General features: G+C 69.9%; 48 protein-coding genes and 2 pseudogenes (1 of these 50 running past the window's edge). 35 read left to right on the forward strand and 15 right to left on the reverse strand.

What is annotated here, in order from left to right:
* The 11 genes from ACFWPS_RS40540 to ACFWPS_RS40590 all read left to right on the forward strand — a co-directional run.
* Positions 1–657: LLM class flavin-dependent oxidoreductase (locus ACFWPS_RS40540; RefSeq protein WP_383715311.1), on the forward strand; the 657-nt coding region annotated here is incomplete at its 5' end.
* A 6-nt stretch (positions 658–663) separates the two neighbouring features.
* A complete protein-coding gene (locus tag ACFWPS_RS40545; RefSeq protein WP_383715314.1) occupies positions 664–1,536 on the forward strand; it encodes an alpha/beta hydrolase in 873 nt (290 codons plus the stop codon).
* A gap of 42 nt (positions 1,537–1,578) precedes the next feature.
* Positions 1,579–2,424, forward strand: coding sequence for a cupin domain-containing protein (locus tag ACFWPS_RS40550; protein WP_383715316.1), 846 nt, complete (start codon positions 1,579–1,581; stop codon positions 2,422–2,424).
* A complete protein-coding gene (locus ACFWPS_RS40555; protein WP_383715318.1) occupies positions 2,421–3,629 on the forward strand; it encodes a DUF3500 domain-containing protein in 1,209 nt (402 codons plus the stop codon). The genes ACFWPS_RS40550 and ACFWPS_RS40555 overlap by 4 nt, the downstream gene beginning before the upstream one ends.
* A 27-nt stretch (positions 3,630–3,656) precedes the next feature.
* A complete protein-coding gene (locus ACFWPS_RS40560) occupies positions 3,657–5,339 on the forward strand; it encodes a class I adenylate-forming enzyme family protein (RefSeq protein ID WP_383715321.1) in 1,683 nt (560 codons plus the stop codon).
* 36 nt (positions 5,340–5,375) lie between these two features.
* Positions 5,376–6,587: an acyl-CoA dehydrogenase family protein gene (locus tag ACFWPS_RS40565; protein ID WP_383715324.1), complete on the forward strand. Its 1,212-nt coding sequence runs from the start codon at positions 5,376–5,378 to the stop codon at positions 6,585–6,587.
* Positions 6,588–6,703: 116 nt separating this feature from the next.
* Positions 6,704–7,423 (forward strand): GntR family transcriptional regulator, encoded by a 720-nt coding sequence (locus tag ACFWPS_RS40570; RefSeq protein WP_383715326.1) that lies wholly within the window; start codon positions 6,704–6,706, stop codon positions 7,421–7,423.
* A 126-nt stretch (positions 7,424–7,549) separates the two neighbouring features.
* Positions 7,550–8,266 (forward strand): GntR family transcriptional regulator, encoded by a 717-nt coding sequence (locus tag ACFWPS_RS40575; protein WP_383715329.1) that lies wholly within the window; start codon positions 7,550–7,552, stop codon positions 8,264–8,266.
* Between the two features lie 360 nt (positions 8,267–8,626).
* The gene (locus tag ACFWPS_RS40580; RefSeq protein ID WP_383715331.1) at positions 8,627–9,274 is read left to right on the forward strand and encodes a hypothetical protein; all 648 of its coding nucleotides are present in this window, start codon (positions 8,627–8,629) and stop codon (positions 9,272–9,274) included.
* A 26-nt stretch (positions 9,275–9,300) separates the two neighbouring features.
* Complete coding sequence (locus ACFWPS_RS40585; protein WP_383715334.1) at positions 9,301–10,170, forward strand: glycine betaine ABC transporter substrate-binding protein; 870 nt, start codon at positions 9,301–9,303, stop codon at positions 10,168–10,170.
* Positions 10,171–10,225: 55 nt separating this feature from the next.
* Positions 10,226–10,594 (forward strand): hypothetical protein, encoded by a 369-nt coding sequence (locus tag ACFWPS_RS40590; protein WP_383715337.1) that lies wholly within the window; start codon positions 10,226–10,228, stop codon positions 10,592–10,594.
* Positions 10,595–10,661: 67 nt separating this feature from the next.
* Here the strand turns inward: ACFWPS_RS40590 and ACFWPS_RS40595 are convergent, their stop codons facing one another.
* The 6 genes and pseudogenes from ACFWPS_RS40595 to ACFWPS_RS40620 all read right to left on the reverse strand — a co-directional run bounded on the left by ACFWPS_RS40595 (position 10,662) and on the right by ACFWPS_RS40620 (position 16,045).
* Complete coding sequence (locus tag ACFWPS_RS40595; RefSeq protein WP_383715340.1) at positions 10,662–11,444, reverse strand: response regulator transcription factor; 783 nt, start codon at positions 11,442–11,444, stop codon at positions 10,662–10,664.
* Positions 11,445–12,283: 839 nt separating this feature from the next.
* Positions 12,284–13,210 (reverse strand): annotated as a pseudogene (locus ACFWPS_RS40600) (alpha-L-arabinofuranosidase C-terminal domain-containing protein); the annotation flags it as partial.
* 94 nt (positions 13,211–13,304) lie between these two features.
* Positions 13,305–13,778, reverse strand: a complete 474-nt coding sequence (locus ACFWPS_RS40605) for a hypothetical protein (RefSeq protein ID WP_383715342.1) — start codon at positions 13,776–13,778, stop codon at positions 13,305–13,307.
* Positions 13,779–13,902: 124 nt separating this feature from the next.
* Complete coding sequence (locus ACFWPS_RS40610; RefSeq protein WP_383715345.1) at positions 13,903–14,202, reverse strand: hypothetical protein; 300 nt, start codon at positions 14,200–14,202, stop codon at positions 13,903–13,905.
* Between the two features lie 491 nt (positions 14,203–14,693).
* Positions 14,694–14,840, reverse strand: a complete 147-nt coding sequence (locus ACFWPS_RS40615) for a hypothetical protein (protein WP_383715348.1) — start codon at positions 14,838–14,840, stop codon at positions 14,694–14,696.
* Between the two features lie 161 nt (positions 14,841–15,001).
* Positions 15,002–16,045, reverse strand: coding sequence for a LacI family DNA-binding transcriptional regulator (locus ACFWPS_RS40620; protein WP_383715350.1), 1,044 nt, complete (start codon positions 16,043–16,045; stop codon positions 15,002–15,004).
* A gap of 234 nt (positions 16,046–16,279) precedes the next feature.
* On the opposite strand from ACFWPS_RS40620, the gene ACFWPS_RS40625 reads away from it, so the two are divergent.
* The 7 genes and pseudogenes from ACFWPS_RS40625 to ACFWPS_RS40655 all read left to right on the forward strand — a co-directional run.
* Entirely contained in the window at positions 16,280–17,596 is a 1,317-nt protein-coding gene (locus ACFWPS_RS40625) for an ABC transporter substrate-binding protein (RefSeq protein WP_383715353.1), read from the forward strand.
* A gap of 78 nt (positions 17,597–17,674) precedes the next feature.
* Complete coding sequence (locus ACFWPS_RS40630; protein ID WP_383715355.1) at positions 17,675–18,559, forward strand: carbohydrate ABC transporter permease; 885 nt, start codon at positions 17,675–17,677, stop codon at positions 18,557–18,559.
* Between the two features lie 3 nt (positions 18,560–18,562).
* Positions 18,563–19,474 carry a carbohydrate ABC transporter permease gene (locus ACFWPS_RS40635; protein ID WP_383715358.1) on the forward strand — a complete coding sequence of 304 codons (912 nt, stop codon included), beginning with the start codon at positions 18,563–18,565 and terminating at the stop codon, positions 19,472–19,474.
* 51 nt (positions 19,475–19,525) lie between these two features.
* On the forward strand, positions 19,526–22,114 hold the full coding sequence (locus ACFWPS_RS40640; protein WP_383715361.1) for a family 78 glycoside hydrolase catalytic domain: 2,589 nt from the start codon (positions 19,526–19,528) through the stop codon (positions 22,112–22,114).
* A gap of 156 nt (positions 22,115–22,270) precedes the next feature.
* The gene (locus ACFWPS_RS40645) at positions 22,271–23,191 is read left to right on the forward strand and encodes an AraC family transcriptional regulator (RefSeq protein ID WP_383715364.1); all 921 of its coding nucleotides are present in this window, start codon (positions 22,271–22,273) and stop codon (positions 23,189–23,191) included.
* A gap of 119 nt (positions 23,192–23,310) precedes the next feature.
* The gene (locus ACFWPS_RS40650; RefSeq protein WP_383715366.1) at positions 23,311–25,536 is read left to right on the forward strand and encodes a beta-glucosidase; all 2,226 of its coding nucleotides are present in this window, start codon (positions 23,311–23,313) and stop codon (positions 25,534–25,536) included.
* 347 nt (positions 25,537–25,883) lie between these two features.
* A pseudogene (locus ACFWPS_RS40655) lies at positions 25,884–26,215 on the forward strand (transposase); the annotation flags it as partial.
* 498 nt (positions 26,216–26,713) lie between these two features.
* Here ACFWPS_RS40655 and ACFWPS_RS40660 read toward each other — a convergent pair.
* From ACFWPS_RS40660 to ACFWPS_RS40695, 8 genes are all read right to left on the reverse strand, one after another.
* Positions 26,714–28,135, reverse strand: a complete 1,422-nt coding sequence (locus tag ACFWPS_RS40660) for an alkaline phosphatase family protein (RefSeq protein ID WP_383715368.1) — start codon at positions 28,133–28,135, stop codon at positions 26,714–26,716.
* Positions 28,132–29,364 carry a metabolite traffic protein EboE gene (gene eboE, locus ACFWPS_RS40665; RefSeq protein WP_383715372.1) on the reverse strand — a complete coding sequence of 411 codons (1,233 nt, stop codon included), beginning with the start codon at positions 29,362–29,364 and terminating at the stop codon, positions 28,132–28,134. The genes ACFWPS_RS40660 and eboE overlap by 4 nt, the downstream gene beginning before the upstream one ends.
* A 7-nt stretch (positions 29,365–29,371) precedes the next feature.
* Positions 29,372–30,238, reverse strand: a complete 867-nt coding sequence (locus ACFWPS_RS40670) for a TatD family hydrolase (protein WP_383715374.1) — start codon at positions 30,236–30,238, stop codon at positions 29,372–29,374.
* A gap of 2 nt (positions 30,239–30,240) precedes the next feature.
* On the reverse strand, positions 30,241–30,903 hold the full coding sequence (locus tag ACFWPS_RS40675; RefSeq protein WP_383715378.1) for an EboA domain-containing protein: 663 nt from the start codon (positions 30,901–30,903) through the stop codon (positions 30,241–30,243).
* The gene (locus tag ACFWPS_RS40680; RefSeq protein WP_383715380.1) at positions 30,884–31,732 is read right to left on the reverse strand and encodes a sugar phosphate isomerase/epimerase family protein; all 849 of its coding nucleotides are present in this window, start codon (positions 31,730–31,732) and stop codon (positions 30,884–30,886) included. Before ACFWPS_RS40680 ends, ACFWPS_RS40675 begins: the two co-directional genes overlap by 20 nt.
* A 54-nt stretch (positions 31,733–31,786) precedes the next feature.
* Positions 31,787–32,704 carry an SCO3242 family prenyltransferase gene (locus tag ACFWPS_RS40685; protein ID WP_383715382.1) on the reverse strand — a complete coding sequence of 306 codons (918 nt, stop codon included), beginning with the start codon at positions 32,702–32,704 and terminating at the stop codon, positions 31,787–31,789.
* A 19-nt stretch (positions 32,705–32,723) separates the two neighbouring features.
* Positions 32,724–33,278 carry an alpha/beta hydrolase family protein gene (locus ACFWPS_RS40690; protein WP_383715386.1) on the reverse strand — a complete coding sequence of 185 codons (555 nt, stop codon included), beginning with the start codon at positions 33,276–33,278 and terminating at the stop codon, positions 32,724–32,726.
* Between the two features lie 731 nt (positions 33,279–34,009).
* Positions 34,010–35,044: a LacI family DNA-binding transcriptional regulator gene (locus ACFWPS_RS40695; RefSeq protein WP_383715388.1), complete on the reverse strand. Its 1,035-nt coding sequence runs from the start codon at positions 35,042–35,044 to the stop codon at positions 34,010–34,012.
* Between the two features lie 348 nt (positions 35,045–35,392).
* On the opposite strand from ACFWPS_RS40695, the gene ACFWPS_RS40700 reads away from it, so the two are divergent.
* The 9 genes from ACFWPS_RS40700 to ACFWPS_RS40740 all read left to right on the forward strand — a co-directional run bounded on the left by ACFWPS_RS40700 (position 35,393) and on the right by ACFWPS_RS40740 (position 48,118).
* On the forward strand, positions 35,393–36,766 hold the full coding sequence (locus ACFWPS_RS40700) for an ABC transporter substrate-binding protein (RefSeq protein WP_383715391.1): 1,374 nt from the start codon (positions 35,393–35,395) through the stop codon (positions 36,764–36,766).
* A 79-nt stretch (positions 36,767–36,845) separates the two neighbouring features.
* Positions 36,846–37,841, forward strand: coding sequence for a carbohydrate ABC transporter permease (locus tag ACFWPS_RS40705; RefSeq protein ID WP_383715393.1), 996 nt, complete (start codon positions 36,846–36,848; stop codon positions 37,839–37,841).
* Positions 37,838–38,740 carry a carbohydrate ABC transporter permease gene (locus ACFWPS_RS40710; RefSeq protein ID WP_383715396.1) on the forward strand — a complete coding sequence of 301 codons (903 nt, stop codon included), beginning with the start codon at positions 37,838–37,840 and terminating at the stop codon, positions 38,738–38,740. The genes ACFWPS_RS40705 and ACFWPS_RS40710 overlap by 4 nt, the downstream gene beginning before the upstream one ends.
* Positions 38,741–38,799: 59 nt before the next feature.
* Positions 38,800–40,320 carry an alpha-N-arabinofuranosidase gene (locus tag ACFWPS_RS40715; RefSeq protein ID WP_383715399.1) on the forward strand — a complete coding sequence of 507 codons (1,521 nt, stop codon included), beginning with the start codon at positions 38,800–38,802 and terminating at the stop codon, positions 40,318–40,320.
* Positions 40,321–40,425: 105 nt separating this feature from the next.
* Entirely contained in the window at positions 40,426–42,471 is a 2,046-nt protein-coding gene (locus ACFWPS_RS40720) for an RICIN domain-containing protein (RefSeq protein ID WP_383715401.1), read from the forward strand.
* A 134-nt stretch (positions 42,472–42,605) separates the two neighbouring features.
* Positions 42,606–44,273, forward strand: a complete 1,668-nt coding sequence (gene araB / locus ACFWPS_RS40725; protein WP_383715404.1) for a ribulokinase — start codon at positions 42,606–42,608, stop codon at positions 44,271–44,273.
* A 25-nt stretch (positions 44,274–44,298) separates the two neighbouring features.
* Entirely contained in the window at positions 44,299–45,816 is a 1,518-nt protein-coding gene (gene araA, locus ACFWPS_RS40730) for an L-arabinose isomerase (RefSeq protein ID WP_383715407.1), read from the forward strand.
* 23 nt (positions 45,817–45,839) lie between these two features.
* A complete protein-coding gene (gene araD, locus ACFWPS_RS40735; protein ID WP_383715409.1) occupies positions 45,840–46,568 on the forward strand; it encodes an L-ribulose-5-phosphate 4-epimerase AraD in 729 nt (242 codons plus the stop codon).
* Positions 46,569–46,624: 56 nt separating this feature from the next.
* Entirely contained in the window at positions 46,625–48,118 is a 1,494-nt protein-coding gene (locus tag ACFWPS_RS40740) for a family 43 glycosylhydrolase (protein WP_383715411.1), read from the forward strand.
* A 28-nt stretch (positions 48,119–48,146) separates the two neighbouring features.
* Here ACFWPS_RS40740 and ACFWPS_RS40745 read toward each other — a convergent pair whose 3' ends face one another.
* On the reverse strand, positions 48,147–49,094 hold the full coding sequence (locus ACFWPS_RS40745) for an IclR family transcriptional regulator (RefSeq protein ID WP_383715414.1): 948 nt from the start codon (positions 49,092–49,094) through the stop codon (positions 48,147–48,149).
* A gap of 236 nt (positions 49,095–49,330) precedes the next feature.
* Between ACFWPS_RS40745 and ACFWPS_RS40750 the strand changes: the two genes are divergently transcribed.
* From ACFWPS_RS40750 to ACFWPS_RS40785, 8 genes are all read left to right on the forward strand, one after another.
* On the forward strand, positions 49,331–49,426 hold the full coding sequence (locus tag ACFWPS_RS40750; RefSeq protein WP_383715417.1) for a putative leader peptide: 96 nt from the start codon (positions 49,331–49,333) through the stop codon (positions 49,424–49,426).
* A 168-nt stretch (positions 49,427–49,594) separates the two neighbouring features.
* On the forward strand, positions 49,595–50,854 hold the full coding sequence (locus ACFWPS_RS40755) for an LLM class flavin-dependent oxidoreductase (protein WP_383715419.1): 1,260 nt from the start codon (positions 49,595–49,597) through the stop codon (positions 50,852–50,854).
* Positions 50,855–50,904: 50 nt separating this feature from the next.
* Positions 50,905–52,482, forward strand: coding sequence for an ABC transporter substrate-binding protein (locus ACFWPS_RS40760; RefSeq protein WP_383715422.1), 1,578 nt, complete (start codon positions 50,905–50,907; stop codon positions 52,480–52,482).
* Positions 52,479–53,447 (forward strand): ABC transporter permease, encoded by a 969-nt coding sequence (locus ACFWPS_RS40765; RefSeq protein ID WP_383715425.1) that lies wholly within the window; start codon positions 52,479–52,481, stop codon positions 53,445–53,447. Before ACFWPS_RS40760 ends, ACFWPS_RS40765 begins: the two co-directional genes overlap by 4 nt.
* On the forward strand, positions 53,444–54,418 hold the full coding sequence (locus ACFWPS_RS40770; protein ID WP_383715427.1) for an ABC transporter permease: 975 nt from the start codon (positions 53,444–53,446) through the stop codon (positions 54,416–54,418). The genes ACFWPS_RS40765 and ACFWPS_RS40770 overlap by 4 nt, the downstream gene beginning before the upstream one ends.
* The gene (locus tag ACFWPS_RS40775) at positions 54,415–56,391 is read left to right on the forward strand and encodes an ABC transporter ATP-binding protein (RefSeq protein WP_383715430.1); all 1,977 of its coding nucleotides are present in this window, start codon (positions 54,415–54,417) and stop codon (positions 56,389–56,391) included. Before ACFWPS_RS40770 ends, ACFWPS_RS40775 begins: the two co-directional genes overlap by 4 nt.
* A complete protein-coding gene (locus tag ACFWPS_RS40780; protein WP_383715433.1) occupies positions 56,388–57,395 on the forward strand; it encodes an ABC transporter substrate-binding protein in 1,008 nt (335 codons plus the stop codon). The genes ACFWPS_RS40775 and ACFWPS_RS40780 overlap by 4 nt, the downstream gene beginning before the upstream one ends.
* Positions 57,396–57,461: 66 nt before the next feature.
* On the forward strand, positions 57,462–57,671 hold the 5' end (the start) of the coding sequence (locus ACFWPS_RS40785; protein ID WP_383715436.1) for an ABC transporter substrate-binding protein. 714 nt of this gene lie beyond the right edge of the window; only the first 210 of its 924 coding nucleotides appear in the window; its start codon is at positions 57,462–57,464; its stop codon lies off the right edge, out of view.

Genomic DNA, 57,671 nt, shown 5'->3' on the forward strand with positions numbered 1-57,671 from the left:
GAGCTCGCCGTCGTCGGCATCCCCCGCGAAAAAGCCGCCGAGGTACACGCCGAAACCCTCGACGTCCTCCTCGCCGCCATCGCCAAACCCGCCGTCACCCACCACGGCACCCACTTCTCCTTCGACGACATCCGCATCACACCCGGCTTCCTGCGCACCTCCCCGCCCGTCTGGACCGCCTCCACCAACGAGGCGTCGGCCCGCCGCGCCGGCTCCCTCGGACTCAAGATGTGCGGCGGCTTCGCCGACGTCGAAAAACTCGTCCCCGTCTACCAGGCCTACCAGGACGCCGCCCACGAAGCGGGCATGCCCACCGGCCCCGACCAGGTCGGCATCCGCCGTGAGGTCGTGATCGTCGAGGACGAGACGGAGCTCGACCAAGGCGCGCGGACGGCCGAGGAAGGGCACGAGGAGTTCTTCCGGGTGCAGCTCGAAAGCCTGAAGATCCCGGACGCCCCGAAGAAGGAGCTGTCCCGCGACGATCTCATCCTGGGCACTCCCGCGCAGGTCGCCGACGAGATCATCCGGCAGTGCCGCGCCCTCGGCGCCGGCAACTTCGCGGCCACCTTCAACTTCGCCCCGGCGCAGCTTCGCCGGACCCACGAGTTGTTCGGCCGCGAGGTCATCCCCCGGCTGCGCGCTGCCGAGATCGGCTGACCGGCGATGAGCGACTTCTCCACCTTCGCGTACGTTCCCGGCGACGACCCTCGGCAACGGCTGGACGTCTTCACTCCTCACCCGGTCGCCGATCTGCACACCGCGGTTCTGGTGCTGCACGGCGGCGCCTTCCGGCTCGGCGACCGCGCGGCCGTGCACGCCCGGTGCCGGGCCCTGTCCGCACACGGCTTCACGGCGATCGCCGTCGGCTACCGGCTGCTCGACTCCGCGGCCTGGCCCGCACAGCTCGACGACGCCCGGGCGGCTCTGCGGTGGACACACGAGCACGCCGGCGAACTCGGCGTCGACGCCGGGCACATCGTGCTGCAGGGACACAGCGCCGGAGCACAGCTCGCGCTGCTCCTGGCCGGCACCGCGGGCCGCCACCAGCCCGAGGCGCGCGGCACCGCAGTCCCGGTACCGGCCCCCGCCGCCGTGATCGCGTACTACGCTCCCGCCGCGCTGTCCCTGACGCCCGGTCACGGTGAGCTGCCGGCCCAGCACATGCTCGGGCCGGACGTCACGGCCGAGGAGGCCGCAATGGCCAGCCCGATCAACCACATCGACGAGCGCTACCCACCGACCGTCCTGGTCCACGGCACCGCCGACCGGTTCATTCCGCCCGTCACGAGCCTGTGTCTCTTCGACGCCCTGACCGCGGCCGGCGTGAGCCGCGAACTCCACCTGGTCTCCGGGCAGGACCACGAGTTCGACACCACACCGCGCTACACCCGGAGCAGCGCCCGCCTCGTCGTCGACTTCCTCCGCGCGCACGTCATCGAACCGGACCAGGTCACGAAGGAGGTCCTGGAGGGCAACCTCCTCGCCTCGATGCCACCACCGGGCGCTGAGGCCGGGCAGAGCTCCGACCACACCTGACACATCACGACTTCGTCCTTGATCTGTTCCTGGGAGACCTTGATGGCACGCATGACCTTTGTTCGACCGCTCGATATCGATCAGGCCTTTGACACCGGTTTCAAGGGTTATCGGGCGCAGTTCCTTTCGCATCTGGAGAGCGCTCTGATGATCGCGAGCACCATCGAGGAGGGTGGCTGCGGCCCGGGCCTGCACTACCACCGCAGCGATCAGCTGTACTACCTGATGCGCGGCTCGATGAACGTGCGCCTGGGCGACGAGATCCATCAGGTCCGGGCGGGCAGCCTGGTGTTCATCCCGGCCGGGCTGGCGCACTGCAACTGGAACGAGGGGCCCGGCTCCGAGACCCACTTCGAGATGATCATTCCCGCGCCGGCACCCATGTCGCAGATCGCGATCATGGTCGACTCGCCGACCGACGTACCGGACGAGGACCGCACCGATCGCGCGGGTTACGTGCGCACACTCGATCCCGCCGCCCTGCCCGAGGCGCTGCCGGGTTTCCGCATGCAGCCACTGGCCGACCCCGAGTCGGGCTCCCACGGAGCCGTCGTCAACTACCTGGAAGTCGACCCCGGCCGTGCCGGGCCCGGCACCCACGTGCACGAGTTCGACCAGTACTACCTCGTCCTGGAAGGGCGGCTCACCATCGAGGTCGCGCTCGAAAGGCACATCGCCGAGCCCGGCACACTGGTCATCCTTCCCGCGGGCGTACCTCATCGGCAGTACAACGAGGGCGACGTGGCCGAGAAGCACCTGGGGATTCTGGCACCCGCTCCCGAGCCGGGCAGGCCCTGGGACCGCGGAGTCGACTTCGCCGCCAACGGGGACGACCACGGTGGCGCGACGAACGCGCCGGCCGCGGCGCCGAGCGGAGCGACGCGATGACCGGGCTCGGTGGCTACGGCCCGCGCCCGGCGAACCTGCCGCTACGGCGCGGGGTGGTCGACTTCTCCGACGAAGCCGGGGTCGCGGCGATCCTCGCGCTCGTGGGCGACGCCGAGTTGCCGCCCGTCGCGGAGACCGCGGGCCTGCCGTTCGTCGGCGTCACCACGGACGGCAACCCGCTGCCCGGCCTGTTCGATTTGCGCGACGAGGGCGCACCGGTCGCCCTTGCGGCACAGGCGGCACGCGACCACCTCGCCGGCCTGGGCGCACAGCAGCGCACGAAGGCCACCTTGCCGCTGGACGCGGTCGAGTGGCGGCTGTGGAGCAACGCCTTCCTGACCTTCGACGAGCACGGTCTGCTGCTGCAGGAGCTCACCGACGCCGAACGCAAGGCCGCACTCGCCGTCATCGAGGCCTCGCTCAGCGCCGCCGGATTCGACCAGGCACGCCAGGCCATGCGCCTCAACGGCAGGCTCGGGGAGCTCGTCGGTGCCTACGACGACACCCTGACCGAGTTCTGCTACAGGTTCACGATCTTCGGCGAGCCCTCGTCCGACCAGCCATGGGGCTGGCAGCTGCAAGGACATCACGTCGATCTGCACTGCCTGTTCGTCGGCGGGCAGATCGTGCTCACGCCGGCGTTCCTCGGTGTCGAGTTCGACGGCGACGTGGTCTTCGCCCAACACCAGGAGCGGGCCCGGGACTTGATGGCGTCCTTGTCCGCCGTGCAGCGCGGACGGGCGTTGCAGTACGGGTCGATGCTCTCCGCCGAGCTGCCACCAGAACTGGCAGGAGTCGTGGACGGCCGGCACCGTGCCGGAGCCGGGCGTGACAACCTGGTCCTGCCTTACGCCGGCCTCGCGGGCGACGAACTCACGGCCGGCCAGCGCGAACTGCTTCTCGCGCTCACCGAACCCTATCTGCAGGCCCTGCCCGAAACGCCGCGCACCCACCACCGGGCGCAGATCGCACGGCACCTCGACACCACCCACCTCGCCTGGATCGGGACCTGGGACGAGGGCGCGCCCTTCTACTACCGCGTGCACAGTCCGGTCGTACTCATCGAATACGACAACCACCCCGGCATCTTCCTCGACAACGACGAACCCGAGCCGTTCCACGTCCACACGATCGTGCGGACACCCAACGGCGGTGACTACGGCAAGGACCTCCTGCGTCAGCACTACGCGCACCATCACCACTGACCCCAGTTGCCCCGGGAGAGCTCCCAGGTGAACACCTACCAGGACCGGCCGTGGCTGGCCCAGTACCGTGCCGGCCAGTCGGCCACGGTCGAGCCCGAGTACCACACCATGCTCGACATGTTCCGTGCGTCCGTGGAACGCGCCCCCGATCAGGTCGCGCTCCGCTACTTCGACGGCGAGCTCACGCTCGCCCAGCTCGACCGGTACTCCGACGCGCTGGCGTCCGTCCTTCTGCAGGGCGGTTTCCGGCGCGGTGACCGGCTGGCCGCCTACGTGCAGAACGATCCGGGCTTCGTCATCGGTCTGCTCGGGACGTGGAAGGCGGGCGGCACCGCGGTCGCGATCAACCCGATGAACAAGGCCCAGGAACTGGAGTACCTGCTCGCCGACTCCGGCGCGAGGGCACTGCTCTGTCTGGACAGCCTGTACGAGCAGGTCGCGCGAGACGTCATCGCGACCGGCCGGACGAGCGTCGACACGGTGATCACCACCTCCGAACTGGACTGGCAGGCCCGAGACGACGAACGAGTGCTGCGGGCGCCACGCCTGCCCGTCCCCGACGGCACGTCCGACCTGCTGGCACTCATCGACGTGCACGGTGGGCGACGCCCCGACGTGGCGCCCCCGGAACCGGACGACGTCGCGGTACTCACCTACACGTCGGGGACCACCGGCCGGTCCAAGGGCGCGATGAACACCCACCGCACGATGGTGTACGGCTGCTACAACTTCCGCGACTGGCTCGACCTCACCCCGGCCGACAGCGTGCTCGGCATCGCCCCGCTGTTCCACATCACCGGTCTGGTCGGCCACGTCGGCCTGTCACTGCTGCTGCCCTGCCCGCTCGTGCTCACCCATCGCTTCCATCCCGCGGTCATGCTGGACGCGCTGCGCGAGCACCGCCCGACGTTCACCGTCGCCGCGATCACGGCGCTCACCCGGCTCGCCGAGGAGTCCGACCGGTCGGCGGAGGACTTCTCGTCGCTACGGATCGTGTACTCGGGCGGCGCGCCGATCGCGCCCGCCGTCAACGACGCGTTCCAGGCCAGGACCGGGGTCTACATCCACAACATCTACGGGCTGACCGAGACCAATTCCCCGACGCACGGGACACCGCTCGGTGCCAAGGCACCGGTCGACCCGGTATCGGGTGCCCTGTCCGTCGGGGTGCCGGTCTTCGGCACCGTCGCCCGCATCCTGGACGACGACGGCGGCGAACGAGCGGTCGGCGAGATCGGCGAGATCGCGATCAGCGGCCCGCAGGTGGTCCCGGGCTACTGGAACCGGCCCGAGGAGTCCGCGGCAGCCTTTCCCGGTGGGGAACTGCGCACCGGTGACGTGGGGTTCATGGACACCGACGGCTGGTTCTATCTCGTGGACCGCAAGAAGGACATGATCAACGCCTCCGGGTACAAGGTATGGCCCCGAGAGGTGGAGGACCTGCTGTACACCCACCCGGCGATCAGGGAGGTCGCCGTGGTGGGAGTCCCCGACGCCTACCGCGGTGAGACCGTCAAGGCCTTCGTCTCGCTGCACCCCGGCGCGACGGCGAGTCCGGAAGACCTCATCCGGTACGCCAAGGACAGCATGGCGGCCTACAAGTACCCCCGCCTCGTCGAGATCGTCGACGAGTTACCCAAGACCGCGACGGGCAAGATCCTGCGGCGGCAACTCCGGGACAACCCGCCACAGCCGGGTGCCGACAGCTGAACACACCATCCGGCAGGACGACGTTACGGAGCAGCGATGGATTTCACGGAGACCGACAAGGTTCGGGATCTCAAGCTACGGGCCACCCGGTTCCTGGACGAGTTCGTCATCCCCGCGGAACCCGTCTACGCGGAGCAGAAGACCCGGATCGGGCCGTGGGAGACCCCACCGGTCATGGCGGAGCTGAAGAAGGCCGCCCGTGACCGTGGCCTGTGGAACCTCTTCCTCCCCGGAGAGCGGGGCGCCGGACTGACGAACCTGGAATACGCCCAGGTCGCCGAGATCACCGGAAGAAGCCCGTGGATCATGCCGGAAGCGCTGAACTGCTCCGCGCCCGACACCGGCAACATGGAGACGCTCGCCCAGTTCGCCACGCCGGCCGTTCAGAAGCGGTGGCTCGGCCCCTTGCTCGAAGGCGAGATCCGCTCCGTCTACTCCATGACCGAGCCCCTGGTCGCCAGCTCCGACGCGAGCAACATCGACACCAGGATCACCGAGGACGCCGACGGGTTCCGGATCGACGGCCGCAAGTGGTGGTCCAGCGGCGCGATGAGCCCCGCGTGCGAGGTCGCCATCGTGATGGGCCGATCGGATCCGGGTGGGGAACGCCACCGCACCCACAGCATGGTCGTGGTCCCGCTCGGCTCTCCCGGCGTGAATGTCCTGCGGTCGACCAGCGTGTTCGGCTACTCCGACAGCGGTCACGGCGGTCACGCCGAGATCGTCTACGACGATGTCCGGGTCCCTCGGGAGAACCTCCTGGGCGAGCTGCACGGCGGTTTCGCGATCGCCCAGGCCCGCCTCGGCCCCGGCCGGATCCACCACGCCATGCGCCTGATCGGCATGGCCGAACGCGCCTTCGACCTGATGTGCGCCCGGGCCCACCAGCGCACCCCCTTCGGCAAGCCGCTCGCCGAGCAGGGCGTCCTGCACGACTGGGTGGCGGAAGCACGGATACGGATCGAGACAACCCGCCTGCTGGTCCTGAAGACGGCATGGCTGATGGACACCGTGGGCAACCGCGGCGCGGCTGTCGAGATCGCCGGAATCAAGGTGGCCGCGCCGCGGATGGCCACCTGGGTCATCGACCACGCGATCCAGGCCCACGGCGGCGGTGGCGTGAGCCAGGACTTCCCCCTGGCCGAGCTGTACGCCCAGGCCCGCATGCTGCGTATCGCCGACGGACCGGACGAGGTCCACAAGATGTCCCTGGCCCGCCGCGAGCTACGCCGGTTCGCACCGAAATAGCCCACGCCTCGGGTCGTGACACTTCACAGACCCTGTCGTAGCATGACGCTCGTTAGGCTACGCCGGTGTGGCCCGCCGCATCGGTCGTGCAACGGTCGGCCGAAGGACGGGACCTTATGGCAGACACAAGTGCGTTGGCGCTGGAAACCCCATCGTCCGAGGCCGTCTACCGCATGTTGCGGAACCGGATCATGACCTGCGAGCTGAGCCCCGGCCAGGTGCTCACCGAGCGCGAGAGCGCCGTCGAACTCGGACTCGCCCTGGCCCCGGTGCACGACGTTCTGACGCGCCTCGTGCAGGACGGTCTGGTCCAGACAGTGTCCCCCAGCGTGTACCGGATCACCCCGCTCACCCTGAAGTCCGTGAACGATCTGCTCACCGTCTGGACCCTGCTCGGCCCGGAGATGGCCGCACTGGGCACCAGCCGGGCCGACCCCCAAGAGGCCGCTAAACTGCGGCAGCTGATGGCGGAGGGGAACGCGGTACTCTCCGGCCCACCCGATCGCGACCGCGTCGTCCGGTTCGTCGACATCGCCGAACAGGTCTTCGGTCTGGTCGCCGTGGCCTCGCGCAACGAACGGCTCATCGAGGTCTACCGGTCGCTGGCCGGCGAGACCTGGCGCGTCCTGGCCATGATCCTCCTGGCGGCCGAGTGCGTCGACACGCTCCTGGCCGCGGGCGTGACATGGGGCTCGACGATCGAACCCCGCGACGGGGTCACGGCCACGCGGATCGTCCGCGATGTCACCGTGGCAACCCACATGTCGGCGATACGTGTGCTGAGCGACCGGCCGGAGAGCAGCGGTGACGGTGTCGTGCTCCCGCTGCGGCGCTGAGCGCGGTTGCATACGCCGTCACCGGACGGCGTATACAACGAGACCCGACCGAAGTACTCCGGTGAACGGTATGATCGGGCCCGCTGAGATATCACCGAGCTACTCGACCGTCCGGGAGCGAGTCACGTGTCAGTCACCTCGTCCGAACCCGTGTCACTCGGCGATGCCGCGTACCGGAAACTACGGGCCGACATCGTGTCCTGCCGACTCGTTCCGGGGCAGCGCCTCACCGAACGATCACTCGCCGAGACGACCGGCTTCGGTATCTCCCCCGTTCGGGACGCGCTGACCCGCCTCAGCCACGAGGGGCTCGTCCGAACCCTGCCCCGCAAGGGTTACCAGGTCACCCCGCTGACTCTGAAGTCCGTCGACGATCTGTTCACGCTCTGGCGGATCGTGGGGCCGGAGACCGTCCGCCTCGGCGTGCAGGACGCCACCGGCGAGCAGCGCAGGCAGATCGTGGCCGCGTTCACCGCGGCGCTGCCGGGCGGTGACCCGGCGGACGGGGAGGACGACGAGCAGCCGCTGCGGCGGGTCGAGGCGGCCACCGCGGCCTTCGCGAGTCTGGCCGCGGCGACCGACAACGACTACCTCATCAGGGTCCACGACCGACTGCAGAACGACATCGCCCGGATCCTGGCGCTCATCATGGCCGAGGCCGACACCTCGATGCCCGATCCGGCGGTCGACACGGAATGGATCGAGCTCGTCGAGCAGCGCGACGGCGATGCCGCCGCCGCGCGCACCCGCGAATACATCAGCGACCTGCACACGCGCGTCCTGAGGATCCTGACCCGCTGGCCGTCGGTGGTCTCCAGCGAGATCACCTCGGTGCGCGGCTGACCCATGTGTGAGGCGTGCCCGAAACGGCGGGTGCCGCCCCGGACGGTTCCACGGCAAGGCTCTGATGTGGTTCTGATGAAACTCTGAGCGGATTCCGAGTCGATCCCTGATGAAAAACTGATCATCAGGCGCCACGGATGCGGTTTAATTGATGTAACGCAGCAACGACAGTGCTGCCCGAATTCAAAGACATTTGAATTCGGGCAGCACTGTTTTGCCGTACCCGAAATCATCGGATTCCGATTCACGCAATATTAACCTTGCGCTTGCTTTATCCTCCATTGACCGGTGCGGGATTCCAGACCGATAGTGATGCGCGACATCCGACATTTCCACCGACGTCCCCCGATGGAGCAACCAATGGAATTCACCCTGCGCGGAAAGAGATCCGCCAAGCACATTTCCTCCCGCACCGCCGGCATGATCGCCGCCCTCACCGTAGGCGCCTCTCTGCTCACGGCCCCCCAGGCCCTCGCCGCCGACAGCCCCACCGACGCCCAGCTCCTGAAAGCCTGCGGCGACACCTCCAGCTTCTGCGCGTTCCGTCCGCAGAGCTACTGGGGCTACAGCGGCCCCAAGCACCAGGTCGGCAGCACCGCCTACAACTGCGGGAGCCAGACCAACCAGCACCGCATCGACTGGTCGGACACGACCACCGCCAGCAACTCGGTGGGCGTCGCAGTCTCGGCGGAATACAAATTCGGCGAAGTCTTCGAACTCTCGGTCACCACCACCTACAGCCACACCTGGCAGAACTCCCACACCGACACCGAGTCGAACCAGGTCAACATCCCGTCGGGGCATGTCGGCTGGATCGAGCGCGGCACGTCCAAGCAGGCCGCCCAGGGCTGGTGGGAGATCCAGTTCAAGAACAAGTACTACGGCCACTACGACTGGTACGTCTACAACTACAAGGAGTCCGGCTTCAACAAGGACAACCCCAGCTACGGCTACATCAACTTCAAGGACCGGGCGATGACCTCGGCCGAACGCGGCGCCCACTGCTGAACAGCCGCACAGGAAACAGGTGACGCATGATGCCGGGAATCCGCATCGCCGCTCTGGTCCTCTGTTCGTTCCTCGCCCTCTCCGGTTGCGCGGACGGAAACGCCGAGGGCACCCAGCCCCGCTTCGCGGACCATGAGGGACCGATCGTGATCGGCACCGACGGCTCCACTCAGAGCCGGGTGGTGGCGGCGCTCTACGGCGAACTCCTCACTGCCGCAGGGCGGAAGGCGGTGGCGGCGGACGGTACCTACGCGTCACCCGTCGACACCGCACAGGCCGTGGTGGACGGCAGGATCGACATCGCGCCCGCCTACGAGACCACCCTGCTGCGGGCGATGCCGGGCGGTCAGACCCTGCCCGGCGACATGGAGGCGACGCTGAGTATGGCGCTGCCTCCGGGGACCGTCGCACTGCCGTCGGCCGCCGCGCAGGGCGGGATCGTCCTCGCGGTCACCAAGGCCACCGCCGAGCGTCACAAGCTGCGCGGCCTCGCCGGCCTCCGGACGGCCGGCCCCGGCCTGACCCTCGGCGGCCCGGCCGTCGGCGATCCCGACGCCCCGTCGCCCGCCGCGCTGAAGAAGGCGTACGGCGTCACGCTGCGCCCCGTCGGCACGTCGGGGACGTCAGACGTACGGGTGCTGCGCAGCACCGACCCGGCGATCGCCCGGGACGGCCTGGTCGTGCTCACCGACCCCAAGTCCGTCGTCCCACCCGAGCACGTCTTCCCACTGATCAGCGCTCCTGCCGTGGATCCGCCCGGCAGAACGGCCCTGGCTCGGGTCGACACCCTGCTCACGACCGCCCAGCTGGCGGCGCTCACCTCATCCGTCAACGCGGGCCAGGCCCCCGGCGAAGCCGCCAGGACCTGGCTGCGCGCCAAGGGTCTGCTGCGCTGAGCCCGTCCGTATCCGATCAGACACGCACAAGAACAACAAGAATGGTGACAGTTCCATGCGCACTCTCAGACGCAGGTTCACCGTGGTGGCGCTCTTCGCCGCCACCGTCCTCGGCGGTGTGGCGGTTCCCGGAACCGCCTACGCCGGCGGCGACAAGTTCGTGACCCTCAGGGTCTGCAGCGGATCCACCGAGACGGTGAAGTTCTACTTCGTCGGCGAGAACCAGTTCGGCGACTGGGTCCCCTCACGGTTCTGGGAGATCGCCCCCAAGGGCTGCACCACGGCGAGCGATTACTGGTGGAAGGCCGGGCAGTCGGTCGAGTTCCACCACCACAAGAACAGCACCGGCTGGCGCTGGGAGCCCAGGCTCATCTCGTACAACGACACGAGCGACGGTGCCGTGTACGACCTCTGGATCGGCTAGGGCTTCCTCCGCCCCTGACCCGGACGCGGGTCCGCAGACCGCCCTGCGCGGCCTGCGGACCCGTTCCTCAGTTCTCGGCCTCGGCCGTGTCGGCGTGGACCATGTAGCCCACACCGCGCACGGTACGGATCAGCGAGCGGCCGGAGTCGCCCAGCTTGCGCCGCAGGTAGTAGACGTATGTCTCCACGACCCCCGACTCACCCTGGAAGTCGTGCTTCCAGACGGTGTCCAGGATCTGCGCCTTGGTGATCACCTGGCCCGCGTTCCGCATCAGCACGCTCAACAGATCGAACTCGGTGGCCGACAGCGGCACCGGCTCGCCGTGCAGCCATGCCTCCCGGGTGTCGTGGTTCAGCTCGATCCCGGCCACACGCAGCCGCGAAGACGAGGAGACGGCGGCCGCACCGCGGTCGGCGCCTCGGACCATGCCGGGGCCCTGGGCACGGCGGACGAGCGCACGGATCCGCGCGCCGACCTCGAAGATGTCGAAGGGCTTGGTGACATAGTCGTCGCCGCCCATGGCCAGCGCGTGGCACTTGTCCTCCACCGTGGTGCGGGCACTCAGGAAGAGCACCGGGGTGTAGTCCCGCGCCACCCGGAGCCGCCGGCAGACCTCGGTGCCGTCCAGATCGGGAAGCATGCCGTCCAGCAGGACCACGTCGGGCCTGCGCTCCCGGACGGCCTCGATCGCCTCGTTCCCGGTGGCCACGCTGTACACCTCGAAGCCGAGGAAGCGCAGGGCCATGACGAGCATGCCGGACACGCTGATGTCGTCCTCCACGACGAGGACGAAGGGATTCTCGAGTGGTCCGATCGCCGCCTGGGCGTCGAAGCAGCTCTCCTGGGTCAAGTCTGACGCACCTTTGGTCAGGGGATTTGTCGGATCTGACAGGCACCTGCGGCCTGGGACGGAACCCTGTTCGACCAGGCGACCGTTGTTCGGTCACATCGAGTTGTGAGACCCCGCACCGGGGCGCGACTCAGGTCTACGGGTCAATGTGGTCGAACGAGGCCCCCGGCTCGGAAACACCGTCCCGCTCGAACCACTCACGGCAGGGTGGGCTTGGGGACGGTGTCCCGAAATGTATACCCGAGTAAGGAGTTGACCGCTCGCCTGTCCGACAGGTGGATATATGTCATGAGCCACGCGTTCTTGAACACGCCTGATGCGCCGTCCCGCGCAGCCCTGCACCCGAGGTCTTCGCGGCCGGGAAGCCGCCGGTGATCGCGAGCGAGTCCGCCCTCGTCGTGGCACTCGCCGCCGCCTTCACCTGCCGGGCCGCGTACCACTGGGGGATCACACCGTGCACGAGCCCGGCCGGGATCGTGGCAGCGCCGAGGCCGGACTCGACGCGCGAGCGCCTGCCGCCGTCGCCCCGGCGCCGAGCACGGCGGCGGAGGCGGACGCCGGGAGACCGGCGCCGCTCGCGGAGACCCCGAGCACACAGCGGCGAGTGAGGTGTCGTCTCTGATGTGTGCTCAACGGTGGCACTCCGTGGTTCCTTGTGGTTGCCGACGAATGAGCGCGTCGTCTTCACTCTGCTTCCACAAGTGTGATCGCCACCGGTAAGAAGAAAGTGGCCGTTGCATAAAGGTTTCTTCATGAAGCAGCGACCGCCGGACGTCCCCCTGGAACGCGGCAGATCGGTGGCCCCGGTTCTCAGGGCCGGCGGGCACGAATCCGGCGCGTCAGAACTGGGGACGCACCGGCCTGATCATGTTCCAGGACAGCGGCTCCAGTTCGGCGCGCAGTACCCCGTCCTCGACGGTGGTGCCGGTGGCGACGCGCGGGGTGACACGGTCCGGCTGGTCCGCGGTGTTGTGGGCCTCGGGGTCGGCGTCAGCCAGGACCAGGTGCTCGACGACGGTCTGGGCCTCGACGCCCCGAAGGTCGATCTCAAGCGGCAGAGCCGTGGCCTGACCGCGGTTGACGGCGAAGACGGTGACGTCGCCGGTCCCGTCGTCGGTGACGGCGCTGGCGTTCAGCAGCGGAACCTGGCCGAAGCGGGCGGTGGGACAGACGGGGCTGTCCACCTCGACCTGGAGGACCCGGCCGCGGCCGTACGCCGACGCCTGCGCGAAGGCGGCCGTACGCCGACGCCTGCGCGAAGGGGTGGAACGTGGTCTGCCGCCAGGCGGATCCGCCCGGTTCGGTCATGATCGGCGCGATGACGTTGACGAGTTGGGCGAGCGAGGCCGCGGTGACCCGGTCGGCGTGCCGCAGCAGGGCGATGAGCAGCGAGCCGAAGACCACGACGTCGGTGACGGTGTAGATGTCCTCCAGCAGGCATGGCGCCTGCTGCCACTCCTCGACCGGGCGCGGGTTGGGCCTCTGCTGGTACCAGACGTTCCGCTCGTCGAAGGACAGGTTGATGCGCGTGGTCTCCTTCAGGACGGTCGACTCCCAGGAGGCGAGCGTCGGCATGGAGGAACTGGAGTGCCGCACGCCACCAGCTCCGGGCCGGGGGCGACCTGGCGCATGGCGCGGGCGGTCTCGGCAGCGAGCCGGCAGTACTCGGCAGCCGTCATGTGGCCGGTCTGCCCGGGGCCGTCCATCTCGTTGCCCAGACACCACATCCGGATGCCGTACGGCTCCTTGCCGCCATGGGCGACGCGCCGGTAGCGAGCCGAACCCCCCCGGGCCGCCGCCCGGGGGCCGCCGGTGCGGAGACCGGCGTGGCGGTGGGGGCGGTGAGATGACCGGTGCCGCTCATCCCAGGGCCTGCTTGCCCTTGGCGATCTGGTCGTTCATGAGCGAGTTCAGCTTGTCCGCCACCTTGCCGGCCGGGGTACCCGAATTGACCATCTGCGGCAGCGTCTGGCTGAACACCGCGTCCAGACCGGCCAGCTGCACGTACGGGGTGAAGGTGAGCACCTTGAAGTACTCCGGTTCCCGCTGCTGCACCTGGAACGCCTGCTTCTGGAACGCGGTGGACTGGGGCATCTGCGAACGCAGTGACTTCAGGGAGGGGATGCCCCAGCCGCTGGTCGCGCGGTCCTTGGCCGACTGGCCGCCGAAGTAGCACACGAAGACCTTCCAGGCGGCGTCCTTGTTCCTGGCGCCCTTGGGGATCCAGTAGCCGGTGGCACTGAAGCTGGTGCTGACCCGGGTGCCGCCGAACTGGGGCGCGGGGAGGGGCGAACCGGGACACCGCGGAGACCATGGGGTCGCCGCCGATCGCACCGCCGAACCAGTAACCGTCACCGGCGACGGCCATCCGGTTCGCCTGGCAGGTGGGCCAGTCCCAGCCGTCCGGGTCGGGGTTGACCACGTTCGGGCCTATGTCGGCCTTGGCGTACTCCAGGAGTCACTTCAGCGCCTTGGGCGCCTCGGACGAGGAGAAGTCGACGGAGGCCAGGTCCTCGGCGAACAGGCTGCCGCCCGCAAAGGCGGTGATGCCCATGAGCGGGGAGAAGTTGCCGAGCGCGGTAGTGCTCAGGCCGTACACCTTGACCTTGCCGAGCCGGCGCTTGACCAGCTTCCTGCCGAGGTCCAGCCACTCGTCGTACGACAGCGGCTCGGTTTCGCTGGGCTGGTCCGGCTTCGCGGCGTCGAACAGGTCGGTGCGGTACAAGAACATCTGGTCCTGCGAGTAGTCCTTCGCCATGCCGTAGCGGGGGCCCGCGCCCTGCCTGCGGCCCTCGAATCACCACAGGTCGTTGACCGGGTCGAGGTCGGAGACCTTGAGGCACCGTGTTCTTGGCGAGGCAGGGGTCCAGGTCCGTCATCAGTTTCCGCGCGGCGAAGTACGGGGCGTCCACGGCGCCCAAGCCGCGCACCAGGTCCGGCGGATTCTTGGCGGCCAGCACGGCGCTCAGCTTGATGTCGTCGGACTGGACGAAGCGGATGGTCAGGCCCAGCGCCTTCTCAGCGGCCGCCGTTGACGGAGGCCACGTAGGCGGAGGTGCCCAGAGCGGTACCGCCCAGGACCGTGGCCCATGAGGCTGCCCTGGACGAACCGACGTCTGCTGAGCCGAGGCGCAGCGCCCGCGGGGGTGTTGTCGGACGTGGTCGTTCCTCCTGGGGACGTGCTGGGTGGGTTGTATCTCGTGGGCTCGGGTGGTGGGTGACGCGTGCGGTGAAGAGGGTATGCGCGGATCAGGGGTGGAGAAGTGCGTGGAACACCACGCTGTCGCGGCCGAGTTGCAACCGGTCGCCGTCCGCGGCGAGGTGCGCCGCCTGGACGACGGAGCGGCGGGGCCTCGGGCCGTCCACGGCGGCCGGATCGCCGACACCGGCGTTCATGAGGGCCCGGCCACCCTGCATCTGGGGAAGTTCAGGGCCAAACAGGTCACCATCACCGCTGGCGCCCTCGACGCCACCCACCTCCTCAGCCACCACCCGGATCTCAGCGAGGCCGTGAAGGGACACCGGGAAGGAGCGCTTCTGCCTGTCTTGTCAGGGACTCAGGCCTGGGAGGGCGCTGTGGTGCTGCGGCGGACGACGAGCCGTGGGGTCATGGTGGTCTGCACGGCGTGTTCACGCCGGCCTTCGACACGCTCGATGAGCAGTCGGGCCGCGCTCACGCCCATGCCGCGGCCGGCCTGGTCGACGCTGGTGAGCTGCACGGTGGCGAGGTCGGCGACCGCGGTGTTGTTGTAGCCGACGATGGAAACGTCCTCGGGGACGCGTAGCCCCAGTTCGTGGGCGGCGCGCCAGACTCCGAGTGCGGCCACGTCCGCGCCGGCCATGATGGCGGTCGGCCGGGACTCGCTGCTCAGCAGGCTCATGCCGGCCTTGTAACCGCCTTCGTCGGAGTATGCGGTCCGGTAGATGTGCGTCGTGTCGGCGAGTCCGTGGCGGCCCATGGCTTCGGTGTAACCGTTGGCCAGGACGATTTCCGGAGTGCGTGCCCATTTGCTGGTGCGGGTTCCGGGGGCTGAGACGAGGGTGATGTCCCGGTGGCCGAGGGACACCAGGTGATCGACGACGAGGGCGGCTCCCGCGGCATCGGCGTCGACCACGGAGTCGTGGCGGGGAGAGGGATCGTGGTGGCCGATGACGACGGTCGGCGTCGTCTCGGCCAGGGCGAGGACCTCGGCGCGAGCCACACCGGGGGCGATGAGGATCATGCCGTCCATCTGGCGGTCGGTCATGGCCTTGATGGTCTTGCTCTGCGCGTCCGCGCCGAAGCCCGCCGCGCCGATGAGCACTGTGTACTCGCTGTCGTGCAGTTCGTCGCGTACGCCGTCGAGGATGTCGGCGAAAAAGGTGTTGCGGATGTTGTCGAGAAGGACGCCGATCGTGTAGGTCCGGCCTCGCATGCCGCGCGCCGCGGCCTGCGGCCGGTAGTCGAGTTCGGCGATGGCGGCACGTACCTTCTCCTGCATGGCGGCACTGACTCCGTAGGCATTGCGCATCACCTTGGACACCGCGGCCGTGGACACGCCGGCGTGCTGTGCGACGTCCGTGATCGTCACGCGCTTCTTGCGTGCTGATCCCTGCTGCATGCGGTATCTCCTCCGAAGCTCCTCTGCTGTAGACAACGGTCTACACGATAGAGGTACTGACCGGCTAGACGCGGATCGCCTTTCCTCTCTGTTACGGCTCGATGTCTTGACTGGTGTCGAGGCTGCGTGCACTGTGGTGCGCATCCGGAGTGGAGAACGTTATACAACACCTCCGTTCTCCGCCTGTAGGCCTTCGCCGAGCGCCTCCGTTCAACGATGACAGGGAGCCATGCTGTGAACACCGACTCGTCTGCCGCCAGAAAGGCCCGCCTCGCCGGGATGACCGCAGGTGCCGCCGCGATGGTCGTTCTCGTGTCCGCCTGTGGGGGGACAGGAGGCGGCTCCGCCGCGTCACCGAAGAACTTCAGCTACCTGAGCGTCACGGAGAACACCACGGTCAGGACCGCACTGACGACGCTGTCGAAGGGAGCCTGCAAGGCGGCGCAGGACGCACAGCCGTTGAAGGTGGAGACGGTTCCGCAGGCGAGCCTGGACCAGAAGCTCCAGCTGCTGGCCGGCCAGAGTGCGCTGCCCGTGCAGTTCGCGGCGGGCAACGCGCCCGCGCTCACCCAGAAGCTCGCCGCCTCGGGCCAGGTCGCCGATCTGGAGGCCAAGCTCAAGAGCCTGGGCGTGTACGACCAGCTTGAGCCGGCTGCCGTCTCCACGATCAAGGCGCTGTACGGCGGGAAGCTCGATGTGCTGCCGTACGAGTACAACATCGAGGGGATCTTCTACAACAAGAAGACCTTCACCGACAACGGCATCGCCGTGCCCGGGACATGGGACGAGCTCGTCGCCGCCGCGGCCAAGCTGCAGGCCAAGGGCATCCAGCCGTTCTCCGCCTCCGGCCAGCAGGGCTGGCCCCTGACCCGTCTGCTCAGCGGCTACCTCTACCGCAGCCTCGGCCCCGACGCCCTCAAGGACGTCGCCGACGGGAAGGCCAAGCTGACCGACCCCGCGTATGTGAAGGCCGCCCAGGAGATCGCAGGCCTCGGCAAGAACGGGTACTTCGGCAAGGGCGTCGGGTCCATCGACTACGACACCTCTCTCAACCAGTTCCTGACCGGCAAGGCCGCCATGCTCTACATGGGCAGCTGGGCGCTGTCCAACATCGCGGATCCGAAGCAGGACACGATCGGCGCCGCGAACGTCGGCTTCATGCCCTTCCCCGCGGTCTCCGGCGGCAAGGGCTCGATCGACCAGTACCCGTCCAATGTGGGCCTCGGCATCACCCTCAATGCCAAGTCCTTCGACAAGAAGACCGGTGACTGGGTCTCCTGCATCGCCAAGAACTACGGCAGCACGGCTCTGAAGGACCAGGGCTCCATCTCCGGCTTCAAGGTCAACACCCCGGTCAAGGCTGCCAACGAGGTCAGCGGCCAGGTCCGCGACACCATCAGCTCCTCGAAGCAGAACGTGCTGTGGTTCGAAGCCCTGTTCAGCACCAAGGCCACCACCGTGAGCCAGACCAACGCGGCCGGTCTGGTCAGCGGCAGCATCAGTCCGCAGAAGTTCATGCAGACCGTCCAGGACGCCCTGTCCGGCGAGTGAGGCGGCGGGCTGCTCGGGAACCGCTTCCCGGGCAGCTCGCGGCACGTCCGTAGCATCTTCAAGAACGGGACTTCTTCCATGCATCGCGTACTGGGTGACCGCAAGGCGGTCCTGATCCTGCTGGGTCCCGCCCTGCTCGTCTATTCCCTGGTCATGCTGGTGCCCATGGTGTGGTCGTTGGGGTACTCCTTCACCAAGGGCAGCACCATCGAGGGCTTCACCGGCAACGGCCTGGGCAACTTCCACCACCTGCTCACCGACCATGCCGTGCGCGACGCCCTGTGGTTCACGCTCAAGTACGCGGTCGCGGTCACCGCCGGCCAGGTCGTGGCCGGCTATCTCCTGGCCCTCCTGTACGTGTTCTTCCTCAAAAAGGCGTCGGCGCTCGTCCGTACCCTCGTGTTCTTCCCCGTCGTGCTGCCCACGGTGGCGGTCGGCCTGCTGTTCCAGAAGCTCTTCCAGGTCGCCCCGCAGACCGGCCCGGTCAACTCCCTGCTCAACGCGGTCGGTCTGGACTCCGTCGACTGGTTCAGCAGCGCCGGCCACGCCTTCTGGGTGCTGATCATCATGGACGTCTGGCGCTCCATGGGCTTCTACGCCGTCCTTCTCTTCGCGGGGCTCGTCGACATCCCCGAGGAGGTCCTGGAGTCCGCGCGGCTCGACGGCGCCTCCGGCGTGCGGCTCGTCCGCCACATCGTGCTGCCGATGTCCTTCCCGGTACTGATGTCGTCACTGATCTTCAGCATCAACGGCACCCTGAAGGCCTTCGACTCGATCGTGGCGCTCACCAACGGCGGACCGGGCAACGCGACCACGCCGCTGACCCTGTACATGTTCCAGACGTCGTTCACCTACGGCGACTACGGGTACGGAAGCACCATCGCCCTGCTGCTGACCGTGGTGTGCCTGTTGGTGACCCTGGTGGTCTTCCGCCTCTCGCGACGCGACCTCACGGAGAGCTGAACCATGGCCATCGACACCTCCCTCAAATCGTCCGGGTCCCGCCGCGGCGGAGGCCCTGCGCCCACGGCCGGAAGCCGCCGCCCGCGACGCCGCCGACCGGGCCGCCTCTGGGTGAAGGCCGTCGTCGCACTGCTGCTGGTGATCGAGGTGTATCCGCTGCTGTGGATGTTCCTCACCTCGCTGAAGTCCAACAGCGACTACCTCAACAACTCCACCTGGAGCCTGCCCACGCACTGGGAGTGGAGCAACTACAGCGAGGCCTGGACGACCGGCAACATCGGTCTGTACATCCGCAACAGCCTCCTGGCCGTGCTGCCCGCACTCGCCCTCATCCTGCTTCTGGGCACGGCGGCCGGCTTCGCCCTGCAGATCATGGTCTGGAAGGGCCGCAACCTCACCCTGCTGATCTTCCTCGCGGGCATGATGGTGCCCGCCCAGATGATCCTGCTGCCGCTGTTCACCGTCTACTTCCAGACCGGGCTGTCCGGCACTCTGTGGCCCCTGATCCTGACCTACACCGGAACGGGCCTCCCGCTCACGGTCTTCATGATGGCCACGTACTACAAGACAGTCCCGCGGGAGCTGTTCGAGGCGGCCACGATCGACGGCGCCGGCATCCTGCGCGCCTTCTGGACCATCAGCCTCCCCATGGTCCGCAACGCCGTCCTCACCGTCGGCCTCGTGCAGTTCTTCTTCCTCTGGAACGACCTGCTCATCGCGCTGACCTTCACCAACAACCAGGACCTGCGCACCATCCAGGTCGGCCTGCTCAACTTCACCGGCGACTTCGGCGCCACCCAGTACGGCCCCCTGTTCGCCGCCATCTGCATCAACGTCTTCGGCACCCTGGTGATCTACCTCTTCCTCAACCAGAAGGTCATGAAGGGACTCACCTCCGGAGCCGTCAAGGGCTGACGACCGCACCCCCCGCCACCAGCCCCCCGTTTCCATGGAAGGCCCCCACCTGTGTCCTCTCAGCCTGCCCCGGTCACCTTCGAGCACCTGCCCGACGGCCTCGGCATCGGCGTCTCCGAGCCTCGCGTGTCCTGGACCCTGCCCGCCGACACAGGCCCCCAGATCGCCTACGAGATCGAGACCGTACGTGACGGCGTGACCGAGCGCACCGGCCGTATCGACGGCTCCCGGCAACTCCTCGTACCCTGGCCCGGCCGCCCGCTCGCCTCCCGCGAGCAGGCAGTGATCCGGGTACGCGTGTGGACGGCCGATTCCGGACCCTCCGCGTGGAGCGATCTACGTGCGGTGGAGGCGGGGCTTCTCGAACCGTCGGACTGGAGCGCCGTACCCGTCGGCGCCGCCTGGCCCGAGAACCCCGGCAGCGACCGCCGCCCCGCCCGCGTCCGCAAGGACTTCACCCTCACCGCCCCGGTGGCCCGGGCCCGCCTCTACGTCACGGCACACGGCCTGTACGAGGCGGAGATCAACGGCCGGCGCGTCGGCGACGACATCCTGTCCCCGGGCTGGACCGTCTACGACCAACGCCTGCGCTACTACACCTACGACGTCACCGCCCACCTCGTCCAGGGCGCCAACAGGATCGGCGCCTGGCTCGGCGACGGGTGGTACCGCGGCCACATCGGGTTCGACGGCGGCCATCGCGACCTCTACGGCAGCGACCAGTCCCTGATCGCCCAGTTGGAGGTGCTCCACGACGACGGCTCCACGACCGTCGTCGTCACCGACGCCACCTGGCAGGCCGCCTTCGGCCCCGTCCTGTTCAGCGGCCTGTACGAGGGAGAGACCTTCGACGCCCGCCTGGACGACCCCGCGTGGTCGATCCCCGGCACGGACACCGAGGGCGCGTGGACACCCGTGACCACGCACCACCGCGACCCGAGCACACTGACCGCCCCGAAGGGTCCCGCCGTCCGTTGCACCCAGATCGTCGGCCCCGTCACGGTGACGGCCAAGTCCGGCGGACGCCACCTGCTCGACTTCGGGCAGAACCTGGTCGGTCGGCTGCGGATCACCGTCGACGGACCGGCCGGCACCACTCTCACCCTGCGCCACGCCGAGATCCTCCAGGACGGCGAACTCGCCACCCGGCCACTGCGCGCGGCCACCGCCACGGACACCGTGATCCTGCCTGGCGGGCCCTTCACCTGGGAGCCGCGGTTCACCCTGCACGGCTTCCGCTATGCCGAGATCACCGGATGGCCCGGTGATCTCGGCGCGGATGCGGTGCGGGCCCGGGTGTACCACACCGACATGCGCCGTACGGGCTGGTTCGAATGCAGCGACCCGCTGGTCAACCGGCTGCACGAGAACGTGGTGTGGAGCATGCGCGGCAACTTCGTCGACATCCCCACCGACTGTCCGCAGCGCGACGAGCGCCTGGGCTGGACCGGCGACATCCAGGTCTTCGCCCCCACCGCGAGTTTCCTCTACGACTGCGTCGGCATGCTCGACTCCTGGCTGTCCGACGTCGCCGCCGAGCAACTGCCCGACGGTACCGTCCCCTGGTACGTCCCGGTCATTCCGGGCGGCCCGTACTGGACGCCGATCAGGCCCGGCGCCGCCTGGGGTGACGTCGCCACCCTCACGCCCTGGGTGCTCTACCGGCGCTTCGGCGACCTGGAACTGCTGCGGCGTCACTTCCCCATGGGCCGGGCCTGGGTGGACCTCGTCACGCGTCTCGCGGGACCGGACCGGCTGTGGGACAGCGGATTCCAGCTCGGCGACTGGCTCGACCCCACCGCGCCGCCCGACGACCCGGCCGCCGCACGCACCGACCGCCATCTCGTCGCCACCGGCTACTTCGCCCGGTCCGCCCGCCATCTGGCCCTCGCCGCCGGGGAACTGGGTGAGGACGCTCTTGCCGAGCGGTACGGCACGCTCGCTGACGAGGTGGCCGACGCCTTCCGCCGCCGCTACGTCCTGCCCGACGGCCGGATGAGCAGTGACACCCCCACCGCCTACGCGCTCGCCCTCGTGTTCGGGCTGATCGACGATCCTCAGCAGCGCCGGTCAGCCGGCGACAGGCTGGCGCACCTGGTGCTGGAGGACGACGCGCGGATCGCGACGGGATTCGTGGGCACGCCGCTGATCTGCGACGCCCTCACCGACAGCGGCCACGTCGACGTCGCCTACCGACTGCTGACCCAGACCGAGTGCCCCTCCTGGCTCTACCCGGTCACCATGGGCGCGACCACCATCTGGGAGCGCTGGGACAGCCTCCGCCCCGACGGATCCCTCAACCCCGGCGGGATGACGTCCTTCAACCACTACGCCCTGGGCGCGGTGGCGGACTGGATGCACCGGGTCGTCGCCGGCATCGAGGCCACCCGGCCCGGCTACCGCACCCTGCGGTTCCGCCCGCGTCCCGGCGGCGGCATCACCTGGGCCCGCGCACGCCACGAGACGCCGTACGGCACCGCCGCCATCTCCTGGGAGCAGACGGAGACGGGCCTCGGCGCGCGGGTGGTGATACCCGCCGGCTGCGAAGGGATCGTCGAGCTGCCAGGGTGCGCGCCGGTCACCCTCGCAGCGGGCGAACACCGGCTGCACACCGGGGATCTCGAACGAATCGCGGCCTGAAGACCCGGCCTGGCCACTGCCCTGTGCACAGCGGTACCTGAAGCCGTAGCACCGGGCGGTCCACCGCCAGGCCGAGGGGGGCAACGGCGCCGGGACGTCCTGACCCGTCCCGGCGCCGTCCTCCACCGCACCGCCCGAGCGAGGGGAGCCCGCCGCATGAGTGATCACCTCGAAGCGGCTGCGCACAGCGTGCCGCAGCTGTCGGCCGGCACGCTCGCCCAGGTCGGCCGCCGTGTCCTCGAGGACACGGTTCCCCCGCACACGCACGACTTCTTCGAGATCGCCGTCGTCCTGCAAGGACACGGGCGGCACCAGTCACTTGACGGCACGACCCGGCTGTGCAGGGGCGACGTGATGCTCGTACCGCCGGGCGTGCCGCACTCCGCCGACGGCTGCCGGTCCCTGGCCGTCTTCCACTGTCTCTTCCGCTCCAGCCTGCTCGAACACGAACTGTCCTGGGCACGCACCGATGCCGTGCTCGGGCGCCTGCTCCTGGACGAGGCGACAGCACAGCAGCGCACGCGAGCACTGCATGTGCGGGTGCGCGAGCCCGATCTGCAGGCAGCCACCGAGCACCTCGGCGAGATGGCCGCCCTGCACGGCCGCTGCGCCGCCGAGCACCGGGCCGACGTCGTGGGACGCCTCTCCCTGCTGCTGGGGATCCTGGCCCGGGCCGCGAACGACACCGGGGCGGAACCCGAAGCCGTGCCGGCACACCCCGCGGTCACCGACGCACTGCGCATCCTGGACGCCGAGCTGACACGGGAGTGGACGCTCACCGACCTCGCCGACGCCCTGAGTCTGACTCCCAGTTACCTGTCGCGACTGTTCAAGGGGCACACCGGAATGCCGCCCATGGCCTATCTCGCGCGGCGGCGGGCCGAAGCCGCGGCAGATCTGCTGGCACGCACGGACGCCACCGTCGCCGACATCGCGCAGCGCGTCGGCTGGAGCGATCAGAACTACTTCGCGCGCCGCTTCAAGGCCCACTTCGGCAGGAGCCCGTCCGAGTACCGACAGGACCTTCGCATGCCCACGCAGCGGAGCTCCCGGCTGCGTGCCCACCACGCGAACTGATGTCAATTTCATGCTAGTTCAGGGCAAACAAAGGCTAACTGGTATGTACCGATGCATTACATGCTGACCGGCAGAACGCCGGCGCAGCGCCGGCCTCTTCGCGCAAGAAGGAGCCGCAGATGTATCGCAGCCGCGTGCCCGACCTCGGACGGGCCCGCCTTCTCCTCCCCGTAGCCGTGTTCGCGCTCTGTGGAGGCCTCCTACAGACACCCGCCGCGTCCGCACACGCCGACGGAAAGCCGTACCCGGCGGAATGCCCCTGGATGAACACCGCCAAGAGCGCCGGGGACAGAGCACGCATCCTGCTGCAGGCCGGCACGCTGGACCAGGAACTGCGCTGGCTGGTGGAACAGCCGGCGAACCAGCCGGCGACCACGACGTTCGGCGGGACCACCTATCCCGCCCAGCTTCCCTGCACGCCGAACGTCACGTACACGGACGGACCGGATACGGTTCGCGGCTCGTCCGGCGTCACCGCCTTCCCCGCGCAGATCGGCCTGGCGGCCACCTGGAACACGGATCTGGCCTACGCCAAGGGCAAGGCCCAGGGCGACGAGGCCTTCCGCAAAGGCAAGAACGTCGTGCTCGGTCCCGGAGTCTCCAGCGGGCGCACACCGCTGGCCGGACGCACGCCCGAATACCTCGGCGAGGACTCCCTGCTCGGCGGCACGCTCGCCGCCGCCCAGACCAATGGCCTGCAGAAGGGGAATCCGGACCGGCCCACCATGGCGGTCCTCAAGCACTATGTCGCCAACGAGCAGGAACTCGACCGGCTGGCCAGTTCCTCGAACCTCGACGAGCGCACCCAGCACGAGGTGTACGACCTCCCCTTCGAGGTGGCGATCGACGGCAGTTCCCCAGGCGGCGTCATGTGCTCCTACAACCAGATCAACGGCACCTACGCGTGTGAGAACCCGCTGCTGACGGACAACCTCAGGAAGCAGCTCGGCTTCGACGGCTACGTCGTGTCCGACTTCTTCGCGGTCCACTCCACCAGCGCATCCCTCAAGGCCGGCCTCGACCAGGAACTCAACCGGCCCCTCTACTACACCCCCGACAAACTCAAGGCCGCCCTGAACGCCGGCGAGATCAGCCGCAAGCAGATCGACGAGGCCGCCTACCGGGTCGTGAAGGCCTACATCAAGGCCGGGCTCTTCGACCATCCGTTGCCCGCGACCCCCGAGGGTGACGTGTCCACGGCCGCCCACAAGCAACTGGCCCGGAAGATCGTCACCGACGGCTCGGTCCTGCTGAAGAACCAGGACGACATCCTGCCGCTGTCGGCCAAGGCGAGGAAGATCGCCGTCATCGGCCCGACGGCGTCCAACACCGCAACCAACGGCGTCAGTGCGAGCACGGTCTGCGGCATGTCCGGCTTCGGGGCCGGCTTGTGCACCAACCCCGTGGCGCCCCTGGACGCCATCACCGAACGCGCCGCCAGGACGGGCGCGACCGTCACCTACAACAACGGCGCCGACCCCGCAGCGGCGGCTGCGGCCGCCGCGGACGCCGACGTGGCCATCGTCTTCGGCTACAGCAAGATGGGTGAAGGCTCCGACCGCACGAACCTCAACCTGGACGGCAACGGTGACGCCCTGATCTCAGCTGTGGCCGCCGCCAACCACAACACCGTCGCCGTACTGGAGACCGGCAGCGCCGTCCTGATGCCCTGGCAGAACGACGTCAAGGGCATTCTGGAGGCCTGGTACCCCGGCGAGCAGCAGGGCACGGCCATCGCCCGTCTGCTGTGGGGTGACGACAACCCCTCGGGCAGACTGCCGATGACGTTCCCCAAGTCCCTCGCGGACCTGCCCACCCAGACGGACGAGCAGTACCCCGGTGTCTTCGCCGACGGCAGCACCACCAGAACGGCCGGTGACACCAGCATCCGCCAGGTGAACTACTCCGAGGGCCTCGCTGTCGGCTACAAGTGGTACCAGGCGAAGAACATCGCGCCGCTCTACGCCTTCGGCCACGGCCTGTCCTACACGTCGTTCTCCTACCGCGACCTCACCGTGCAGGCCACGAAGCAGGGCCTCCAGGTCAGCTACGAGGTGACGAACACCGGCCGGCGCACCGGCACGGACACCGGACAGGTCTACGTGACGCTACCGAAGTCCGCGGGCGAGCCGAGCAAGCGACTCGTGGCCTTCAAGCAGGTCGAGCTGCGTCCGGGACAGCACAAGCAGATCAAGGTCACGGTCACCCGCAGCGCCGCCGACCACCCGCTGTCCGTATGGGACACGCGCAAGGGCGCCTGGGCCACCCCGTCCGGGACCTTCACCGTCGAGACGGGATCCTCCTCGGCGGACCTGCCGCTGAAGAAGACGATCACACTTCCGTAGACACCTTGCCGGCGGGGTGGTCCTTGTCCGTCGACAGAACCACCTCGCCGGCGGTCCCCATGCTCCGCCCCGTACGTACCGTCTGCCGGGACATGACCCGTCACCGCGGTCCGGGACCTGTCCGAGAAGCATGTGTCCGCACCGGCGTAGGGCCGCCAGGGCTCAGGGGCAGCCGAAGGCGGCGACGGCATCGACGCGCAGTTGGAACAGGACACGGCGTTCGTCGCATCCCGGTTCGCGCAGCGGGTACGAGCCCTGTTCGCCGGTATGCTCAGGGTGCGTATCCAGTCGTGGTCAATCGGTAGGACTCGCCCTCGGGCCGGACCTGGAGCGGTGGATCTTCCCGCGTGACGCGAGTGCAACCGGCGGACGAGGAACGGGAGTTCATCGAGCCGTACCTGCCGGTCGGCGAGAACGGCCCGTACCCCGAGCGGCTGCGGCAGCAGTTCGAGGGCATCATCCGGCGGTTCAAGACCGGTGGACGGTGGCGGGAGACACCACGGAAGCCCGACGCCTGGCCGACGGTCCACAACCGCTTCCGGCAGTCGCGTGACCGGGTGTCTTCGAGACCCTGCTGGAGGGTCCGATCACGGAAGCGGCGAAGCGGGGTGAGACGGACCTGCTCTTGGCGAGCGTCGACTCCACCACCGCACGGCCTCACCACGACACAGCGGGGATGCACGGCACCGGCGCACAGCAAGGCTGAAGCCCCCCTTCCCGGGCGCTCCGGGGACGGAGGGACATGACGCCGGCTGCGGCTGTCCGGCCGCCTCGCTCTTCGGCACCGCCGGAGGTGCCGTCCCCTGGAATGTCCGCGAGAAGCGCGCAAGATCTTCCGTCCGTGGTCATTTTCACGCGTCGGATCTCGGCGCGGACGTCCCCGGCCGGCAAGCGGAAGTCGTCAATCCGATGTGTCAGCACCAGACGAACAAGGGGGGTGTTACCGCTCGGTCTTCGCGGCTCCTCCACGAGAGGCCCGTGGATCCCGGCCCCGAGGCGCCCCCCGCCGGACGCCCTCCGCAAGGACGGCGTCGATGGCAGAGCCGGTTGCTGCAGCGCCCCTGTCGTCGACGCAGGCGCCGACCACGACGCGACGGGTGCGGTGCACCCGAGGGCCCGATGGTGGTGCATGCCGGGCGCTCCGTCCCGGTCGCCGGGCGGTGAGGCCCGGCGACACTCAGGCTGTGGTCCCCGGTCCGCCCACGTCGCCGCGGTCACCGGTGATCCCCGCCAGCCGGAGCAGCAGTTCCTTGACCTCGGTGGCGGCGAACTCCGCGCGTGCCGGGCCCGGTTCGGAGCACAGGAGCACGGGGCCGTGGCGCGGGTCCTCCGGTAGCCGGCCGTGGCTGCCGCTCACTCCGGCCGGGTTCAGCGGCACGGTACGGATCCGGTAGCGGTACCCGAGCTTCTTGCGGGCCACCTGGGCCACCGCGCGCAGTCTCACCGCCGGGACGTCGTCGTCGTACAGCAGCTCGGCAGGGTCGTAACCGGGCTTGCGGTGGATCTCGACCTGGCGGGCGAAATCGGGGGCACGGTCGTCGTCCAGCCAGTAGTAGTACGTGAACCAGGCGTCGGCCTCGGCGACGGCGACGAGTTCGCCCGAGCGCTCGTGGTCCAGGCCGTGCGCGGCCTTCCCCTCCGCGTCGAGGACACGGTCGACGCCGTCGAGTCCGGCGAGGATCTTGGCGACCTCCTCCAGGTCCTCCGGGCGCCGGACATACACATGCGCCACCTGGTGGTCGGCGACGGCGAAGGCGCGGGAGGTCCAGGGGTCCAGGTACTCCATGCCGTCCTGGGTGTGGACTTCGAGCAGTCCGGCACGGCGCAGGGAGCGGTTGACGTCCACGGGGCGGGAGACCGGGGTGATCCCGTACTCACTGAGTGCCACGACCGTCGCCCCCTCGTGGAGGAAGTGGTCGATCAGCGGACGGAGCGCGTCGTCGAGCCGGCGAGCGGCGCGGGCGGTCTCGGCGGACTGCGGACCGGAGCGCTGCGGCTCGTAGTCCATCTGGGGGACGTAGACCAGGGTCAGATCGGGGCGGTGCTCGTCGAAGACCTGGCGGGCGGCGCCCAGGATCCACTGGGTGGAGGGCATTCCCGCGTTCGGGCCCCAGTAGGTGAAGAGGGGGAACGGGCCGAGCCGTTCGGTGAGTTCGTCGTGCAGGGACGGCGGCCAGGTGTAGCAGTCGGGTTCCTTGCGGCCGTCGGAGTAGTAGACGGGACGCGGTGTGACGGTGAGGTCGACGGCCGCGCCCATCGCGTACCACCAGCAGATGTTCGCCACCTTGTAGCCGGGGGCCGTCCTGCGTGCCGTCTCCCAGATCTTCTCGCCGCCGACGAGCGCGTTGTGCTGCCGCCACAGCAGTACCTCGCCCAGGTCACGGAAGTACCAGCCGTTGCCCACGACACCATGGACGCTCGGCGGTGCACCGGTGAGGAGGGTCGACTGCACGGTGCAGGTCACGGCGGGCAGGGTCGTGCCGAGCCGGGCCCGGAAACCACGCTCGCCGAGGGCGGCGACGGCGGGCATGTGCCGCAGCAGGTCCGGGGTGAGGCCGACGATGTCGAGCACGACCAGCCGGTTCGTGGTGTTGGTCATGACGGATCTTCCTTAAGGCCGAGGCCGGTCAACTGTTTCCGTGCCCAGGCGAGTTCAGCGGCGATGCCGTCCACCAGGCCCGCACGGCCGGCGGGCGGACGCGGCAGGACGGACCATGTGTAGGTCTCGACCTCGATGTGGTCGCAGAGCGCGGAGGGCCCGCCGAGCAGCCCGGAGAGCACGGCGCCGAGTTGCCCGGACGTCGTGCGCAGCGGTGGCTCGGGCGCCGCGTGCAGTGGGGCGTGGAAGTGCACCCGCCAGGGCCCGGTGCCGGTGGGCAGACCACCGGCGAGCGCCTCGGGAAGGTCGTCGGCACCGAGTACGGTCCCGCCGAGCCCGCCGCCGTCGCCGGAGTCGGCCGTGCCGCCGGGGCTGGCCGGGGCCCCGGACGAACTCCCGGTCGTCGTGCGCGTCTGGTGCAGGAACCTGGGTTCGGCCAGCCGTTCCAGCGCCGCACGGGCGTCGGGGTCCGCCGGATCCGCCGCCTCCACCGCGCAGGACGCCTGGAGCTTGACGACCGGCAGCCCGGCGGCCGCGAGCCGGCCGAGCGCCGCGTCAGGGTCCTCGAACTGCACGGCGAGATGGCAGGCGTCCAGGCAGACACCGAGCCGTTCCGGATCAAGGCCGCCCAGTTCGCGTACCACCTGCTCGGTGGTCTCCACGACGCATCCGGGCTCCGGTTCGAAGGCGACTCGGACGGTGCGGCCGGTGTCCCGTTCCAGTTGGGCGAGCCCGTCCGTCAACAGGTCCAGTGCGCGGCGGGCCGCTTCGGAGCGCTCCGGAGGCCAGGGTGCCCGCCAGGCCAGCGGAAGGGTGGAAACACTGCCGCGGGCGGCGTCGTCCGGAAGGAGGGCGGCGAGGACGCGGGCGCAGTCGAGGGTGTAGCGGAGGCGGGCGTCGTCTGCCCAGTCGGGGAGGTAGACGTCCTTCTTGACGACCTCCCGGTGGAACCCGGCGTACGGGAAGGCGTTGAGGGTGACCGTTTCGAGACCCCGCGCACACAGTTCGTCGCGCAGCCGGGTCAACGCACCCGCGTCGGCCACCAGTTCCGTGACGACCCCGCGGGCCAGCCACAGCCCGATGCCCAGCCGGTCGGCACCGAGCCGTGCCCGCACCGGTTCCGCGTAGGCCGCGAGCTGGGCGAGGACCCCGTCCAGGTCCTCCGCCTGGTGCACGTTGCTGCAGTACGCGAGATGGACGGTCGAGTCGTCCGGGTGACGGAAGCGCACGGGTCGTTCACTCTCCCCCGCGCTTGATGGAGTTGCCCTGGTAGGTGGCCGAGTCGTCCGGCTTGGTCTCGTCCAGAACCGGGTCCAGGTCCAGGCGTCCGCTCTGTCCGTAGAAGGCGACGGGGTTGCGCCACAGCACCGTGTCGACCTCCTCCTGCCCGAACCCGGCCGCCAGCATGGCGTCGCCGGTCTTCCGGGTCTTCAGGGGATCGCTCCGCCCCCAGTCGGCCGCCGAGTTCACGAGGACCCGCTCCGCACCGTGCTCCTGGAGGATCCGCACCATCCGGCCCTCGCTCATCTTGGTCCTCGGGTAGACGGAGAATCCCGCCCAGCAGCCGCTGTCCTTCACCATGCCCACGGTCAGCTCGTTCAGGTGGTCCAGCACGACGAACTCGGGCGCGATCCCGGACTCCCGTACGACGTCCAGCGTGCGCCGGGTGCCGGCCGCCTTGTCGCGGTGCGGTGTGTGTACGAGGGCGGGAAGGCCGAAGTCCACGGCGAGCTGGAGCTGCCGGGCCAGAGCCTCGTCCTCCTCCTTCGTCATCGAGTCGTAGCCGGTCTCGCCGACCGCGACGACCCTGTCCTTGGCGAGATAGCGGGGCAGCTCCTCCAGGACGGGAACGCAGCGCGGGTCGTTGGCCTCCTTGGGATTGAGGGCGATCGTGCAGAAGTGCTGGATGCCGAACTGGGCAGCGCGGTACGGCTCCCAGCCCAGCAGCGAGTCGAAGTAGTCGTAGAAGACGGCGGGCGAGGTACGGGGCTGGCCCAGCCAGAAGGCCGGCTCGACCACGGCCCGTACCCCGGCGGCGTACATGGCCTCGTAGTCGTCCGTCGTACGGGAGGTCATATGGATATGGGGATCGAAGATGCGCATGGTCAGGCGACTCCGTTGAGTGCGGTGAGGAGAGCGGACCGCGTCCCGGCGTCGAACGTGTCGAGCACGTCGGGGAAGGAACGGACGACGGACCGGATGTCCTCGGGTACGTCACGTCCCGCGGCGATCCGCTCGTGTGCGAAGTCGGCGAGCATCCGGGCCAGTTCGGGGTCGGCGCGGTCGGCCAGCCCGGCGACACGAGCGAGCGGGATCTCGCAGAAGACGCACTTCAGGACGGCCTGCCGGTACTCGTCGTCCGGGAGACGGGCGGCGGCGTACGGTCCCAGGGCCGCCTCGATCAGCGTGTTGTCGTTCCCGCGCAGCGTTTCCCGTACGAGGAAGAGCAGGCGCCCCTCGTCGTCGACGAGTGGCAGCGCGCGCAGCACGGCCCGCTGTTCGGCCGGGTCGCCGTGCCGGTGCAGCGTTCCCACCTCGTCGGCGAGGGCGGGTCCGCGCAGCGGCAGGGCGGTCAGGAGGACGGCGCGGGCGGCCTCGTCGACGGTCCAGTGGGGGTCGAGCCGGGCCCGGCCGCAGTGGCGGCGGACGGCGGGGAAGACGGCCCGGATGGCCTTGGGGTCGATGATGACGCGGTTGACGGCGTCGTCGAACCAGGCGCGGGCGTCGGCCGTGAGGCCGGCCCGGGGATCAGGCAGGGCGGGAATCATGGGTGTGTCTCCTCAGGAACTCGATGGACCGGCGGGCAACGTCGGGTGCGTCCGGTGCGCCGCCCTGGATCTCCACCGAGACCAGCCCCCGGGTCCCGAGTTCCCGCAGCGCGCCCAGCACCGGCGCGAAGTCGATCTCGCCGTCGCCGAGTTCCAGATGCCGGTGAACGCCGCGCCGCATGTCCTCGATCTGCACGTTGAGCAGGTACGGGGCGGCACGACGCACGCACTCCAGCAGGGGAAGGTCCTCGACGCAGTACGCGTGTCCGATGTCCAGCGTGATCCCGAACAGTTCATTCCCGCCCACCAGGCGCCGCAGCTCCAGGCACCGCTCGACGGTGTCGATGAACATGTCGGGCTCGGGCTCGAAGGCCAGCGCGACACCGTACGCCGCGGCCGTCCCCAGCACCGCCTCGATGCCCCGCGCGAGGCGTTCGAGGGCCTCCCGCTCGGCCATGCCGTCGGGCGCCGGGCCGCTGCACAGGTGGACGGTGGGTGAGCCGAGGTCCGCGGCGATGCGGACCGCCCGCCGCAACAGGTCGATCCGCCGTTCAGCGCCGCTCCGCCCCGTGAGGGTGGGCAGGTGCCTGCCGTACGGGTCGAGGAGGTACGGAGCCCCGGTCTCTACGGTAACGGTGAGCCCGCACCTTTCCAACTGCCCACGCACACGCGCTACTTGGCGGGCCAGGTCGTCGGCGTACGGGTCGAGGTGCACATGGTCGAGGGTGAGCGCCACACCGTCGTAGCCGAGGTCCGCGAGGATCGCCAGGACGTCGCTCAACCGATGCTGGGTGAAGCCGTTCGTCCCGTAACCGAATCGGAGTTCCATGTCCCTCTTCGTATGTGCTTCTTCGTGCGCGGTTCTCCGCGTGCGGTGCCGGACTCATGTGGGGGACACGCGCCGGGCCAGCCGTCGCGCCAGCGGATGTACGGCGCCGAGCAGGGCGGCCACCGCGGGCGCCCCGGCCCGCGCGGTGAGCGCCGCCTGCAGTGGCACCAGCCCCAGGATCCCGGCCCCCACCGCGCGCCGGACGTTCGGTCCGGACGGCTCCCTGACGGCTCGCGCCTGGGCCAGCCCGTACGTTCCCAGATATCCGGCGACCGCGGTGCCCGCGACGGCGGTACCGGCACGGGTGGCGGGAGTCCCTGTGGGCAGGGCCGCCGCCAGTGCTGTAGTGGCGCTCGCCGCGAGCGTCGACGCCGGCAGCCTTGCCGGGGCTCCGGAGACCTCGTGGCGACTGAGCACCGTGAGGGTGTATGTGTGCAGACCGACGAGGGCGGCGGGTACCACCCCGCGCCGAACCGGTCCGGCGGCCGCCGCGCCCGCCAGGACATCCAGCGCCCGGGCTCCGGCCATGACCGCCGGGCCTGCCGGGGTGGACTTCAGCTTCAGGTCGTACGCCCAGACGAGCCCGGTGAGCGGCAACGCGACGGCGAGGCTCCGCCGCCCGCCCGAAACGGCCGCGAGCCCGAGTCCCGCGGTGGTCAGTGCGCAGGCGACACCCAGGGCGGTACGGCGCGGCACCCGTCCGGACGGAACCGGGCGCTGCGGCCGCTCGACCGCGTCGACGGCCGCGTCGGCGTAGTCGTTGAGAGCCATGCCGGCCCAGTAGAGGCAGACGGACGAGGCGATCACGCCGGGGACGCGGGGGCCGAAGGGGCGCCCTGCGGCCGCCGCACCCGCGATGATGTCGCCCGGAACGCTGAGCGCGGCCGGTGCGCGGACGAGAATCGCCAGGTCGGAGAGGCCGAGCGGCCTGGGGCGTCGTCCGAAGCGGAGGACCCCTTCCCGATCTTTCATATGTTCACGCTAGCGGTTTTTATTGAACTTTCATCTTCATTGAGTGGAGGAATCGTGTGGCCCACGTGAAACAAGTCTCACAAGTCGGCACTGCGGGAACGGTCCTGCGGGGTGGCGGGGGTCTACGAGTGGGTTCGGCCGCGTGGCTGTAGAGGGTGCGCTCGCCGTCGGGCCAGATCCGCAGGGTGGCGGTGACGGGATCCGCGGCGCGGAGGAACGGTTCCTGGTCCTCGTAGCGGGCGAGCGGGTCATGTCCGCCGTGCAGCAGGAGCAGGGGGCAGGCGACGCGGTGCCGGTCCGGGTCGAAGCACAGCGCGTCCATGACCTCGGCGATCCGGTCCGGGGCGTCGGTGCCGAGTGCGGCGGCCAACCGCTCGCGAGCGGTACGGAACTCCGGGACCGTCGGGGCCGCCGGGGCACCGTTGACGACCACCGCGCCGACGCGTGGGTCTGCGGCGGCCAGATGGGCGGCGAACAGGCCGCCGAAGCTGACACCCTGCACGCCGATGGCACCGGCGAGGCGGAAATCGGCTTCCGCCAGATCCAGGAAGCGGGCGAAGCCTGCGCCCCCCATTGCCGTTTTCGTGGTCCCGCAACGGGACCACCGGCCTTCGGAGTTGGCATGACTACCTCCGCTTGTCGAGTGCATGGCCCGGGGCGGGTCGGCCGGCAGGCACAACCAGCCGGTCAGGACTCCGTCACAGTGCGGGATCTCCACGCACTCGACCTCGGGGGCGGGGGCGGCGGTCGCGGCGGTGTGCCGGAAGTACAGGTCCCGTTGAAGCGCGTTCAACCGCCCGAAGGATCTGCACACCATCCGGAGCGTTCATTCACATCTCAACCATGAGATGTCATGGAGGTGATATCTGAGACATCAGATGATGAAGTGACGGAGAGTCATTTCTTAGCACCTAAGAGGATTTTCCAGGCGGAGCGGCCCGACTTCAGCATGCCGCACGATCGCCCTCGCGGGACGCCGGGCCGCAGGACGCCACCTGGCCATCGGCCCGAGCCTCAGCAAGGCGCCGCCCGCGTCCGGCCGTCGGCCGCCCGCAGGGGTGTCCGTACCGGCCGACCCCCCTGTAGCCGCGTGCCCGGCGCGGCCTGTCGCCGCTGCACCGGCTCCCGACGGTTCCACGCCACCGGAAGCGGCCCGTCAGCCGCACGCACGCCGCGGTTCCGGATCCGCTCACGTCGCCGTGGTCGACGTTGATCCCCGCCGACCGGAGCAACGGTTCCCCGGCGTCGGCGACGAACTCCCCGCACGCCGCGCCCGGGTGTTCATGGCCCGTCCGCCGGGTGCGGTCACGAAGCCGGGGCCTGTCGGCCCATCGTGCTCGCGCGGGGGATGAGCCGATGCGGGGCCCGGATTTCCATGCCGGGCACGGGGGTCGGGTTGCCGATCCGCTTGAACAGTCGATCCACCGCCGTCTCGGCGATCATCTTCTTGTCCGGCGAGACCGTGGTGACGGGCGGGTTGGAGTAACGGGCGTCCTCGATGTCGTCGTAGCCGACGATGGCGACGTCCTCCGGGACGCGCAGTCCGCGCGAGGCCAGGGTGTGCAGGGCGCCGAGGGCGACCAGGTCGCTGTAGCAGAAGACCGCGTCCGGAGGCTCCTCCAGGTCGAGAAGGTGGGCCATGGCCGTGGCTCCGTCGGAGCGGTTGAAGCGGGGGGTGGAGATGACGTACTCCTCCCGGACGGGGATTCCGGCCCGCTCGTGTGCCAGGCGGTAGCCGCGGGTGCGGAGCTGAGCCGCCTCGCCGGTGCGGTAGGGCTGGTCGCCGATCGCGGCGACCCGGCGGCGGCCGAGGTCGAGCAGATGCTCGGTGGCCTCGCGGGAGGCGGTGACGTCGTCGATGCCGATGTGGTCGAAGCCTCCGTCACTCACCCGCTCGCCGAGCACGACGAGCGGCAGGTTCGCGTCGCGCTCGGACAGGTCGGACTGGGCCAGGCCCAGCGGGCTGAAGATGACGCCGTCGAAGAGCAGTTGCTGGGAGCCACGGGTGAGGAACATCTTCTCGTGCTCGGCGTCGCCGTCGGTCTGGTCGATCAGGACGTTGTACCCGCGCACCCGGGCCGCGCGGATGATGCCCTGCAGCAGCTCGGCGAAGTACGGCGTGTCCAGATAGGGCACGACCACCGCGATCTGGCCCGAGCGGCCGGCGGCCAGGTTGCGGGCAAGAACGTTGGGCCGGTAGCCGAGTTCGTCCACGGCACGCTGGACCCGCTCGCGCGTGCCCTCCGTGACCGGCGCATAGCCGTTGACCACGTTGGACACGGTGCGGCTGGAGACGCCGGCCAGGGCCGCGACGTCGCGGAGTGTGACGCCTTTCGCCATAGGTCACCTTCATCCCGGTCGGAGTTGTTAGAGGAAAGTTTCGGCCAGCCTCTTGCAGCGTGGCAATCCCTCGGTTAACACTTTTGCAGCGCTGCAGAGCCTAACAGAGGCCCGAGGGGATGATCGGGCCCGCTTCTCGCCAACTCTGGGGCGCAGCTGGTGGATTGCAACCAGTAGGAGCCGCGGTGACGCTCGTTTCTTTACTCCCCGACGCCTGACAACACCTCCCTTTCTTCTCGTCCGAAATATCGAACAATGTTCGCTATGCGGACGGCGCCCATCCCGCCGCACTCTCTCCTCCTTCGTCCCCTCTTCCGCCCTTCAGGCACCTCACCCAGGAGAATGCTCATGTCGTCCAGCAGACAGCTTCCGACCCGCGACGGACACCGCGTGCCCGCGTCCCTCCGACGGGCCGCCGTCGCGACGGCCTCCGCGGCCCTCGCCGGCGTGCTTCTCGCGGCCTGCGGCGGAGGTGGCAGCGGCTCCGGCTCGGCGTCGAACGGCCCGGTGCACATCAAGGTGTGGGCGTGGTACCCGCAGTTCAAGCAGGTCGTGGCGGAGTTCAACAAGACCCACAAGGACGTCCAGGTCGACTGGGTGCAGGCCGGTGTGGGCCAGGATGAGTACACCAAGCTGAAGACCGCGCTGAAGGCAGGCCAGGGCGCCCCCGACGTCGTCATGCTGGAGTTCCAGGAGCTGCCGACCATCCAGCTCACCAAGGGTCTGCTCGACATGGGCAAGTACGGCGCGAACGACGACAAGGGCAACTACGTCGACTGGGCCTGGCAGCAGTCCTCCGACGGCGACCACGTCTACGCCATCCCGGTCGACGGCGGCCCGATGGCCATGATGTACCGCGCGGACCTGTTCAAGAAGTACCACCTGAAGGTCCCCACCACCTGGGCGGAGTTCAAGGAGGAGGCCGCCAAGCTGCACAAGGCCGACCCGAACGCGTACCTGACCGACTTCGGCAGCGACGAGACGGCCGGCGGCTGGCGCCAGGGCCTGATGTGGCAGGCGGGTTCCCGCCCCTACACCTACTCGGCGAGCAAGCTCCCGAACATCGGCGTCAAGCTCAACGACGCAGACGCCAAGAAGGTGTACGACTACTGGGGCGACCTGGTGAAGAACAAGCTGGTCGACACCCAGTCGTACGCCACCACCGACTTCTACAACGGCCTGAGCACAGGCAAGTACGCCACCTACATCGCGGCCGGCTGGGGCCCGGGCTACCTCTCCAGTGTCGCCGCGAAGACTTCGGGCAAGTGGCGGGTCGCCCCGCTGCCGCAGTGGACGGCCGGTGACAGCGCGCAGGGCGACTGGGGCGGTTCGAGCTTCTCGGTGACCTCCCAGACCAAGCACCCGAAGGAGGCCACCGAGGTCGCCCGCGAGCTCTTCGGCACCTCCCAGGGCGCCTGGAAGATCGGCATCGACCAGGCCTACCTCTTCCCGCTGTCCAAGCCGATCCTCAACGGCTCGTACTTCGGGGACAAGAAGTACGACTTCTTCGGCGGCCAGCAGATCAACAAGGTGTTCGTGCCCGCCGCGAACGGCATCGGGGCCTTCGACTGGAGCCCTTTCCAGGACTTCGCCTACAACACCGACACCGCCGAGGTCGGCAAGGCCCTCCAGGGCCAGAGCGACTGGTCGGCCGTGAACGACAACGTCCAGCAGCAGGTGACCTCCTACGCGGCCAAGCAGGGCTTCAAGGTCAGCAAGTAACCGGCCGGGGATTCCAAGCCCCTCCGTCCCCGTCGGCACCGGTGCCGGCGGGGACCCCCAAGACGCGCAAGGAGAAGTGATGAGCCTGCTCAGACAGCAGGGATCGGCGGTGGCCGCGCCCCTGGGCCCACCCGCCGCGCAGGGCGCGGGTGCCCGCGCCACCACCCCGAGTACGGGCCGGCGCACCGGAGGGCTGTCCGCCCGTACCCGGCACCAGGGGACGGGCGTGCTGCTGATCACCCCGTTCCTGCTGCTGTTCCTGGCCTTCCTGGTGGCCCCGCTGGGTTACGCGTTCTGGCTGAGCCTTCGGACCTCCACCCTGGTGGGCGGTGACCACTTCAGCTGGTTCGCCAACTACAAGCAGACCTTCACGGACCCGCACTTCCTGTCCGGCGTGCGCCGGGTCGCCGTCTTCGGTCTGGTGCAGATCCCGGTGATGCTGTGCCTCGCCCTGCTCGGGGCGCTGATCATCGACGAGGTGAGCAGCAAGCTCGCCAAGGTCTTCCGGATGACCCTGTTCATGCCGTACGCCGTCCCCGCGGTGATCGGCGCCCTGATGTGGGGCTTCCTGTACAGCCCGACCTTCGGCCCGGTGAACTCCCTGAGCGGCGCGCTCGGGCTCGGCAAGGTCGACCTGCTCGGGCACTCCCTGATGCTGACCTCGCTCGGCAACATCGTGACCTGGCAGTGGACCGGCTACAACATGATCGTCCTGTACGCCGCGCTCCAGGGCCTGCCCCGCGAGGTGTACGAGGCGGCGAAGCTGGACGGAGCCGGCCAGATCCAGACGGCCCTGCGCATCAAGATCCCGATGATCTCCTCGGCGCTGGTGCTCACCCTGATGTTCACCATCATCGGGACCCTGCAGTTCTTCACCGAACCGCGGGTGCTGGAACCGACCGCTTCCTCGGTGATCACCCCGGACTACACGCCGAACCTGTACGCCTACAACCTGGCGTTCCAGTACTCGGAGTTCAACTACTCCGCAGCCATCTCCTTCTCCCTCGGAGCGGTGGTCTTCATCGGCTCCTACATCTTCCTGTTCGCCACGCGCAAGAGGAGCGGACTGAAGTGACCACCGCCGCCGCACCCGCATCCGCCATGGGCCCTCCGGCCGCTCGCCGTCCGTCCGCCGTGCGCGGACGCGTCACCGTCAACGTGGTGATGGTGGCGATGATCCTCTACTTCCTGATGCCGTTCTGGTGGCTGGTCGTCGCCGCCACCAAGGACAACGACGCGCTCTTCTCCACCGCCGCCCTGTGGTTCCACTCGCCCGGCTCCTTCTTCACCAACCTCCGGGAACTGTTCACCTACAACGACGGCGAGTACCTGCGCTGGATGGGCAACACCGCGATCTACGCGGGTGTCAGCGGGGCCGGTGCCACCGCCGTGGCGACCCTCGCGGGCTATGCCTTCGCCAAGTACCGCTTCCCCGGCGCCAACCTGCTCTTCTCCAGCCTCCTCGGCGCCATCATGGTGCCCGCCACGGCGCTGGCCATCCCCACCTACCTGCTGCTGAGCAAGGTCGAGCTGACCAACACCATGTGGGCGGTCATCCTGCCCTCGCTGCTCAACCCGTTCGGCGTCTACCTGGTGCGGGTCTATGTACAGGAGTCCCTGCCCGACGAACTGCTGGAGGCGGCCCGGATGGACGGGGCCGGGGAACTGCGCGTGCTGTGGTCGGTGGCGCTGCCCACCCTGAAGCCGGCCCTCGTCACCGTGCTGCTCTTCTCGATGGTCGGCACCTGGAACAACTTCTTCCTGCCACTGGTGATGCTCAACAACGACAAACTGTTCCCGCTCACCGTCGGCCTGCAGTCCTGGTACCAGGGGGCGCTGATCCAGTCCGGAGCCAACGCGCTGTTCACCCTTGTCATCGCGGGTTCCCTGGTGGCGATCCTGCCGCTGGTGGTCACCTTCCTCCTCCTCCAGCGGTACTGGCGCGGCGGTCTGACCGTCGGAAGCCTCAAGTAACCCGGCGGACCGGCCCGTTCCCCCTCTTCTTCTCACACGCACCTCTCGGAGCGCCCTTCATGCTGCACGCGTCCCTGACCGTCGACCCCGCCTTCCGCGTCGCCGACGTGAACCCCCGGACCTTCGGCTCGTTCGTCGAGCACATGGGCCGCTGCGTCTACACCGGCATCTACGAGCCCGGCCACCCGCTCGCCGACGAGGACGGGCTGCGCCGTGACGTCCTGGACCTGGTGCGCGAGCTGGGCGTGACCACCGTCCGCTATCCCGGCGGCAACTTCGTCTCCGGCTTCCGCTGGGAGGACAGCGTCGGCCCGGCCGCCGAGCGGCCCGCCCGCCTCGACCTCGCCTGGCACAGCACCGAGACCAACGCCTTCGGTCTGCACGAGTTCACGAACTGGGCGGCGAAGGCCGGCGTCGAGCCGATGATGGCCCTCAATCTCGGTACCCGGGGCGTCCAGGAGGCCCTCGACCTGCTGGAGTACTGCAACCACCCCGGCGGCACCGCCTGGTCCGACGAGCGGATCAAGAACGGCGCCCGGGACCCCTTCGGCATCCGCATGTGGTGCCTGGGCAACGAGCTGGACGGCCCCTGGCAGACCGGCCACAAGACCGCCGCCGAGTACGGCCGGCTCGCCGCCGAGACCGCCCGCGCGATGCGCATGATCGACTCCGGCCTCGAACTCGTCGCGTGCGGCAGCTCCAGTTCCTCGATGCCGACGTTCGGCGCCTGGGAGGCGACCGTCCTGGAGGAGGCCTACGACCAGGTCGACTACATCTCCTGCCACGCCTACTACGAGGAGCTCGACGGCGACCTCGGCAGCTTCCTCGCCTCCCCGGTCGACATGGACGGCTTCATCGAGTCGGTCGTCGCCACCGCCGACCACATCCGGGCCAAGCAGCGCAGGAAGAAGCGGATCAACCTCTCCTTCGACGAGTGGAACGTCTGGTACAACACCCGCTTCGAGGCGCAGGGCAAGCCCGCCGAGTGGGCCGTCGCCCCGCGCGTGATCGAGGACGAGTACAACGTCGCGGACGCCGTCGTGGTCGGCGGACTGCTGATCAGCCTGCTGCGCAACAGCGACCGCGTCACCGCCGCCTCCCTCGCCCAGCTGGTGAACGTCATCGCGCCGATCCGCAGCGAGGCGGGCGGCCCGAGCTGGCGGCAGACCATCTTCCACCCCTTCGCCCAGGCCGCCCGGCACGCCCGGGGCACCGTCCTGCGTGTGGAGCCGGTCTCGCCGACGTACGAGACGAACCGTTTCGGGGAGGTGCCGGTCGTCGACGCCGTGGCCACCCACATCGCGGGCGCCGACGGCCCCGACGAGCTCACCGTCCTCGCCGTCAACCGGCACCGGAGCGAGGGCGTCGAACTCGCCCTGGACCTCCGGGGCTTCCCCGGCTATGAGCCGGTGGCGCACTCGGTACTCAGCGACCCCGACCTCCGCGCCACCAACACCCAGGACGAGCCCGACCGCGTACGCCCGCGCGAAGCCGGCACCTCCCCCGTCACCGACGGCCGGCTCGCCGTACAGCTGCCGCCGGTCTCCTGGAACGTCGTCCGGCTGCGCCGCGCCGGCTGACCCCCTCAACGCCCGCCGCTTCCGCTCTCCCTTCTCCTCGGCGGGGGCGGCGGGTCCAGCACCACCTTCCGCTCTCCTCCTAGGACAGTCATCGGGAGCCGCACCATGTCCACCACCAAGGATCGCGCCGCTCGGCGCTCCGTCACCAGACCCCAGGCGATCACTCTGCTGCTGGCCCTGCTGGCAGCCGCGATCGCCGTCGTCCTGCCCGCCGCCGGCCCGGCGCACGCGATCTCGCGTGCCTCGCAGACGATGTACACCCCGCCGGCGGGCTCCCCGTCGCCCGGCTCGCTCTACCCGCGCGGTCTGCGCCTGCAGTACAGCGGTTCGTCCAACGGCACGTTGCTCGCCACGTTCGAGCAGTACAGCTCGGGCACCCCCGTCTTCCCGATCTACCGCAGCACCGACAACGGCAACAGCTGGAGCCAGATCTCCAGCATCAGCGACACCCACAACGGCTTCGGCATGCGCTACCAGCCGTTCCTGTACGAACTGCCCACCCAGATCGGCAGCTTCCCGGCCGGCACCATCCTGGCCGCGGGCAACTCCATCCCGAACGACCTGTCCTCGACCTCCCTCGACCTGTACGCCAGCACCGACCACGGCGTCAGCTGGTCCTACGTCAGCACCATCGCCACCGGCGGCCAGGCCGACCCCACCAACGGCAAGACGCCGGTGTGGGAGCCGTTCCTGATGGTGTCCGGCAGCAAGCTGATCGCGTACTACTCCGACCAGCGTGACCCCAACCACGGCCAGAAGATCGTCCACCAGGTCTCCACGGACGGCGTGACCTGGGGCTCCGTGGTCGACGACGTGGCCACCTCGACGTACGGCGACCGGCCCGGCATGCCCGTGGTCGCCAAACTGCCCAACGGCAACTACGTGATGACGTACGAGTTCTGGGGCGCTCCCGAGGGCGGTTTCGCCGTCTACTACAAGATCTCCTCCGACCCGGAGGCCTTCGGCTCCGCCACCGGCATCGCGCTCAAGGCGACCGACGGCACCCAGCCGAAGAGCTCCCCGTACATCACCTGGCTGCCCACCGGCGGCGCCAACGGCACCCTGGTGGTCAGCGCCAACAGCAGCGACGACCTGTTCCTGAACACGCAGAACGGCGCCGCGAACACCTGGACGCGCATCGCCTCCACCGTCCCCGGCGGCTACAGCCGAGGCCTGCTCCCGCTGGCCGACGGCCACAGCCTGCTGGTCCTCAGCGGCGGCCACCTGACCAGCACCGGCCTGAATCCCGTCAGCTACGGCACCATCGACCTCGGCGGCGGCATCTCCGACGGCGCCACCTACACCGCGTCGAACGCCAACAGCCACCTGATGCTCGCCATCGCGGGGGGATCCACCACCAACGGCGTCAACGCCACCCAGCAGAACGCCGACAACGCCTCCGACCAGAAGTGGAAGTTCGTCCAGCAGACGTCCGGCTACTTCAAGATCTTCAACGTGGCCAGCGGCAAGGTCCTGGGCGTGCAGAACCAGTCCACCGCCAACGGCGCCAAGGTCCTGCAGTGGGACGACAACGGCACCCTCGACCACGAGTGGGCCATCGCTCCGAACCCGGCGGGCGGCTTCACCGCCACCAACCGGATCAGCGGCAAGTACCTGGAGATCCCCAGCGCCTCCACCACCGTCGGCACCGCCGCCGGGCAGTGGTCCGACACCGGCTGCGCCTGCCAGCGCTGGAACCTCACCCAGACCGCCCTGCCCACCCTGTCGACCGGCCAGTACCGGCTGGTCAACAAGAACAGCGGGAAGTTCATGGAGATCCCCGGCGCCTCCACCACCGTGGGCAAGCAGGCCGGCCAGTGGGTGAACACCGCCAACAACTGCCAGCTGTGGACGTTCACGTCGGCCGCCGGCGGGGCGTGGACCGTGAAGAACGTCAACAGCGCTCTGTACCTCGACTCCAACGGCTCGACCTCGTCCGGTGCGGCCATCGTCCAGAAGTCGTCCTCCTCCGCGACCTCTCAGCAGTGGACGCTGACGGACGCCGGCAACGGCTACTTCAAGCTGGTCAACTCCGGCAGCGGACTGGTCGCGGACGTCGCCTCCGCCTCCACCGCCAACGGCGCGCTGATCGTCCAGTCGACGGACACCGGCGCGGACGACGAACTCTGGCAGATCGTCCGGGTCAACTGACCCATACCGGGGCCCGGTTCACGGCCGGGCCCCGGTCCCCCGTACGACCGTACAGAAACAACATCGCCTTTATCCGAGATCTCGAACACCAATCGGGATTTCGAATCGAACGCCATACGAGAAGGAGGGCCACCATGGCCGAGGAGACCACGGCCGGGGAGACATACACCGTAGGAGTCGACTTCGGCACCCTGTCCGGCCGCGCCGTGGTGGTCCGGGTCCGTGACGGCGCGGAACTGGCGTCGGCGGAGCACGCCTATCCGCACGCCGTCCTCGACCGGACGCTGCCCGACGGCACCCGGCTGCCCCCCGACTGGGCGCTCCAGGTCCCCTCGGACTACCTCGACGTCCTGCGGACCGCCGTACCCGAGGCCCTCGCCCGCGCCGGAGTACGGCCCGAGCAGGTCATCGGCGTCGGCACCGACTTCACCGCCTGCACCGTCCTGCCGACGCTCGACGACGGCACCCCGCTGTGCGATCTCCCCGGACTCGTCGACCGCCCGCACGCCTATGTGAAGCTGTGGCGCCATCACGCGGCCCAGGGGCAGGCGGACCGGATCAACGCCCTGGCGGCCGAGCTGAAGGAGCCGTGGCTGGAGAGGTACGGCGGGAAGATCTCCTCGGAGTGGGAGTTCGCCAAGGCGCTGCAGGTGCTGGAGGAGGACCCGGAGATCTACCGGCGCACCGAGCGGTGGCTGGAGGCGGCGGACTGGATCGTGTGGCGGCTGTGCGGGACGTACGTCCGCAACGCCTGCACGGCCGGTTACAAGGGCCAGTACCAGAACGGTCTGTACCCCTCCCGTGAGTACCTCGCGGCCCTGAACCCGGACTTCGCGGACTTCGTCACCGGCAAGCTGGAGCACCCCATCGGCCAGCTCGGCGAGTGCGCCGGGCGGTTGACGGCGGAGGCCGCCGCCTGGACCGGGCTGCCGGAGGGCATCGCGGTCTGCGTGGGCAACGTCGACGCCCATGTGACCGCACCGGCGGCGGCCGTCGAACCGGGCCAGATGGTAGCCATCATGGGCACCTCCACGTGCCATGTCATGAGTTCCGACCAGTACGGCACCGTCCCCGGCATGTGCGGTGTCGTCGACGGCGGGATCCTGCCCGGGGCGTGGGGCTACGAGGCCGGACAGAGCGGTGTCGGCGACATCTTCGCCTGGTTCGTACGCACCGGCTTCCCCGCGGAGTACGCCGCGAAGGCCGAGGCCCTCGGCCAGAACGCGCACGAATACCTCACCGGCCTGGCCGCCGGGCAGCGGGTCGGCGAGCACGGGCTCATCGCCCTGGACTGGCACAGCGGCAACCGCTCGGTCCTGGTCGACCACGACCTCAGCGGTGTCGTCGTCGGCCAGACGCTGTCCACCCGACCCGAGGACGTCTACCGCGCGCTGCTGGAGGCGACCGCATTCGGCACGCGCACCATCATCGACGCCTTCGAGGCCGCCGAGGTCCCGGTGCGGGAGCTCATCATCGCGGGCGGCCTGACCAAGAACGCGCTGCTGATGCAGATCTACGCCGATGTCACCCGACGCCCGCTCAGCATCATCGGCTCCACGCAGGGCCCAGCCCTCGGCGCCGCCATGCACGCCGCCGTCGCCGCCGGAGCGTATCCCGGCATCCGGGCCGCCGCCGGCGCCATGGGCAAGGTCCACCGCCGGGTCCACCTCCCCGACCTCGGACGGGCCGCGGCGTACGACCGGCTGTACGCCGAGTACCGGCTGCTCCACGACTACTTCGGGCGCGGAGCCAACGACGTCATGCACCGCCTGCGCCGCATCCGGGCCGAGGCGTCCGCGTAACCCGAGACCACAGAGAGGAACAACCATGAGCACCGCAGCACAGCCGTTCGACAGCCACGAGGTCTGGTTCCTCACCGGCAGTCAGAGCCTGTACGGCGAGGAGACCCTGCAGCAGGTCGCCCACCAGTCCCGGCAGATCACCGAAAGGCTCGACGCCGCCCCCGCGATCCCGTTGCGGATCGTGTGGAAGCCGGTCCTCACCGACGCCGAGTCGATCCGGCGGATGTGCCAGGAGGCGAGCGCCTCCGACGTCTGCGTCGGGGTGATCGTGTGGATGCACACCTTCTCACCCGCCAAGATGTGGATCGCCGGACTCAGCGCCCTGGACCGGCCGCTGCTGCACCTGCACACCCAGTACAACCTGTCGCTGCCCTGGCCGAGCATCGACATGGACTTCATGAACCTCAACCAGGCGGCCCACGGCGACCGCGAGTTCGCCCACATCGAGTCCCGCGTCGGTGTGAACCGCAAGATCGTCGCCGGTCACGCCACCGACCCCCGGGTCGTGGGCCGCGTCGCCGCCTGGAGCCGGGCCGCCGCCGGCCGGCACGCAGCCCGTACGCTGCGGCTGGCCCGCTTCGGCGACAACATGCGCGATGTCGCCGTCACCGAGGGCGACAAGGTCGAGGCGCAGCTGCGCTTCGGCTACTCGGTCAACACCTACGGCGTGAACGACCTCGTCACGGTGGTCGACGAGGTCGAGGACAAGGCCGCCGCCGCGCTCGCCGCCGAGTACCAGGAGACTTACGCCGTCGTCCCCGCGCTGCGCTCGGACGGCGTCCGCCACGACTCGCTGCTGTACGCCGCCCGACTGGAACTCGGCCTGCGCGCGTTCCTCACCGAGGGCGGCTTCACCGCCTTCACCACCAACTTCGAGGACCTGGGCGGCCTGCGCCAGCTGCCCGGACTCGCCGTCCAGCGCCTGATGGCCGACGGCTACGGCTTCGGCGGCGAGGGCGACTGGAAGACCTCCGCCCTGCTGCGCACGATGAAGGTCATGGGCCAGGGGCAGCCCGGCGGCACGTCCTTCATGGAGGACTACACCTACCACCTCGGCCCCGGCGAGCCCCGCATCCTCGGCGCCCACATGCTGGAGGTCTGCCCCTCCATCGCGGCCGACCGCCCGAGCTGCGAGATCCACCCGCTGTCCATCGGCGACCGCGAGGACCCGGTCCGGCTGGTGTTCGACGCCGCTCCCGGTCCCGCCCTCGTCGTCGGCCTGTCCGACCTTGGCGACCGCTTCCGCCTCACCGCGAACGCCGTCGACGTCGTCGCACCGAGCCAGCCGCTGCGCCGGCTGCCCGTCGCCCGTGCCGTATGGACTCCGCGCCCGTCGTTCGCGGAGTCGGCGGAGAGTTGGCTGCTGGCCGGCGCCCCGCACCACACCGTGCTCAGCACCGCCGTCGACCGGGAGACGCTGAGCGACTTCGCCGCCATGACCGGGGTGGAACTGCTGACGGTCGACGAGAACACCTCCGTCGACCAGCTGGCCAAGGAGATCCGCTGGAACGCGGCCTACCACCGCCTGGCCCAGGCCCTCTGAAACCGTCCGTAAGGGAAAGCACCATGACCACAACCGTCCGGGCCGGCCTTCACCAGGAGGTCCTGGAGGCCAATCTCGCCATCCCGCAGGTCGGACTCGCCACCCTGACCTGGGGAAACGTCAGCGGAGTCGACCGCGAGGCGGGGGTCTTCGTCATCAAGCCGTCGGGAGTGCCGTACGAAAGGCTGACGATCGACGACCTGGTGACGGTACGCCTGTCCGACGGCGCGGTGGTGGCGGGCGACCTACGCCCCTCCACCGACACCGAGACCCACCGTTGCCTCTATCTGGCCTTCCCGTCCGTCGGCGGGGTGACGCACACCCACTCCACCCACGCCGTCGCCTTCGCCCAGGCCCGCCGGGACGTCCCCGTCCTAGGCACCACGCACGCGGACACCTTCAACGGGCCGATCCCCGTCACCCGCGACCTCACCCCCGCGGAGTGCGCGAAGGACTACGAGTACAACACCGGCCACGTCATCGTCGACCTGCTCGGCGGCGACGACCGGAAGGCCGTCGAGGTGCCCGCCGCGCTCGTCGCCGGGCACGGCCCGTTCACCTGGGGCACGACCGCCCGCAAGTCCCTGGAGCACGCGATCATCTGCGAGGCCGTCGCCGACATCGCCCTCCGCACCCTGTCCCTGTCCCCGACCACTCCGCCCCCACCCCACCTGCTCGCCCGCCACTACACCCGCAAACACGGCCCCGACGCCTACTACGGCAATCCGGACACAACCGCCGTCACCCGCTGACCGGAGGCGGCCACCACACCGCCTTTCCCTCTCCAGCCTTTCACTCAGGAGACCCAATGACGCGTCTTCGGTTCAGACGAGCCTTCCTGGCCGCCCTGTTCACCGCGATCGTCGCTCTGCTGGTGTCCGTCCTCGCCCAGCCCGCGGGCGCGGCGGGCGGCGCGACCTTCACCAACCCGCTCAAGTCCAGGGCTGGGGCCGACCCCTGGCTCCAGTACTACGACGGCAACTTCTATCTGATCACCACCTCGTTCACGAACGAGATGTTCATGCGCGAGTCCCCGACCCTCGCCGGTCTGAACACCGCCCCGAACGTGCTGATCTGGCACGACGACACCGCGGGCCGCAACGCCAACATCTGGGCGCCGGAGATCCACCTCTACAACGGTCACTGGTACCTGTACTACTCCGCCGCCCAGTCCGGCGCCGCCTGCTGCGACACCCAGCGCACCGAGGTCCTGGAGAGCGCCGGCACCGACCCGCTGGGCCCCTACACCTTCAAGAACCAGCTCAGCGGCTCCAACCTGACGCCAGGCGGCTGGCTGATCGACGCCAGCGTCCTGGAGTACAACAGCAACCTCTACCTGGTCGGCAGCGGCTTCGTGGGCGGCAGCGCGCAGAGCCTGGTCATCGCCCCGATGTCCAACCCGTACACGCTGTCCAGCTCGACCTTCACGGTCATCTCCAGCCCGACCTACGACTGGGAGAAGGTGGGCAGCCCGGTCAACGAGGGACCCGAGCCGCTCTACCACAACGGCCGCACCTTCCTGACCTACTCGGCCAGCAGCTGCCAGACCGCCGACTACAAGCTGGGCCAGCTGGAACTGACGGGCACCGACCCGCTGAACCCGGTCTCCTGGACGAAGTCGGCGACGCCCGTGTTCCAGCGCAGTGACGCGAACGGTGTCTACGCGCCCGGCCACAACGGCTTCTTCACCTCGCCCGACGGCACCCAGAACTGGATCGTCTACCACGCCAACAGCGCGGCCAACGGCGGCTGCGGCAACAACCGCACCACCCGCGCCCAGCAGTTCACCTGGAACGCCGACGGCACCCCGGACTTCGGCACCCCGGTCGCCCTCGGCACCTCGCTCGCCGAACCGTCCGGCGAGACCGGGACCACCCCGGCCGCGTACACCCTCGTCAACAAGCACAGCGGCAAGTGCCTGAACGTCTCCCAGTCCGGCACCGCCGACGGCGCCGACGTCAACCTGTGGACGTGCAACGGCGGCGCCAACCAGGAGTGGACCTTCTCCGACCCCGGCAACGAGACCAACCGCGTGACCAACGTGAACAGCGGCAAGGTCCTCGACGTCAGCAACTGCGGCACCGCCGACGGAACCAACATCCAGCAGTGGAGCTGGCTGAACAACAACTGCCAGAAGTGGAAGCTGGTGTACACCCAGACCGGCTACGTCCGTCTCGTGAACGCCAACAGCGGCAAGGTCGCCGACGTGGCCAACTGCGGCACCGCCGACGGAACCGACGTCCGCCAGTGGACCTGGCTGACCAACGACTGCCAGCTCTGGCAGCTCAAGCCGGTCTCCTGACGGCAGCCGTTCCCCACACCCGGCGGCTTCAGGAGGACAGAAGCCGCCGGGTCACCTGTTTCGGCGTGGCGCCGCGCGGCGCGGGGCCCCCCCCGCCAGGGCGGCGGGCCGCGGCCCCCCGCGGGGGGGGGGCGCCGCCGCTTAGGCGCCGGTGCGGTGGAAGCAGGAGTACTTCCAGCGCGTCGGCGCAGGTGCGGGCGCACTCGCGGAACCACGCGATGCGGTCCTCCGTCATGACCGCGGGGGTGGAACGGACCGCGAGTGCGGCGTGAGCCCGGCCGGCGCGGTCCAGCACCGGAACGGCGAGTGTGCGCACGCCGACCGCCGATTCGCCGTCGTTGAGCGCGTAACCGTCGGCACGGACGAGCGCGAGTTCCCTGCGCAGTGCGTCGGGGTCGGTGATCGTACGGTCGGTGAGGGGTTCCAGCGGGAGGTCGTCGAGGATCGTCCCGGAGTCCTCGTCGTCCGGCCGGGCCCACGCGAGAAGGACCTTGCCGAGGGCGGTCGAGTGCAGCGGGCGGCGCAGACCGAGCCCGGTCCCGGGCTGGACCGAGCGGCCGACGAGGATCAGCGCGTGGCGGCCGCTGCGGATGGCGAGGTCGGCGGTGGCGGACGTACGCAGGCTCAGCTGTTCGAGTTCCGGCGCGGCGCGGTGCAACCCGCGCTGGTGGAAGGCGAGTTGCCCTAGTTCGGCGACGACGGAACCGAGCTGGTAACGGGCGGTGCTGTCGTCCTGGTCGAGGAACCCGGCGGCGAGCAGGGTGCGGGCGAGGCGATGGGCGGTCGAGACGGACAGGTCCATGCGGCGCGCTATGTCGGACGCGCTCAGTCCCTCCGCGCTGTACTCGCGGAAGCAGTCGAGGACGCCGAGGGCGCGCCGGACCGCCTGGGCGCCGGCGGGCGCGGGGGCGGGGGCGGGGGCGGGGGCGGGCGCGGGGGCGGGGGCGGGGGCGGGGATCCGCTGGGGGCCTGGCATGGCTGGTTCCTCGTCGGTCGGGCGCGGCGACGGGGTGCGTACGCCGACGCGGAACGTACTTCGGAGTCCCACCATGCGGCAATGCCCGTCCGCCCCGGGGCGAAGATTTAAGGCCGCCGAAACAACTCCTCCCACTATGTGGGAAGAGTTGCCCGCCCCTGCCAGTCGTGTCAGCCTCCTGCTGCAGGCGCCGTCGAGGCGCTCCGCGTCGACCGGCGAGTCCGAAGGAGGGTGTCATGACGACATTTCGCGGCACCCCCGTCTCGCCGGCCCCACTGACCTCGCGCCGGTACATCGACCTGGCGCGGGTCGCCAGCTGCTGTTGTCGCTGACCGGTCGCTGATTCCTCCGGCGCGGCCAGGCGGCCCTGCCGTCGAGGGCCCGTTCCCCCTTTGTCCCCGTCGTTGTCCACACCGTCGTCGTCCGCCGCGCGCGCCGAGCCGGCGGGCCGCCCCGACGACCTCCGCCCGACGTTCTCCGCCGCCGAAAGGTAATGCGTCATGCCCGACCAGCGGGTCAAGATCCTTTGGTACCTCACCGCCCCCGACGGTCCCTACCCGTGGGAGGACCGCGGGCGCTGGGACACCTCCTTCGACCACCTGCGGCAGCTGGCCGTCGCGATCGACCGCCTGGGCTACTACGGCGCGCTGCTCGGCACCAGCAGCGACGACGGCCTCACGACCGCGGCGGCCCTGGCCGCGGAGACCCGCACCATGCGCTTCCTGACCGCCGTCTATCCGGGGCTGGTCTCCCCCGCGAAGCTCGCGCAGATCGCCAGGACCATCGACCGGTTCAGCGACGGGCGGCTCCTGTTCAACGTCGTGAACGGAAACGACGCGGCGCTGGCCGGTTACGGAGTGCATCTGGAGCACGACTCGCGCTACGAGTTCAGCGCCGAGTACTGGAGCGCGTTCCAGCACGTCTACAGCGGCGAACTGGACGCCTACCGCGGGCAGTTCACCAACATCGCGGCACGCCGGGGCGACGAGGGGCCGCTGTCGGCGTGGCGGCACGCGCGGCCCGGGCAGTCACGTGCCCAACTGTGGGGCGCGGGCACCTCACCGGCCGGAGTGGCGCATGCCATCAGCCTGTTCGACGTGTACCTGAGTTTCGCCGACACCCCGGAGCGACTGGGCCAGAAGTTCCGCCGGGTGGGTGCCGAGGCGGCCCGGCTGGGTCGCTCGCTGAGCTACGGCACCCGGTTGCAGGTGATCGTGCGCGACACGGACGACGAGGCGTGGGAGGCGGCGGACCGGCTGCTTCGGCGCACGGGCGTCGACACCGCCCGGGCGCTGGCCGCCCGCCAGTTCGGGCCCGGGGAGAGCCTGGACACCTACCGCCCGGAACCGGACACGGACCCGAAGGTGATACGCCGGGTCGAGGCACTGCGCGCCGGACGTCTGCCGGACGTCGGCGACCTGGAGATCCACCCCAACGTATGGGCCGGGCCGAGCATGTTCGGATTCGACATCATCCGGCCGGGCGCCGGGATCTACCTGGTGGGCAGCGCGGAGAACGTCGCCGCGCGCATCCGCGAGTACCGCGCGCACGGCACCGAGGCGTTCATCCTGTCCGGCTTCCCACTGATCGGCGAGGCCCAGCGCTTCGCGGAGTCGGTGTTCCCGCTGCTCGACCTGGACCACGGTTTCGACGTTCCGGTACTGAGCGAGGCCCGTTCTCCGGCGACGACCGGCCCCCATACGGACGAAGGCGCCGAGGCGGCGACGGTTGCCGAGCCGGCCCTGCCCTCGGTGGTCTGACGCCTAACTGCACCGCCCCGGATTCCCACGACTTCTGCTTGGAGCACCCCGTGACTGTTCCTTCCCCCGACCCCTCCCGCCGCAGATTCCTCGGCGCCACCGCCGGGCTCGGCGTGCTGCTCGGCAGCGGCCTGCTGACCGCGTGCGGCGGTGCCGACACCGGCTCGGCGGCAGGCGGCGCCGCATCAGGAAAGCCGCGCCGCGGTGGCCGGATCCGGCTCGGCATCATCGACGTCAACCAGAACGGCGACCTGGACGCGCACAAGCCGATCGGCAACGGCTCGATCATCCGCGGCTTCGCCCTCTACGCGAAGCCATGGGAGTGGAACGCCCAGATGCAGCCGGCGCTCACCCTTGCCGACTCCGCCGAGATCAGCCCGGACGCGAAGACGTGGACCGTTCGCCTCAAGCAGGGCCTTGAGTTCCACAACGGCAAGACCATCACCGCCGACGACTTCGTGTTCTCCGCACGGCGGCTGACCGATCCCCAGCTGGCTTCCCCCTACGCCGGGCTGCTGTCGTACGTCGACCGCGACCGCATCCAGAAGCTCGACGACCGCACGGTGCGGTTCCACTTCAAGGACGGCATGGCCTTCGTGCCCTTCCCGGAGAACTTCACCAACTTCGGCGGCATCGTCCCGGTCGACTACGACCCGCGAAAGCCGGTCGGGGCGGGGCCGTACAAGCTCAAGGAGTTCACGCCCGGCCAGCGTTCACTGTTCACCCGGTTCGAGAACTACTTCCGTCCTGGGCAGCCCTACGCCGACGAACTGGAGATCATCGACTTCAAGGACGAGCAGTCGCGCATCGCCGCACTCCAGTCCGGGCAGATCGACCTGGCCAACGGAATCGCGGCCGACCAGATACGGCTGCTGGGCTCCAGCGACGCCGTCCACACCGTGGTGTCCAGGACCAACGGCTGGCAGGGCTTCGAACTCAACCTCTCCAAGCCGCCGTTCGACGACGAGAAGGTGCGCACCGCGTTCCGGCTGCTCGTCGACCGGCAGGATCTGGTCGACCGTGCGCTGTCCGGTCAGGGCCGGATAGCCAACGACCTCTACTCCCCGCAGGATCCGACCTTCGACAAGTCGCTGCCGCAGCGCCCGTACGACGTCGCGCGCGCCAAGCAGCTGCTGCGCGAGGCCGGCGCGAAGGACCTCACCGTCGAGCTGGTCACCGGTCCCGACCCCACGAGCGAGTCCGCGGCGCTGGTGTTCGCCACTCAGGCCAAGAAGGCGGGTGTCACCATCAACGTCAAGAAGGTCGACTCGGCCACCTTCGACGGCCCGCAGCGTACCGACTTCACCCTCAGCACCGGCGAGCTGCTGACCGAGTCGTTCCTGGTCACCGGCCTGCATCTGGACGCGCCGGGGTCGAACAACAACAAGACCCACTTCTCCGACCCCCGCTTCACGAAGCTGTTCAACCAGGCGCTGGGCGAGCCGGACGCCGCCAAGCGCACCCCCCTCGTCCACGAGATGCAGCAGATCCAGTACGACAAGGGCGGCCTGATCATCTGGGGCTTCGTCAACAACGTCGACGCCGTCGCCAAGCGGGTCGGCGGTGTGACCGCGGAGCACACGCAGTTCCCGGTCTGGCGGTTCGAGAAGCTGTGGGTCGCCGGATGACGTGGCCACGCTGGCTGGTGCGGCGCGCCCTGTCGGGCCTACTGGCGGTCTGGGCGGTGTCGGTGGTGGTGTTCGCCGCAACGCAGGCGCTGCCGTCCGACCCGGCACGCACCATCCTCGGTCCCCAGGCGCCCGAGGCGTCGGTCGCCGAACTGCGCCGGCAGATCGGACTCGACCGGCCGCTGGCCGAGCAGTACCGGACCTGGCTGACCGGTGTGCTGCGCGGCGACCCGGGCACATCGCTGGACTCGCATGTGCCGGTCGGACACCTGGTCTCGGAGCGGCTGGGCAACACGCTCGCCCTGGTGACCTGCGCGACCGGGGCCGCGGTCGCCGCGGCCCTGCTGCTCGGCACCACGGCGGCGGCCCACCGGGCCCGGCCCCTCGACCGCGTCATCACCTCGACCGCGGTCGCGGCGCAGGCGATCCCGGCGTTCGTCACGGCCGTCGGCCTGATCATCGTCTTCTCGACCACCGTGTTCCACGCGTTGCCCGCGGCGTCGCTCATCGAGCCCGGACGCTCGCCGTGGGACCAGCCGGAATACCTCGTGCTGCCGTCGGCAGCCCTGGCCCTGTCGGTCGCGCCCTACCTGCTGCGACAGGTGCGCGCCGCGGTCGCCGAGGCCCTCGACGCGGACCATGTCGCGGCCGCCCGGCTGCGCGGTGTCCCGGAACGGCGGTTGCTGGTCCGGCACGCGCTGCCCAACGCGCTGGTGCCGTTGGTCCAGGCGGTCGCCCTCACGGTGAGTGTGCTGCTGGGCGGGTCGCTGGTGGTGGAGGCGGCCTTCTCCTATCCCGGGCTCGGCACCGCTCTCAACAGCGCGGTGCAGGTGCGGGACCTGCCGGTCGTCCAGGCGGTGGTGCTGGTGGTAGCGGCGGGTGTGGTGGCCGTCAACCTGCTCGCGGACCTGGCGACGGTCCTGCTGACCCCGCAACTGCGGACCGGTTCCGGGGCGTCGGCATGAGCGCGGGAACGGCCACGCAGGACGTGGCGTCGCGCTCCGCCACCGAAGTGGGACGGAGCGAGGGGCTGGTACGGGCGACGCTGCGCGACCGGCAGGTCCGCGTCGGTCTGGCCGTGACCCTCGCGATCACGCTGGTGGCACTCGTCGGACCGTACCTCGCGCCGCACGCCGCCGAGGCGCTGACCGGTCCGGCCTACGCCGCGCCCGGCTCCTCCGGGCTGCTGGGCACCGACTATCTCGGGCACGACGTCCTGTCCCGGGTCCTCTCTGGCGGACGCTCGGTCGTCACGATGACGGTCGCCGCGGCCTCGCTCGCGCTGGTGGCGGGGACGGCCCTCGGCGCGGCGGCGGCGTTCTCGGGCGCGCTCGGCGCGTCGCGGGCCGGCCGAGCTCCGGACCGGGCCGTGGTCTGGCTCGCGGACGTCCTGCTCGCCTTCCCGAACGTCGTACTGGTCCTCCTGGTCGTGTCCATGTTCGGCCGCGAGCGCTGGCTGATGGTGCTCACCGTCGCACTGACCCTGCTGTCGGGCACCGTCCGCCTCGCCCGGGGGGCCGCGCTCGGCGTGATCACCCAGGAGTACGTCCAGGCGGCACGCCTGATCGGTTACCCCAAACGGCTGCTGCTCCTGCGCGAGGTGCTGCCGAACATCGCCGCGCCCCTGCTGGTCCACTTCGGCACCATGCTCACCTGGGCGGTCGAACTGCTGGCCGGACTCGGCTTCCTCGGATACGGCGTCAGCGCCCCGGCGGCCGACTGGGGTCTGATGATCAACGAGAACCGCGCGGGACTGCAGCTGCAGCCGTGGGGCGTACTCGCCCCCGTACTGCTCATCGCGGTCTTCGCGCTGGGCACCAACGCCATGGCGGAGGGCGCCGCGCGCGCGACCGGGCAGACCCGTCGCCCGGAGCGGGCTCCATGGCGTCGCCCGCGCAGGGCGAACGGGAAGAACCGCAAGGAGGGAACCCCGTGAGCACCCCGGACTCCCCTGCCGGACACAGCCCGCAGGGACCCGCTGCCGTCACGGCCGGCGCTCCGGCCCCGTCGCGGGTCCCGGCTCCCGTACTGACCGTGTCCGGTCTGCGCGTGGTGACGCCCGACGGCGCCGACATCGTCGCGGACTTCGGCCTTGAGGTCGCCCCCGGCGAGATCGTCGCGATCGTCGGCGAGACCGGATCCGGGAAGACGACCGCCGCCACCGCGCTGCTCGGGCACACCCGGGCGGGAGCGCGTGTCAGCGGCGGTCGGATCGTCGTCGACGGCGTCGACGTGTCGGACGCCGACGCGACCACGCTGCGTCGGCTGCGCGGCCGGCGCGCGGCATACGTCCCGCAGGACCCGGCGACCGCGCTCAACCCGGCACTGCGCGTGGGCACACACCTCGACGAGGTCCTCCGGATCCACGAGCCCGGTCTGCCGCGGGGCGAGCGGCGCGCCCGGATCGCCGACGTCCTGGACGAGGTCGGCCTTCCGCAGGACCGTGCCTTCCTGCGGCGGTTCCCCCATCAGCTGTCCGGCGGGCAGCAGCAGCGCGTCCTGCTCGCCCTGGCGTTCGTCCTGCGTCCCGCGCTCATCGTGCTGGACGAACCGACGACCGCCCTGGACGTCACCACACAGGCCCGGGTGCTCGACACCGTGCGCCGGTTGTGCCGTGCGCACGACGTGGCCGCGGTGTACGTCTCGCACGACCTCGCGGTCGTGCGGGCGCTCGCGGACCGGCTGGTCGTGCTGTACGCCGGGCGGATCGTCGAGACCGCACCGACGCGGGAACTGTTCGCGCGGCCACGTCACCCTTACACGCGCGGGCTGCTCGCGGCGGTGCCGGACGTCACCCGCCGGCGCCGCCTGGTCTCGATCCCCGGACACGCTCCGGCACCCGGTGAGAAGCCAGGCGGTTGCGCCTTCGCACCACGGTGCGCGGCGGCGACCGCACAGTGCCGTGCCGAGCGGCCGACGCCCGCGCCCGTCGGTGCGCGGACGGTGGTGGCATGCCACCATCCGCTTCCGGAAGAACCGGACGCCCTCGCGGCACCGGCCGCCGGGCACGGCCCGCTGCCCGAGGAACCGGCCCGGCCCCTGCGCACCGCGGAACCCACTCGGCCAGCGGCCCCGGCGGACCCGCCCTTGCTGGAAGCCCACGACGTACGTGTGGCGTACAGCCGGCACACCGTGCTCGACGGCGTGTCCCTCGCGCTGCACCCCGGCACCTGCACGGCGCTGGTCGGCGGGTCCGGAGCGGGAAAGACGACACTGGCACGGACCCTGGCCGGGCTCGGGGCCCCGGCCACCGGCACGTTGACCGTCCGCGGAGCCCCGGTTCCCTGGCCGGTCGCCGCGCGAACGGACGCGCTGCGCCGCGAGGTGCAGTACGTGTTCCAGAACCCGTACCGGGCACTCAACCCCCGCCTGACCGTCCGTCAGACCCTGGGCGCGGTGCTCCGGCACTGCTTCGGCACCGACCGTGCCGAGACCGAACGCCGCGTCCTGGCCCTGCTGGACCGGGTCGCCCTGCCGGCCCGCACCGCCGGGTCCCTGCCACGCGAGCTGTCCGGCGGCGAGCGCCAGCGTGTCGCGGTGGCCCGTGCGCTGGCCTGTGAGCCCGAGGTGCTCATCTGCGACGAGATCACCTCCGCGCTCGACGTCTCCGTACAGGCGGGCGTCCTCGGGCTGCTGCGACAGCTGCGCTCCGACGGCCTCGCCATGCTCCTGGTGACGCACGACCTCGGTGTCGTACGGGCCGTCGCGGACGACACCGCGGTCCTGTACCAGGGACGCGTCATCGAGCACGGCCCGGTCGACACCGTCCTCGACCGGCCGCACGAGGCGTACACGCGCTCGCTCGTGGCCGCGGCGCCCCGGCTTCCGGCGTCCGCCGACGTCCTCGCGCCCGCCTCCCCCATTGCCTCCGTCAGCCCGACCACCGACCAGGAACGGACACCGCTGTGACCTCCCCGACGACCGCCCGACCCTCGGAACTGTGGTTCACCCGCTGCCCGGTGCCCACCGCGACCGGCATCGCCGCCGACCGCGGCTGGCTGGCCGGGGAGTTCGCCGATGACGGCATCGCCGTACGGTCGCTCCAGGACGTGCCCCGCGACCTCGCGGCCGACCACCACTACACCCACGCGCATCCCGCGCTGTTCCGCGAGGGCGGCAACGTCCCGGCGCTGTGGGCGCGCGCCCAGGGCGAGCCGACCCGGCTCATCGGCCTGACCTGGATCGAGGAGCGGCAGTCGGTTCTCGTGCGTGAGAACAGCGGCATCACCGGCCCTGCGGACCTGCGCGGCGCCCGGCTGGCCGTCCCGGTGCACGGCATCGCGATCGACTTCTGGCGGGCCATGGCTCTGCACGGCTTCGCCGGGGCGCTGTCGGCCGCCGGGCTCGGGCTCGGCGACGCGGACCTGGTGGAGGTGCCGGGTTCGGCGCACGGGCAGTGGGAGGCCGAACTGGCGGCGCTCGCCCGTGGGGACGTCGACGCGGTGTACGTCAAGGGCGCGCTCGCCGTCGAAGCCGCCGCCCGCTCCGGCGCGGTGGTCGCGGTCGACCTCGACGCACAGCCGGATCGGCGTGCCCGGGTCAACAACGGCACGCCCCGTCCCATCACGGTGCATCAGCGGCTGCTGGACGAACACCCGGACGTCGTGGACCGCTTCCTCGCCGTCCTCCTGGCCACGGCCGACTGGGCACGCGGCAACGGCGACGACGTGGCACGGATCCTGGGCGCCGAGACGGGCGCGGGAGACGCCGCGGTGGCTCAGGCGTACCGGGGCGTCGGCCACACCTCCCTGGGCGTCGACCTGTCCGACGAGCGCCTTGAACTGCTGGCGATCCAGGAGCGGTTCCTGCACTCGCAGGGCTTCCTGCGGCGGCGTGTCGACGTCCGCGGCTGGGCCGACCCCGAGCCGTTGCGGCGTGCCCGCGCGCTCGTGGCCCGGCGCCCGCCGTACTGAACCGACCGCCGCCCCGAGCCATCACCCATCCCTCATCACCCACCTGAACGTCCTTCGGAGACACCCATGACCGTGAAGATCGGCGTCCACGGCGCCAACCCGTCGCTCTACCACCTGGCGCGCCTGGGCCTTCTGGAAAAGGCACTCGAACCGTACGGCGAGACCGTCGCATGGGTGCCCGTGCAGGGCACGCGCGTCGGCGAGCTGCTCGGCGACGGCACCATCGACTTCGGCGGCACCGGCTCCACTCCGCCGATCACCGGACAGGCCGAGGGC

This window comes from Streptomyces sp. NPDC058457, assembly GCF_042720695.1.
Classification (GTDB): domain Bacteria; phylum Actinomycetota; class Actinomycetes; order Streptomycetales; family Streptomycetaceae; genus Streptomyces.

Bases quoted from the DNA above. Each gene is read 5' to 3' on its own strand.
- ACFWPS_RS40545 (WP_383715314.1), top strand. From the start codon at position 664: ATGAGCGACTTCTCCACCTTCGCGTACGTTCCCGGCGACGACCCTCGG.
- ACFWPS_RS40550 (WP_383715316.1), top strand. From the start codon at position 1,579: ATGGCACGCATGACCTTTGTTCGACCGCTCGATATCGATCAGGCCTTT.
- ACFWPS_RS40555 (WP_383715318.1), top strand. From the start codon at position 2,421: ATGACCGGGCTCGGTGGCTACGGCCCGCGCCCGGCGAACCTGCCGCTA.
- ACFWPS_RS40565 (WP_383715324.1), top strand. From the start codon at position 5,376: ATGGATTTCACGGAGACCGACAAGGTTCGGGATCTCAAGCTACGGGCC.
- ACFWPS_RS40570 (WP_383715326.1), top strand. From the start codon at position 6,704: ATGGCAGACACAAGTGCGTTGGCGCTGGAAACCCCATCGTCCGAGGCC.
- ACFWPS_RS40580 (WP_383715331.1), top strand. From the start codon at position 8,627: ATGGAATTCACCCTGCGCGGAAAGAGATCCGCCAAGCACATTTCCTCC.
- ACFWPS_RS40585 (WP_383715334.1), top strand. From the start codon at position 9,301: ATGATGCCGGGAATCCGCATCGCCGCTCTGGTCCTCTGTTCGTTCCTC.
- ACFWPS_RS40590 (WP_383715337.1), top strand. From the start codon at position 10,226: ATGCGCACTCTCAGACGCAGGTTCACCGTGGTGGCGCTCTTCGCCGCC.
- ACFWPS_RS40610 (WP_383715345.1), bottom strand. From the start codon at position 14,202: ATGGCGAAGGACTACTCGCAGGACCAGATGTTCTTGTACCGCACCGAC.
- ACFWPS_RS40615 (WP_383715348.1), bottom strand. From the start codon at position 14,840: ATGAACGCCGGTGTCGGCGATCCGGCCGCCGTGGACGGCCCGAGGCCC.
- ACFWPS_RS40620 (WP_383715350.1), bottom strand. From the start codon at position 16,045: ATGCAGCAGGGATCAGCACGCAAGAAGCGCGTGACGATCACGGACGTC.
- ACFWPS_RS40630 (WP_383715355.1), top strand. From the start codon at position 17,675: ATGCATCGCGTACTGGGTGACCGCAAGGCGGTCCTGATCCTGCTGGGT.
- ACFWPS_RS40635 (WP_383715358.1), top strand. From the start codon at position 18,563: ATGGCCATCGACACCTCCCTCAAATCGTCCGGGTCCCGCCGCGGCGGA.
- ACFWPS_RS40645 (WP_383715364.1), top strand. From the start codon at position 22,271: ATGAGTGATCACCTCGAAGCGGCTGCGCACAGCGTGCCGCAGCTGTCG.
- ACFWPS_RS40650 (WP_383715366.1), top strand. From the start codon at position 23,311: ATGTATCGCAGCCGCGTGCCCGACCTCGGACGGGCCCGCCTTCTCCTC.
- ACFWPS_RS40660 (WP_383715368.1), bottom strand. From the start codon at position 28,135: ATGACCAACACCACGAACCGGCTGGTCGTGCTCGACATCGTCGGCCTC.
- ACFWPS_RS40670 (WP_383715374.1), bottom strand. From the start codon at position 30,238: ATGCGCATCTTCGATCCCCATATCCATATGACCTCCCGTACGACGGAC.
- ACFWPS_RS40675 (WP_383715378.1), bottom strand. From the start codon at position 30,903: ATGATTCCCGCCCTGCCTGATCCCCGGGCCGGCCTCACGGCCGACGCC.
- ACFWPS_RS40680 (WP_383715380.1), bottom strand. From the start codon at position 31,732: ATGGAACTCCGATTCGGTTACGGGACGAACGGCTTCACCCAGCATCGG.
- ACFWPS_RS40685 (WP_383715382.1), bottom strand. From the start codon at position 32,704: ATGAAAGATCGGGAAGGGGTCCTCCGCTTCGGACGACGCCCCAGGCCG.
- ACFWPS_RS40690 (WP_383715386.1), bottom strand. From the start codon at position 33,278: ATGGGGGGCGCAGGCTTCGCCCGCTTCCTGGATCTGGCGGAAGCCGAT.
- ACFWPS_RS40695 (WP_383715388.1), bottom strand. From the start codon at position 35,044: ATGGCGAAAGGCGTCACACTCCGCGACGTCGCGGCCCTGGCCGGCGTC.
- ACFWPS_RS40700 (WP_383715391.1), top strand. From the start codon at position 35,393: ATGTCGTCCAGCAGACAGCTTCCGACCCGCGACGGACACCGCGTGCCC.
- ACFWPS_RS40705 (WP_383715393.1), top strand. From the start codon at position 36,846: ATGAGCCTGCTCAGACAGCAGGGATCGGCGGTGGCCGCGCCCCTGGGC.
- ACFWPS_RS40715 (WP_383715399.1), top strand. From the start codon at position 38,800: ATGCTGCACGCGTCCCTGACCGTCGACCCCGCCTTCCGCGTCGCCGAC.
- ACFWPS_RS40720 (WP_383715401.1), top strand. From the start codon at position 40,426: ATGTCCACCACCAAGGATCGCGCCGCTCGGCGCTCCGTCACCAGACCC.
- araB (WP_383715404.1), top strand. From the start codon at position 42,606: ATGGCCGAGGAGACCACGGCCGGGGAGACATACACCGTAGGAGTCGAC.
- araA (WP_383715407.1), top strand. From the start codon at position 44,299: ATGAGCACCGCAGCACAGCCGTTCGACAGCCACGAGGTCTGGTTCCTC.
- araD (WP_383715409.1), top strand. From the start codon at position 45,840: ATGACCACAACCGTCCGGGCCGGCCTTCACCAGGAGGTCCTGGAGGCC.
- ACFWPS_RS40740 (WP_383715411.1), top strand. From the start codon at position 46,625: ATGACGCGTCTTCGGTTCAGACGAGCCTTCCTGGCCGCCCTGTTCACC.
- ACFWPS_RS40745 (WP_383715414.1), bottom strand. From the start codon at position 49,094: ATGCCAGGCCCCCAGCGGATCCCCGCCCCCGCCCCCGCCCCCGCGCCC.
- ACFWPS_RS40750 (WP_383715417.1), top strand. From the start codon at position 49,331: ATGACGACATTTCGCGGCACCCCCGTCTCGCCGGCCCCACTGACCTCG.
- ACFWPS_RS40755 (WP_383715419.1), top strand. From the start codon at position 49,595: ATGCCCGACCAGCGGGTCAAGATCCTTTGGTACCTCACCGCCCCCGAC.
- ACFWPS_RS40765 (WP_383715425.1), top strand. From the start codon at position 52,479: ATGACGTGGCCACGCTGGCTGGTGCGGCGCGCCCTGTCGGGCCTACTG.
- ACFWPS_RS40770 (WP_383715427.1), top strand. From the start codon at position 53,444: ATGAGCGCGGGAACGGCCACGCAGGACGTGGCGTCGCGCTCCGCCACC.